The sequence below is a fragment of the Tanticharoenia sakaeratensis NBRC 103193 genome (genome assembly GCF_000963885.1).
Lineage (GTDB): Bacteria > Pseudomonadota > Alphaproteobacteria > Acetobacterales > Acetobacteraceae > Tanticharoenia > Tanticharoenia sakaeratensis.
In genome coordinates, this window is sequence record NZ_BALE01000005.1 from 1 (window position 1) to 57671 (window position 57671).

Below are 57671 nucleotides of genomic sequence, written 5' to 3' on the forward strand. Positions count from 1 at the left end.
TTGCGCCGCCCGGGCGCGCGGCGCGGCCGCCGCGGGCCGCGTCAGAACGAGGTCGAGATCGTGCCCGTCATGTTGAAGCGCGGCTCGACATAGAACTGCGATCCTGTGCCTGCCGCCGGGCCTGCCTGTCCATTGACGAGCGTCACGGCATACCGGTTGGTGGCGACGCCATAGATGCCGCTGCGCACCACGGATCCCGTGAGATTGCGGAAATTCAGCAGGATCGTCGGCGATTTTGCAAAGCCGAGCGGCTTGAAATGGTAGCCGAGCGAAATGCCGTCCGTGATGAAACCCGGCATCCGCTGGTCGCCGACAAGCGTGACGGATTGCGGGCCGACATATTTCAGCGTCGCATTACCGAAGAAATGGCCGTCATCGTAGCTGAGGCCGCCGCTCGTGATGACATGCGGCGAGGCGATCGCCTGCTTGCCCTTTGTCGGCAGGTAGGAATTCACGTAGGGCAGGTTGCTGTCGAATGTCGCATTCAGATATTCGAAGCCGACGAACGGGCTGATCGAATGCCACGGGTGGGTTGCCACCATCGCATCGAACCCGCGTGCGGTCTCGTTGCCCGCATTGATCGTGCCGGTCTGCGTGGTCGAGGTATAGGTCGTCAGCAGGCGGTCGGTGATGTTGATGTTGAAGAACGAGAGATCGGCGATCAGCAGCGGCCCGGAATAGCGATAACCGAGTTCTTCCTTGATGGAATACTGGGGCTTCGGCAGTTGCCCGGTGTTCGAAATGGTCAGGCCTGACGGGCTCGGCTGCCGGAAATCCCCTTCCGCGTTGACATAGACCTGGTTGCGATCGTCAAATCGGTAGCTTGCGGACAGATGGGGCAGCGGCGCCGTCGTGTTGGTGCCATAGACGAAATGCCCGCCGGTCGTCGTCACACGGTCCCAGTAATTCGTCATGACATATTTGAAGCCGGCCGTGATCGTCAGGTGATCATGGAAATAGCGTGCGGTGTCCTGAAGGAACAGTGCGTGAAGATTGTAGCCCGGATCGATATACGTCGTCGAACGCGTCAGCTTCCCTGCGCTGTTGCGGACGAAGGCCATGTAATCCGCGTCATTGGGGCTCGGGTTCGCGCCGTTCGGCTTGGTGAAGCTCGCCGGCAGTCCGAAGACCGTGATGTAATGCTCGAACCAGTAGCCGAACGTCAGATGGTTGTGCGGATCGAGATCGGCCTCAAGCTTGGCGGTGACGCCGGTCTTCTCGTCCTTGTACTGCTGATAGTACGACGTAAGCTGCTGCCCGGCAGGAGCCTGCATGCCGTCAGGATAATAATATTTCCCACCGGTCGTAAGGCCACCGTTCGAGCCGTCCCAACCGCGTCCGAGATTGTAGTAGGGGGTGATGTTGAGTGCGAGCTGCTTCGTCAGCACGAAATGCTGCGGCGCGGACAGGAACACCGCGTTCCAATGGTCGATATTGTTCTTCCAGTAATTGCCGGACGCGGAATTGGCGTTGCGATTGTAGCCGATGCCGGTGTGCTTGTAGCTGTAGAACTGGGAAGCGTTGGGCTTCACGTCGATCGGGAAATCTTCATAGTTCCACGAGATGAAGATGTTGTTGCTGGACCCGTTCGCCCAGTCCTTGCGCATGCCGAAATCGACGTGCTTGCGCGTGCTGATACCGGTGCCGAGCCACGACCGCGCATGCGAGTTCGAGAACGAGACATAGCTCCGCACACCGCTGTTCGCGATATTGCCGGTCTCTAGGCGCAGGAACTCGCGTGAAAGATTGTTGGTGCCATAAGCGAAATCGACAAGGCCGCCCGCCTTCTGGGCCGGGGTGCGCGTCGTTTCGTCCAGCACGCCGCCGGCCGCCGCCGTGACCGGTAGGTCGATCGCCGAAGATCCCGGCGTGACGGTCACCGTCTCCACGTTCTCGGAATCGGCATCCTCGTTGAGATAATTGGCGGATGTCGCAGGAGCGCCATTGAGCATCAGGCCCATATCGGCGTCCGTCAGGCCGTGCGACTGGATGTTGCCGCCCTGCATGCCCGACGTATCCGCTGTCGACACGTTCAGGCTCGGTGACATGCGGGCGATGTCAAGCACGGTCGCTGTCGGCGGCAGGGTGTCGATATACTGTTTGCCGAACGTCTGAACGGCGTGAGGCGCGTGCTCGACCCGCACGAGTCCACCGCCGCCGAAGCGGGCCTGACGCGAACTCGTGACCATGACCTTTTCTTCAGTCTTGGCCTGAACGTTTGCGGGACGACGCGGTGCGGCGGCGTGCGGGGCCGCCGTCGAGCCGGGTGCGGGCGCCGTCGGTGCGTGGGCCGCACTCCGGGCATGAGAACGGCTTTTGTGTGACGTGGGGGCCGCATGGGCACGTTCGAACGGTATGGCCAGCGAGAGGCTGAACAGGGAAGAAGAAACAATCAGCAGGGTTCTGCAGCCAACAATACCGTGCGGCATATGAGCTCCCGATTTATATGGTTCGAAGAAAAGCGAACATGAGGATCGCGTGCACAGATCCCGATGCAGGCTTCGATCAAAAATCACGGAAGCGAAATAAGATTCAAGAGCTGCCTGATAGGGCCAACACTATGTATTATTACGCAGCATGTCCAAGCCGCGACATGATCTGCGGTCCTTTGCCTCACAAGGCGAATCCGCTTTCATGGAGATGCAGGACCGTCGCGCCTCGTTTCGTCAGGAATGGTTGGCCGCAGGCGGAGAAGGAGGTGCGGGCGCGGCTGGCGCCGGAGGCGTCACGACGGTCGGCGGTGGCGGCTCGTTGACATGCGTGATGGCGAGACGCGAGGAAATCGGGCTGGGCTCCGCGCGCGTCGTGTCGGGCGGCAGAAGATCGGCATGCTCGTTGCTGAAAAACAGCATTCCCTGCGGGAAAGCCATCAGCACCTTGCGATGACGGAAGAACTTGAGGCCGAGCAGGCTGAACAGCGCGGGCTCGATATTGACGTCGAAATCGTGCCCGTGCCAGTTGCCGATCGTGACCGTGGCGAAGCGATGCCGGGCGCCGAGCATGACCGAACTGGACTTGGTCCGAACCGAATCGTCGTTCCCAAGTCCCGCCTTGTCGACGCCCGCGGCTTCCGCGTCGGCCCGTCGGATGATCGAGACATCCGATCCGGGTTCGAGCTCCATGCCGACGGGATGCCCGTTGAGAAAGACGGCCGCGAGATCGTCCTGTCCGTTGGCCGCCATCAGCAGCGGCGTCTGATACGCGTCCTTCATCCAGGCCGATAGCGGCGGACAGTCGGGCGCGCCGCTCGGGCGAAAAAACATGACGCGCTGACGCGGCATGTCGAGCAGGACATCGTAATTGCCCAGGACATCAAACCCGAGGATACCGACGGGAATTTCACCGGCGACACGATCGCGTCCGACCCATCCGAGCTTGATGGCATCCACATCCGACGCAAACCCTTGTGCGATCTGGATGTGATCGGCCTTGGTGAAATAGGTCGTGACGTGCTGCGAGACGGTTTCCATCTCGATGCTGTCCTGCATCGGCAGTTCGATCTCGCGGGAATCGAACACGCCCAGAATACCTTGCGCCGGGCTCAGATAGGCGGCCCCGTGCGCGTCGTTGATGCTCATCTCGATGGCGGGGCTGCCGTTACGCGTCAGCAGGTTGGCCGCCATGATGTGGGCGATACAGTGTTGATCAACACCCGCTTCTTCCGCCGTATCGAAGGCGTAGGGCGGCACGTTGTGATGCGGACCTTTCTCCGTGGCAAGCTGCGTGGTCGAACCATGACCGGACGCGACGATCGGTTTGATCCCCGGCGGAGAACACGCACTCAGGCACAGGCTAGCCAGAAGGCCGAACGTCAGAATCCGTCGCGGCCGTGACCCGCCGGCGATCGTTGGTATATTCTGGTCCGACACAGAGCGCGCTCCTGTTGCCCTGACAACAGTTTCCGCGACGTGATGCCGGACCACAATGAAATAGTTCGTCACGTGAGCCGATGGATATGGGTGCCTGTCGGCACACGATCGGCCAGATGAGGATGATGCGTGAAGAACAGGACCTGCGTGCGCTGCGCGAACTCGCCCAGGATCGCAAGCCCGGCACCTGCGCGAGCGTCGTCGAAATTGACGAACAGGTCATCGGCCAGGAAGGGCAGGTGCTGGCCACGGTCGAGTGACTGTTCCAGCGCCGACAGGCGCAGGGCCAGAAAAAGCTGATCGAGCGTTCCCTGACTGAGCGCGCCGACCGGCACCAGCGTCTCGTCCGGCCTCGCGGCGAACAGGAGCGGCTTGTCGGTGTCATGGGCGATATGAAGCGTCGCGTAGCGGCCAAGTGTCAGGCGCGAGAACAGCGCACCTGCGCGTGCCAGTAGCGGTGACTGGGCCTCTCGTCTGCGTCGTTCGACCGCATGGCGCAGGATCAGCCCTTGCGCGCGAACGAGCAGGTAAGCCTCCGCCTGCGCCACGATGTCAGCGCGCGCATCTTCCAGCCGGTCGCTCGCCATGACGCCGGGCATGTCCTGTTCCGCGCGGCGGCGCAGCACGGCCTGTGACTCGCGGGCCTGGCCCAACCGGCCGGCCGTGGCCGCAATCTGACCCTCGAGCGTCGTCGTCTCGTCTAGGACGGCCTGTTTGGCGGCGGCCACCGCCGCAGGATCGGACGTCTCGGCTTCCGCCAGAAGTGCGGTCGGATCCAGACCATCGCCGCCAGCCACGATGTCGCGCAACAGCATTTCCCGCTCGGCCTGCGCCCTGCGCCACGCATCGGCCCGTTCCACGGCCTCCGCCAGATCTTCAGGCTGCACACGGGCCAGCAGCGGCGCCGTTTCGGCCTGCGTTTCCTCGAGAAGGCGGCCCGCATCGCCGATTGCCTCGGTCAGGGTGCGAAGGCGCGCAGCAAGCTCATCCGTCCGTGCAGCCGTGGCGCGGGCGCGCTCCATGCGGGACAGCAAAGCATCCAGTGCTGTCTCCGGCTCCGGCAGCGGCACCGTCTCCACGGCGTTCCACGTGCCGCGCAGCCGATCCTCGAACGCAGCAATCGTTCTGGCCGCCAGAGCATGTGCCGAGATAGCCGCCGCGCGCTCGGCCGCCGCCGTGCAGGCCGCATCGATGCGCTCCAGCCAGACAGTTCGTGCATCCGACGCCGCCGGATCATCCCGCTCCGGCCCGGCCTCGCCGATCGCGAGCGTCTGGAGAAGAGCGTGCCATTCTTCCTGCGCATGGACGACGTCGGCCCGCGCCGCTTCGGCCTCGGTCTGTGTCTCCTCGGCATGGCGGGTCGCCGTGCGGGCTGCGGCTTCCGCGCGCAGGGCCGCATCGGAGCGTGCCTCCGCCCGTGAGACGAGCTCGTCCGTCGCCGCAAGCCATGCCGCGAGAGCGCCATCGCCCGGCGGACGAGCATGGAAAGGCATCAGCCAGGCGATGGCGCTGTCCCTGCGGCTCTCGATCTGACGCAAGACGGACGACAGATCGTCGATCTGGGCAATGGCCGCCAGCGCACTTTCGCGCTCGCCGCTCCAGATGGTCAGGTCCTCAGGGGACAAGGGCGGCAGTCCGGAATCCGCGAGCCGCGAGGCCCACGCGGTCTTGCGGGCCTGCAATGCGGCAACGCGGGTCTCGAGCGCTGTCCGGGCCTGACTGGCATGCAGCGCCGCCTGCTCGTGCGCCTGTTCTGCTGCCGTGAGGCGCGCGGCGGCGCTGGCAGTTTCGAACCGTCGGTCCGCAAGGGCGTCGGCTGCCATCATCGCCTCATGGAACGCATTGAGGCGTATGTCGTCCGGGATGTCCCGCCGTGCCAGATCCGCGGCAATCGCGGTCCAGAGTTCCATGCGGCGGGCGCGGCCGGCGTCCAGATCGGCCAGGCTGACGACGGCGGCGTCGCGCATGATCTGGGTGCAGGTCAACGCGTGCTGGGCTGCCGCTGCCTCGGCCTGTTCCAGCGTCCGCTTTGCGTCGCCGATCGTGTCCTGCAATGCCGACTGCGCCCGGTTTTCGGCAAGGATGGCTGTGTCGGGTGGCAGGACGGCGCGGCGCAGTGCATCCGCGGTCCACGTGCTGCGCGGTGCAAGGGTAAACAGCCGATCCTCGGCGATCCGGCGTGCGTCGGCCAGCTGCGTCTGGCAGGCCGTATATTCGCTGTCCGGGTCGCCGGCATTTCGCGCACGGCGAACAGCCGCGCGCAGTTCGTCCAGCGCCATGCCGGGGCCATCGACCCTGCGCGGCAGAGCGCTTTCGGACGCGCGGCGACGCGCGTTGTCCGCGGCGGCCCGGGCCGTGTCATAGCGCGTCCAGGCTGCGTGCAGCTTTTGCGCGCGACGGCGCAGCGCCTCACGCGCTGCAGGATCGGGAAGATGCAGGGCAAGCGTCTCGGGCGCTTCGTCCGCAGCCCTGGGATACAGCGCTGCGAGCAGGACGCGACACCTTGCGTCCGTCGTGCGCGTGGCCTGTTCGAGGTCCGGCTGTCGTGCGCGGAGTCCGCGAATTTCGCTCCGCGATCCCCGCAGGTCGTCGATGGCCTCGACATGGTCCAGAATGGCGGGATCGCGGGGAAGGGCCGCCTCCTGCTCGGCGAGCGCCGCGCGTTCGCGAAGAGCCGCATCGCGGGCTTGCCCGGCTTCCCGTGCACGGGCCTGCGTTGCGAGAAAGAGGGCCGTGTCGGAGGCCGACAGCGCAGGCAGTGTCTGGAAATCGAAGGTCGCTTCGAATGCGCGATAGGCGGCGATGGGTCCCGCCAGACGCTGCAACCGTTCCAGTCGTGCCCGCTCGGCGGCAAGCTGCGCGCTCCGGGCCTGCAATGCCGACAGCTCCGCTTCGAGCTGCCTGGTCAGTGTATCGGCTTCGATCCATGCGCGCGGGGTTACGATGTCGGTGCGCAATTGCGCCTGGGCCATCGTGAACGCTTCTTTCGCGCGCGAGAATGTTCGTGCGCCACCACGGCGGGGCGAATGAATGGCCGCTGCTTCCTGATCGATGGCATCACGGATCGTGCGCAGGGCCGTCACACCGCTGGCCGCGGCCAGAAGCTGCTGGCCAAGATCATCCTGCAGGGACAGCATCGCCGCGCCGCCTTCGCGAAGCCGCTGATGATCGAGGCTCCAGGCGCGCAGGAATGCGTCCTGATCCAGACCGCCCAGCCATGCATCGATCAGGGCCGGATCCACCGGCGTGTCATCAGGAGTGACGAGCGTCTGCTGGCGGCCACGGCGACGGATGGCGTCGATGCGCTGCTCGCCGTGAGTGAGCGTGGCACCTACACGAAGAAGGTTGGCATCGAAGCGCCAGTCGTGGCTTTTCCGGTGCGGGAAGCCGAACAGGAAGTCCGCGACGGCCGCCATCGTCGTTGACTTGCCAGCCTCGTTTTCGCCCACGATGATGTGCAGATCAGGCGCGCCCGCGCCGAAATCGAGCGTGCGGTCGGCAAAGCCGCCGTATCGGATCAGGTCGAGCTTTTGAAAACGCATCAGGCGGGATCGCCCAACCGGGCCCTGAGCGCATCGGCCGCGCGCGCGAGAATGGCGTTCCAGTCGCCCGCGCGGGCATGAACGAGCGGGCTCGATGTATCCATCGGATCGGCGGCCTGCGGCACGAGCTGCGTGAAGGCGCCCAAATCCTCTGCCAGAAGTTCCAGCAGGGCCGGGTCGGCAAGGGCCCCGTCCAGCACGTCGTCGAGGAGGTCCGCATCTGGCCCGTCTGTCTCCGCACGCGCCGGCGGCCGGGTCGCCACGGTGATCTTCTCGATCGCAACGGGACTGGACGTCATCGCGGCAATCTCGCGCGTGGCGTCACGCAAGGAGAGGAAATCCGCGCCGAGCCGGGCGTGCAGCGCGGTCTCGCCGTCGAGGGCCAGACGCGCCACGAGCAGCCGTCCGTCGGCCAGACGACACGCCGCATCCTCAAGCGTTGTGCGGATGGCCGCGTGCAAGGCGTCGTCTGTCTCGATGCCGGTGCAATCAACCTCGATGCGCGCCCAGCGGACGCAGTCGCAGGCGATGTGTTCGAGGGCAGGGCGGCCATCCGTCACACGGACGAGTGTCGCGCCCTTGGGGCCGGTCTCGCGGATGTGACGGCCCTGCAGCACACCCGGGAACACGATCGGAGGCGCCATCGAGACGACCTGACGCTCGTGCACATGGCCGAGCGCCCAGTAGTCATAGCCCTTGGCGATCAGGCGCTCCGGCGTTGTCGGAGCGTAGGGTTCGTGACCCTCGTATCCGGCAAGTGACGTGTGCAGCACGCCGATATTGAAATAGCCGGAGACGGGCTCGGGATAGCCCGGCGTCATGTCCTCGGCGATGTGGCGCTTCGCGAAGCCGCGACCGTGAAGTGCGACCCCGATGTCGTCGAGGCGGACCGTCTCGGCCCGGGCTTCGGCAAATCGGTGGACCATCGGCGGCAGCGTCAGGTCGCGCATCAGTATCGATGCCGCATCGTGATTGCCGCGCGCAAGAAAGACAGGGATGCCTGCTGCGGCCAGACGTCCCAGGGCAGACGCCATATGCAGGCCGGTCCCGGCATCCTGCCACTCGCCGTCATACAGATCGCCGGCCAGGATCACGAAATCAACGCCGCGCTCGATGGCTGTCGTGACAAGGGTATCGAGGGCGGAGCGCGTTGCCTGACGGATGGTATCGACCGGCAGGCCGGGATAGCGGCTCAGCCCGCGTAACGGGCTGTCGAGATGCAGATCGGCCGCATGGAGGAAGGAAAAGGACGTCATGACGCGGCGCAGGCTGCGTCCCACGGCTTCGGGCGTCAAGCCGCGCCTGAAGGGATGACGAACGCAAAACGGAACGATCCAGCCGCCTGCGCATTATCGCCATCATGAAACAAAATGACGACGACACCATCGCGCGGGCCCGCGGCGTTCGAATGGCGGGCCGGATTGCCCTCGTGATTGCGGTGGCCGGTCTTGCCGGATGCCAGAGTGCGAGCGTGCCGCCGAGCTCTCCTGCGGCGAGCGGTGCGCCGCATGCCCCCGCCGGTAATGCGGACGTCCCGCAGAACGCCAGCCCCGGAGGCAGCGGGGCCCCCGGAATGGGCGCGCCGGGAGCCGGCGCGCCCTGAGAGGTCAGAACCCGGTCGAGACCGTGCCGATGACCGAGAACGGCGCTGCGATCTGATAGGTGGGCGCCGCACCCTGGACGACGTTGCCGAAAATGCCGCGTGTGTTGCGGGCATTGGTCTGAACGCCGGTATTGAAGCCCAGATACTTGTTGTCGGTCAGGTTGTAGAAGTTGACCGACACGAACGGCGACTTCAGCATCCAGTAATCCTTGAAGCGGTAGCCCGCCGTCAGGTTCATGGTCGTGTATTCCGGGATCGACTGGTCGTCCATGAACGTGGAGTACTGCTTGCCGACATGGCGCAGGTTCCAGTCGATGAATACGCTGCCGTCGTCATAGTCCAGGTTGGCCGAGATCATGTATTTCGGCGTCTGGGGCGCGAATTTTCCGGCTGTCGGCAGATAGTCGACAGTGGCGTTCGCGCCGCCCGGCAGGTTGTTGCTCAGGTGGGAGCTCAGATACTCGGCCGAGATGTAGGGGCGGATATGATAGAGGATCGGACGCGTGCCGAGTTCGACGTCCACGCCGTCCGTGACCGACCCGCCGCCATTGAGGTTGCTGGTATAATAGTTGCCGCTGCTGTCGACAATCGTCTGCGTGAACAGGCGGTTGGTGAAGTTGTAATGGAAATAGGTGACCGAGCCCATGAGGGTCGAGCCCGTGTAACGATAACCGGCTTCGACCGAAATCGAGATCTCGGCCTTCTGGTTTGCATTGCCGTGCGTCGAGTAGCCGCTTCCAGAATAGTAACTGCCGGCATCATACAGTGAATAGTTCGTCGGGATGCGCATATTGGTCGCGCCCGAGGCGAAGATCTGGTTTCTGGAATCGATCTGGTAACGGATCGCAGCCGTCGGCAGCGGGATGTTCCAGGTGTGATTGATGTAAGGGCCCGTTGATGTGTCGGGCAGGAAATTATGCCCGTAGCGCGCCGCGTTGACGAATTTCAGGCCGCCATCGATCGTCAGCTTGTTGTTGAACAGCGAAATGCTGTCAGCAATGAACGGAACGCGGATGTAGGTCTGGGTCAGGGCATCGCGATACTGCGCCGTCTGCCCGTTGCTCAGCACGACCTGCGGACCGCCGCCCCACTGGTCGAGCGGTGAACCGTCGGACGAAATGCCGCTGTAGGGGCCGGTCTGAATCTGCTTCGAATATTCGAACCAGAAGCCGAGTTCGAGACGGTTGATTCCGGTCGTCAGGACGAATTTCGAAATATCGCCCGGACGGTAGGTCGTCGTGTTGGACGGGTTGTAGATGAGCTGGCTCTTGCTGCTCGTCTGTCCATTCAGCGTGGCAGGCAGGGTGTGGGCACCATACTGGAACTTTGTGAGTGTCTCGGCATAGGCGCCGCCGCCATTACCGTTGCCGTACCAGAAATACGGCGTCGTCGTGAAGACGAGATGGTCGGTCAGGGTGAAGGTCGACGGTGCACTCGAATAGATGTTGACGAACGGATTGGTATGAAGGCGGTAGTAATTCGAATTCGCTGCGGTGTTTCCGGTATAAACAGTATTATAGATCGTGTTCGTCGTGCTGCCATTGAGGGCGCCGACCTGCGTCTTGTTGCCGAATGCCTGGCTGGTAATGACCTTCCCGGTCACGCCGTAGCCATATTTCTCCCATGACTGGAGATTTGTGCTCGGGGTGAGTTGGCTATCCAGCTGATTCCCGATGATCGCGAGCGATATGCGATTGCCCTGGCCCCATTCGTTGACGATCTTCGTCTCGCCATGAAGCTTTTTCAGCTGGCCCGCCCCGCGATACGGATCTTCGTTTGCATCCGAGAACGACGCGTAGGCGCGAACGTTGGATTTGCCGATATAGCCCGAGTCCAGCCGCAGGAAGCCGCGCACCGTGTTGCGGTTGCCGTAGCTGAAGTCCACAAGGCCGCCGGGCTTCGTCTTCGGGTCGATCATGTACATGTCGACGACGCCGCCGGTCGCCGAGATATGCGGGCTGTCGAGATCGGCAGAACCCTGCGCCACGTTGATGCGCGTCAGGTTCTCGGAATCCGCGATTTCCTGTTGGTATATCGCGTAACTTCCGATGTCGTTGAGCGGGAAGCCTTCGAGCGTATAGCCGATCTGGGTCTGCTGCAGGCCGCGCATGCTCATGTTGCCGCCCGAAAGACCCAGCGCATCGGAGCTTGAGGAGTTCACGCCCGGCAGGAGCGCGATCAGGTTCATCGGGTTGGTGCCCGGCGCCTGCTTGGCAATGAAGTCGCGCGTCACGGTCGAGACCGACTTCGGCGCGTCCTGCTTGACCATCAGGCCACCGCCGACGGCAGTACGCGTCACGCCGTCATACGTGGTCCGACGTCCGGTGACGTGGATCTGCTCTTCCCTGACGTCGGTCGGCGCCGTCGCACCCAGCATCGACGGCGCCTGTGCGCGTTGCGTATCGGCATGGGACGCACTGCGATGTGCGGCGGGATGCGACGCAGGCGTCGCCGTGTTCGTTATAGTCTGTGCGTGGGCTGCACCTGCAAACAGGCTCAGGCCTGTGGATGCAAGAAGGGCTGCACTCAGGCGACGGGGTACGAAGGTCGTCATAGGCGCGGCAAGCTCCGTTGAGCGGCTGACGGCCGGCATCGCATGCACACTCAGAGGTAAACCCGGGGCGCGATACCGTTCCGATTTGGGGACAAGTGCCCTCTGCCGCAATCTGACCGTTTGTGCAAATTTTACAAACGATATCGGAACAGCTCAAAAACGCAGAAAACCGCCATGAACCGGCGGGGTCGGGACCCGTGCGCGGTTGCCGGCGGCTTTATGAAAGTTTTATGTCCCGGCGTGCGGGAGTGTCAGAATTTTTCGAGACGGGCGCGCAGATCTTCATCAGCGCCATACAGGCGCTCGATGCGTCGGCGCTGTGCCGTCGTGATGGTCTGGGCACTGCGTGCCGTGGTGTTCAGATGCGGGATCGCATGGTCCCGAAGGGCTTCGATACGCTGTGGTAACGCTGCAACATCACGCAGCGAAAACAGCATATCGACCGCAAGGCGGCCATCGCTGTCGCATACGAACCACGATTGGGGCCGGAAGACGTAGTCCATCCGATAGGGGGAGCTGACCTGCTCGAGGTGGTCGAGCGCATCGTCGACCGTCTGGAACCCGGCGTAGCGGCGGGCGAAGGTCGGGTCCAGGCGGACGTTGCGTCCGCCACCGTTGCGGACGAAATCGAAGGCCGAACAGAAGCGCTCCACCGGCTCGCGCCAGATCGCGAATGACGGCATGTCCAGCCGGCGATCGGCATGCCGATAATACCGGATCGTCTCATGGCGCATGCTGCGGCCATACAGGATGGACGAGATGGACGTGCCGGCATTCTTCGGCACGTGGATGAACAGCACGCCCCGCTTGCGGATGTCCGCAAGGCGCGTCCGTCGCTTCGGGCCGAGGGGGAATTTCAGGCGAAGGTCGCTTGCGCGCTCATAGACGTCGCCGTGAAGTGTCACGCCGAACGCCGCGCGCAGCAACGCCGGCGGGTTCGGAAAGGCGCGACGGGACGGGCTGCCATCCTCCGCACGATCGAGCGAACCGAACGGCGTCACAAGCGATCTGGTCAAAACGATTTTCCCTCCCCGGCGGACGCGCCGTCGGGCGCCAAAGTGCGAACGCGGCAGGGGAGGGGTCAAACCCTTGCGGGTAAGGAATCGTGCGCTTTGTAACAGCGAGGCACACACGGTTTGTAATACGGCAGGGTCGGTCGCAGTCACGCGCACCATTGACAGATATCGTTCGGGCCGTGACATGACCCCCGACGGTTCCTTTCGGGCTTCGGCCCGCGAGGAGGCAAGAGGGAACACGGTTCGGAGGCGACTGCCTTTCACGCCGTGGCTGCCCCCGCAACTGTAGGCGGTCCGTCCGCGCATCGGCAGGGGTCCGGGCCCTGCGCCACTGAAGCCGTTTGCCGGCATCGGGAAGGTCGTGTGCGGGCATCCATGGAGCGCGAGCCAGGAGACCTGCCGTCGGTTCAGTCGTCATGGAGAACGCGTCGGGCGGGGTGTCCTGGCGCGTGGATGCAGCATGCGTCCCGCAAGCCTGTGCCGACATCGATTTTGGAAAGTCGCACCCGTCATGCGCGCGAGCCGCGTCCGCCTCGTCCTCCTCGTTTCTACAATCTGTGCCGGCCTGCCGCGTGCCCATGCGGCAACGTCGCCGGCGCAAGGTCCATCCGCCAGGCCGGCCGACACGAAATCATCCCCAGCCGTCGCAGGCAGGCTGCCGGCCCAGACTGTTGCCCCGCACACCACCGCTCCCCGGACCGTCGCTCCGCAGAGCCTGCCCGAGACCGTGACGGTCACGGCCCAGCGCCTGCCCGCGCGCATCGACGAGGTCGGCGACAGCGTGACCGTCGTGACCGCCGACGACATCGCGCGGCTGCAGAAGCGCGACCTGCCGACGCTTCTCGCGCAGCAGCCAGGCCTGAACCTCGTGCGGACCGGCGGCCCGGGCGGCACCAGCTCGATCTTCATGCGCGGCACGAATGCGAATGAGGTCAAGGTCCGGCTCGACGGCATGGAAATCAACGACCCGTCCAACCCGACGGCGGCTTTCGATCCCGGGCAGTTCCTGACCGAGGGACTGGCCCGCGTCGAAGTCCTGCGCGGCCCGCAGAGCGGGCTATACGGCGCGGACGCGATGGGCGGCGTCATCGACCTGACGACGAAGCAGGGCGAAGGGCCGCTGCATGGCTGGGCAACGGCTGAAGGCGGCAGCTTCTCGACGGCGAACCAGAGCGGCGGCATCGCCGGGAGCGCAGGACGTTTCCACTATCTCGTGGACCTGTCGCACATGCATGTCGGGTCGTTGCAGACGACGCCGCAGGGCCTTATTCCGCCCGGCACCAAGGTCGCGCGCAACCGCGACGACAATCGTACGGCATCCGTCCGTCTCGGGTACGACGTGACGCGCGACATCGATCTCGGGCTTGCCGCGCATCTGACGCAGGCGGCCTACGATTATGAAAGCGACAATTACGACGTCTATCCGCCGGTCCCGACGGCCCAGCGCAACGTGTCGGACCTGAACCAGGCCATCGTCCGCGGCACGGCCCACTGGCGCATGTTCGATGGTCTGTTCGACCAGACGGCGGGCCTCGGATACGTCGTCTATCGCAGGCGCGATTTCACGGCCGGGGAGAGCGAGGCGCCGGGTGCCGACAATCCGTCCTTCAATCGCGGCGATCGCCTGAAGGCGGACTGGCACGGCGTCCTGCGTCTCGGGGACTACGGCACGGCACTCGTCGGCGCCGAGCATATCCGCGAGCGGATCGTGGACAGCCCGGTCACGGCACATACCGATACAAATGCGGGCTTCGGCCAGCTCGCGCTGCACTGGCGCGACATCCTGTTCGGATCGGGCAATATCCGCTTCGACAGCAATTCCCGCTACGGGCAGTACGTGACGTGGCGCGTGGCGCCGGCGATCCGGATTCCGCAGACCGGCACGACGTTCAAGGCCAGTGCGGGCACCGGCTTTCACGGGCCGTCCCTCAACCAGCTTTTCGTCAGCTACCCGGCGTATTACTTCCTCGCCAATCCGAACCTGAAGGCCGAACGCCTGATCGGATATGACGCGGGCATCGCGCAGTCGCTGCTGCATGATCGCCTGCAGCTCAGCGCGACGTGGTACGACAACCGGGTGCACAACCTGATCCAGACCGTGCTGTCGGGTTATGACTACACCTATGGCAACGTCGCCCACGCACGGACCTACGGCGTGGAAGTGGCAGCGGACTACAAGCTGGCCGACACCCTGCGCGCCGACATCAGCTACACTTGGACGGTCGCGAAGAACGAGGACACAGGGCAGCAGCTGACGCGCCGTCCGCGCGACAAGGTGTCGGCCAGCGCCACCTGGACGACGCCGTGGCGGCCGCTGTCGATCACGCCCGACCTGCTCTATGTCAGCGGCTGGCATGACGTCGACCGCTATGCCGGCACGAACGCGATCGCCCACGACTACGTGGTGTTCGACCTCGCGGGGCAGTACCGCATCGACCGGCACTGGACCGCGTTCGTGCGCGGCGAGAACCTCGGCGACCGGCGTTACCAGAACCCGGTCGGCTATCTGCAACCCGGGCGTGCCGTCTATGGCGGGATCAGCGCGAAGTTCTGAGCGCGACCGCCTGTCATGGCAACCGCATCCCCGGGACGTACAGCAGTGCCGGAATGCGGATTGCGGTGCGCAGAACAGCCCTCGGAAACTCCGATCCGACTGTCGGCCCATGCCTTGTGGCTTTCGGGTCGGGGGCATGAGCGCTACCGTTGCGGTGCGCGGCGTACAGCGCACGACAGGGAGAGACTCCACATGAAAGCCTTGGCCATCGCGGCAGCAGCGTTTCTTGCGTGCGGAAATGCGGCGCACGGCCAGACGGCGCGGCAGGTCATGGCGGATATCCGCGCTCACGGCGCATCGGCCGAGATTGCGAATTTCGACCGGCACGGATGGCTCGACGATCTGCTCGATCCGGTGGCGAGCGGCAATGCGGACTGGATCGCCGTCTCCGCCGCGTTGTTTCCGGGGACCGATGCCGGCACGACCGAGGCGCTGCTGACCGCGTTGTCCCAGGCGTTGGCCCGCAATCCCCAGACCGTCCTACAGACCTATGGCGCAACATCACGCCTGCCGGATATCTGCACGGACCGGCTGATCGAACCGCCCCCGGACGTGGATCTGGCATTCCGCGGCGCAGTCCTCAAGGCATTGTCGGACATACGCGATCCTGCGCTCGCACCCGCCCGGGATCGATGCCTGGCCTCTTTCAACCGGTGATCCGGACAACGCGTTCTCTTGTCGCGGCGCTGTGCGGCCTGCTGGTTGTCTCCGGCGCGGATGCGCGGCCACATCGCGTGGTCTCGCTTAATCTCTGCACCGACGAACTCGTCCTGATGCTGGCGGATCGCAGCGACATCGCCGGCCTGAGTCCGCTTGCCGCCGACTGTACGCTGTCGGTCCTGTGCCTGTCAGCGCAGGGACTGCCGGTCGTTCCCGCCAACGGCGAGCGCCTGCTGGGTGCGCGGCCCGACCTCGTGGTGTCGGGCACATTTGGTGCCGACCGCGCGCGCGCCGTCGCCGGGACGGCCGGCATCGCGACACTTGCAGTGGCACCGGCTACGACCCTGGACGATGTGCCGCGACAGATAACGACGGTGGCCCACGCCCTGGGGCAGGATGCACGCGGCGCTTCGCTGATCGCAGCCTTCCGGTCGCGTTTGCGGGCACTTGCGATGCCGGTGACGAACGAGGCGCCACGGGCCGTGATGCTGGATGCGAACGCCTATAGCGCAGGGCCCGGGACGCTTGCGGATTCCGTCATGCAGATCTCGGGTTTTCGCGATGCGGGGTCGGGTGCGCGCCTGTCGCTGGAACGGCTGGTCGCCGAGCCCCCGGACCTGCTGATACGCGATGCCTCTCCCGCCGCGCCGTCGCTTGCGGAGGCCATCGCGGACCATCCGGCCTTGCGTGCGCGGTTCGGCAGGGACCGGATGGCGATCGTTCCCGGCAATCTCCTGCTGTGCGCGCTGCCGCAGAGTCTCGATGCCGTGGCGCTGCTCGAACAGGCCCGCAAGGCGTTGCCGCGAGGCCATTCGTGATGGACGCGCTGATGTGCACATCGCAGACGAGCGTGCCCACGCGTGGAATGGTACGGGCTGCGCGCGGGCGACAGGGCGGCGAATGAGGACGCGCGGCATTCTGTCCGGGCCGACACCGTGGCTCGTATTGGCGGTTGTCCTGTGCGGCGGTGCAGCGCTCGCCCATGGCGACGTGTCGCTGCATGTCGGACAGGCCGTCGCCGATCTCTGGGCGGGACGACGCAGCGCGGGTGCGATCATTCTGGGCGAGCTGCGGCTGCCGCGGCTTCTGCTCGCGGTTTTCGTCGGCGGGACGCTCGGTGTCTCGGGTGCTGTCCTGCAGGCCTATTTCCGCAATCCGCTGGCCGATTCGGGTGTTCTGGGCATTTCCGGCGGCGGCGCGTTGGGGGCGGTGCTGGTGTATTACACGGGGCTTTCCGCCCGCGTGCCGCTCGCCATGCCGGGGGCAGGGCTGCTGGGCGCGCTGGGTGCGACCGCATCGCTGCTGGCCCTGAGCGGCGTGCGGGCAGGACCGGGGTTGCTGGTTCTCGCCGGTGCCGCGCTGAGCAGCCTGTTCGCCAGTCTTCTGGCGCTCACACTCAATCTCGTGCCGAGTCCTTATGCTGCCTATGAGGTGATGCACTGGCTGATGGGATCGCTGACGGATCGGACGTTGCATGATGTGGCGATCGCAGCCCCTGGAATTGCTCTGGGGCTTGCGCTTCTGTTCGCGAGTGGCCCGGCACTTGACGCGCTGACGCTGGGTGATGAGGTCGCGACCAGCATGGGCGCGGTCCGGTCCGGTCCGTTCGGAACCCAGACGCGTATCGTGCTTGGCGTGGCGCTGAGCGTCGGCAGTGCCGTCGCCGTGACGGGGACGATCGGTTTCGTGGGGCTCATGGTGCCGCATCTGTTACGGGCACAGACCGGCAACGTGCCGTCGCGCCTGCTCGTCCCGTCATTTTTCGGCGGAGCCCTTCTGCTTCTGATCGCCGACTGGCTCACGCGTCTGATCGGCGGAGCCACGGTGCAGATCGGGGTCGTGACGGCGCTTGTGGGAGCACCGGTTTTCCTGTGGCAGGTCCTGCGTCTGCGTCGCTCGGCCCTATGACGATGCTGCGGGGGATCGATATCGGCGTCCGGTCCGGCACACGTGCACTGCTGGAGCAGGTTACGCTCGATGTTGCCCCGGGCATGCTGCTGGGCCTGATCGGGCCGAACGGCGCGGGCAAGACGACCCTTCTGAGGGTGCTTGCGGGTCTGCTGGCGCCATCAGCGGGACAGGTCCTGCTTGACGCGCGGCCGCTTTCGTCCCTGCCGGGTGACGCGCGCGGTCGTGCCATCGCCTACCTGCCGCAGTCGCCGGAACTGGCGCCTGGCATGGCGGTTGCCGACATCGTGGCGCTCGGACGCCTGCCCCATCGCAGCCGGGGCACGCATCGCGAGGATGCCCGCGCGATCGAACGGGCGATGGCGCGCACCGGCGTCGAACCGTTCGCCCATCGCATGGCGGGCCTCCTTTCGGGCGGCGAGCGCGCGCGCGTGGCGCTGGCCCGGGCGCTGGCGGTGGAAGCGCCGATCCTGCTGGCCGACGAGCCTGCCGCGGCACTCGATCCGGCGCAGGCGCTCGGCGTCATGGCGTTGCTGCGCGACCTCGCGGATGCAGGCATGGCGGTCGTGATCGTAATGCACGATCTTGCACTGGCGCCGCGCTTCTGCACGCATCTGTCCCTGTTGCACGACGGCAGACTGGTCGCATCAGGGGCGCCTTCCGCCGTGCTGACCGATGCCGCGCTGCACGATGTCTATGGGATTACAGCGCGGCGTGTGGGGGAGAGTGTGGTGCCATGGTCGCGCGTGTCCTAGGCTGGCAGGCATGATGCGCAGCGCCATCCTTCTGCTCTGCTGCCTGGCAGCGTTTCGGGTTCAGGCCGCCGACGGCGTTCCGCCACGGGCGGCGGCCCTGATTGCGTCGCTTCATCTTCAGCCCATTCCGGATGAAGGCGGCTGGTTCACGCTGGACTGGCACGCTTCCGAGACCCTAAAAGGGGACGCACTGCCTGCGCGGTATGAGGGCGTTGCACACCCTTTGGCGACAGTCATTACCGTTCTGGAAACACGAGCCGGCTTCTCGGCTTTTCATCGCCTGAAAACCGATGAAATCTGGCATTATTCCGACGGCGACCCGATCCGCCTGCATCTGCTGAAGCCGGATGGTAGGGCACGTGAAATGCTGCTCGACCGGGCGCATCCGGTTGTCGTCGTGCCGGCCGGTGACTGGCAGGCGTCTGCGCCTGAAGGCACGCTCGGCTGGTCTCTGGGCGGCACGACCATGTCGCCCGGTTTTACGCCGGGCGATTTCCTGCTCGGCCATCGGGCGGCCTTGATCCGCGCGTATCCGAAACAGACCGGCATCATCAAGGCGCTGACGCGGGAGACGGCACGTTGAGACTTCGCCACATGGTTCTGCTTTCCATGCTCCTCAATGGAGCCGCCCACGCACAGGTCAGGCATCTTGCCGCCGATCCGGGCAAGGCGATCTGGCCCGGCATCGTGGTGCAGGAAGGACCATCCGGCGGACGGCTGAGCATCGCGCGCTTCACGGTTGCACCCGGCAGAAGCGATCCGCCGAGCCATATGCGTCATGCCGAGGAATGGTTCCTGATCGAGAGCGGCCACGGCACGGTCTGGCTGGATGGCCAGGCATCGTCCGTCGGTCCCGGCGATGTGGTGCGTGTGGCAGCACCTGTCGTGCGCCGGATCGCGGCGGCGCCCGATGGGGCGATGGTATTCGAGGCCATCACGAACCCCGCATTCTCGCTGGACGATTATGTGCCGGACGGTCAGACGCCGCGCGACTGATCCGAATCGATCATCGTCGCCTGAACCCGCGCGCCTTCTTCCGTCAGGCGGAACTCCGGCGGATCGCCGTCACGTTGTTCGACAAGGTCCGGATGACGGCGGACGAGTTCGGCCACATCCATATGACCCGCCTCAGGCACGCTCCAGTCGGTCCCGATGACCGAAAGCAGCATGTGGTCCTCTTCGGAGAAGGTCTCGTCGGGTTTTGCGGTCATGGCCTGTGTTTCCGTCAAACAATGCTCATGCCGACGCGCAGGCCGCGCATCGGTTGCGTGCAGCCCAGTTCACGTCCGCGCGTCCGCGTCTGGATCGGAAACTTCGGAGCAGAGATCGAGATCACGACGCATGCTGATGCAAGACCGCATCCGCGATCTCCTGTCGCAGGCGGCCCCGGTTTTGGGCACTCAGCATTGGCATCGTCTAACCCCGGTAGGCAGAAAGATCGCGCCCGTGAACAGGGTCATGAGGCCCGCGAAACCTCGTGTGTCCAGAACTGGCGCGTGCGCTTTTTCCGTGTAGATGGCGAAGACCACGCGGGACAGGAAGAGAAAGATGGCCGTCCCCGGAACGATCCTGATATTCATGAACGGAGAACGCGCATCGACCTGTGAGGACGATCCGAGCCAGGTCGTATGACGTATACGGCAAAAAACATCGAGCAGATAAACGGCATGCGACTATCGCGTCGCCAGCACAGGACTGTTCGGCGCCAGAGACGCGATGACCGCGCGAGCAGTATCCACGGATATTATGGTGCCTCCTGTCATGGTCCACTTGTTCACGTTCATCGCTCGCCGATCCAACAGTGATCTGCGCGCGTATCTGAACAGTGCATGCCGATGACGTCGGGTCTTCAGATTGCGAGCGGGTCCAGCAGATGCGCGTCATTCTGCGCTGGATCACGCACTCGTCCCGAGATCGGCCAGCAGCGCAGCACATCCGGCAAAGCCGGGTGCATCAAGGTCCGGGCTTCACGCGGCGGTGCGTTCAGCCACGCCTCCCAGGCTTCCGCAGGCAGCAGGACGGGAAATCTTGCAGTCCCAGGCAGCAGACCGTCCGGCGCATCGGTGGTCACGACCGCGAAACCACGAAGCGTGTCGCCATCCAGCCCCCACAGATCCCATAGTCCCGCGAATGCAAGCGGCTGCCCGTCACGCCGTGCGCAGGCATAGGGCCTGTCCGCGATCCGGCCATAGAAGGCACTTGCAGGGATCAGGCAGCGGCGACTGCGAAAGGCCGCGCGGAACATCCCGCTTTCGGCCAGCGTTTCGCACCGGGCATGGCTCGAACGGCGATCCATGGTCGTGGTCCAGGAGGGAACCAGCCCCCAGAACATCAGGTCGAGCGCACGGCCGGTGCCCCGGTCGGGCCGCCGGATCACGGGGGCCGGCTGTCCGGGCGCCACGTTCCATGACGGAAGCCAGATAGGGCCGGGACCGCTCACACCATATGCGCTCCGCAGCGCATCCGTCGTCATGGAAAGGGCGTAGCGGGCGGGCATGCCTGTGTTTTCGACTGACTGTGGTGCCGGAACGTGTCCTACACGTCGTGGAACGTGTCGAGGTCCGCAAAGCGCGTGAACTCGCCCTCGAAGTAGAGCTGCACCGTGCCGGTCGGGCCGTGTCGCTGTTTTTCGAGGATCAGCTCGGCCTTGTTGTGCACGAGGTCCATCTTGCGCTGCCATTCCTCCATGGCGACCGCATGGGCATCCGCGCTGTCATAGGCGCTGTCCTTCGGCATGCGCTGCTGCAGATAGTATTCGTCGCGATAGACGAACATGACCGCATCCGCGTCCTGCTCGATCGAGCCGGATTCGCGCAGGTCCGATAGCATCGGGCGCTTGTCCTCGCGGCTTTCGACCTGACGCGACAGCTGGGACAGGGCGAGCACCGGAACCTCGAGTTCCTTGGCGATGGCCTTCAGCCCCTGGGTAATCATCGAGATTTCGAGGACGCGGCTGTCCGGACGGGTGCCGACGGCAGGCCGCATGAGCTGGAGATAGTCGACCACGATAAGGCTGAGGCCCTTGGTGCGCTTCAGCCGGCGGCATCGCGTCCGCATCGCCGACAGCGAGATCGCGGGCGTATCGTCGATATGCATCGGCAGGCGCTGCAGTTCGCGAGCGACGCGCACGAAGCGGTCGAACTCCCGCTGCTCGATCTCGCCACGCCGGATGCGTTCGCCGGAGACGCGCGCCTGTTCCGACAGGATACGCGTCGCCAGCTGTTCGGCCGACATTTCGAGCGAGAAGATCGCAACCGAGCCGGTCGGCTCGCCTCCGTTTTCCTCGGCCTCGCGCATGAGCGCCTGGGCACCGGAAAACGCGATCTTGGTGGCCAGCGCCGTCTTGCCCATGGCGGGACGTCCGGCAAGGATCAGGAGATCCGACGGGTGGAGGCCGCCGGTGCGCTTGTCGAAGTCGCGCAGGCCCGTCGTCAGGCCGACGACGTCGCCCGTGCGCTGAAATGCCTTTTCCGCGACGTCGATGGCGCCTGTCAGCGCCATGCCGAACGTCACGAAGCCGCTTTCCTGGCCCTTCTCGGTTGCGAGATTGAACAGGGCCTGCTCGGATGCTTCGATCTGCTGGGCGCCGTCGAGGTCCGGCGTCGCACCGAAGGCATTGTTGACGACGCTTTCGCCGATATCGACCAGCTGGCGTCGAATCCAGGCGTCGTGAATGACCCGTCCGTAATCGCCGGCATTGATGATGCCGACCATCGCGACGATCAGCTTCGCGAGATAGGCAGGCCCGCCCACCGGCTCGAGCACGCCGGTATGTTCGAACTCGGCGCGCAGGGTTACGGGATCGGCGACCTGTTGCCGCTCGATCCGTCGCGCGATCGCTTCATAGATCCGCCCATGCACCGGATCGGCAAAATGCTCCGGCATCAGGAAGTCGGAGATCCGGTCGTAGGCCTTGTTGTTGGTCAGAAGCGCGCCGAGAAGCGCCTGCTCGGCCGGGATATTCGTCGGCGGCGCACGGCGCAGTGCGCCTGCGAACACCTCCGATGCGGCTGGTGTTCTGTCATCGGTCGGCGGGGGGTAGGTCGTGGCACTCACAGCGCGGCTTCTAACATGCAGGCCGCCGCGGTGGCCACAATCACATCAGAAGACCGGGCACATCAGGAAACCGGCCACATCAGGGAACCGGCATCCGTGACCGAAGCGCGCCCAGCGTGTCCTCGATGGACCCTGCCTCCATCAGATCCTCGAGTTCGCGGGCGATCTCCTCCCGGTCCATGCCGGCGCGTTCGAGGCACAGCGTCGAGAGATGAATGAGCTTCGTCATCTTGTGTTCGTTGAGCAGGGAGACATGCAGGCGAAGCTGATCCCGCTCGCGGTCGCGTCGGCTCTGCTCGGTCGCCTTGATCAGCAGGCAGGTCGTCGAAATGACGCCGGTCGTCGCCAGGGTGACGCCCAGAAGCGAAAAGGGGGCGGGATCAAAGGCTCCGTTACGCCCAGCCAGGGTATTGTAACCCAGCCATACAAGGATGATGGCGACCTCGGCTGCGAGAAATCTGACCGTCGCGACCCGGTCGATCGCATGGACCACCATCCGGCTGCGGCGGTTCTGCTCGCTGTTGAAACGTCGCTCGAGGGCCGCGATCGACTCGATCGTGTGAAGTGCGCTCGGGCCGATGTGGCTCCCGTTGTCGGCATTCATCAGAGTGTCGTGGTCATCCCGTCATGCGTCTCCGCGGGAACGGCAGATGTCATGGCTGTTTCCGTGTCCGGAGCATGTTCTGCCGCATCCGACGGAGCCCAGGGGCCCGCTTCTGCCTGAATGTTGATTCCGGTGATCGTGTCGGAAGCCGCCTTCTGACGATCGACCCGTGTGTTGCGTGCCCAAAGTGCCCAGCGCGTGGTGTTGGGCGGTGTCGTCCTTCGTCCCATGATCATGATCAGCATCTCCGTGCCGAGGCGCGGACGCCGACACCGGCGCCGCGCGGGTTTCGTGATCCGTCACACTCTCTGCGCAACCTCCGGGCGCGAAGAAAGTTCCATGCCAACGATGGCCTTCAACACATTGACAGACCTTGATGAACACGAAGGGGGGATGCAATGACTTTCGACGAATTTACGGAGAGCCTGTCGCGCAACGCGCCGCCTGTTGCAGATCCGGCACTCGCTGCCTTGTGGTGGGCCGGGCGGAACGACTGGGATCAGGCGCACGAGATCGTGCAGGCCCACGAAGGGGAACCATCCTGCGATCTCGTCCACGCATGGCTGCACCGGCGCGAGGGAGATCCGGGCAACGCCAGATACTGGTATCGGCGAGCGGGTGTCGCGATGTCGGCGTCTTCGGTTGCCGACGAGTGGGGCGAGATCGTAAACCGTCTCCTGCTTCGCTGAAGATTCAGATTCATTAAAAATTTGCTCGGTAATTTCTCGTCAATCGACCGTGACAGGCGCTGTGAGAGCCTGTTACATTTCGGTGGATACGGGCAGGCCATGTGCGTCTGACTATTTATGCGACATGGCATCGCGCGGTTTTACCGTGGCGGCATGCTGCCATGGCGACGGCGACCGGAAAGGCCAGGATCGATGTCGGATGTGCTGAATGCTTCCATGGACGAGATCCAGGCAGACTATCCTTCGGTTCCAGCCGGCGAACTGACCTTCGACACACTCGAATCGGACGTTCCGCCGCATCTTCGCGTGGCTGCCGCCATCCGGAACGTGGAGCCCGCCCAGGCATCGCCCGAATACGAGGATGCGGCATTCGCCCGTGATCCGCAGGCAATCGGATATTATCGCGAACACGGGTGCACGACAGTCGATCACGCCTATACGCTGGCCAATATTCTTCATACCAATCGATGCGTCGCCGAAGCCGCGGCCTTTTACCGTGTGGCATTCGATCTGCATTCGAAGAGCCCGACGCATTACCCGCTCGCGCAGTCCCTGTTGCAGACGTGTCTGCTGAAGGCCGGGGCCGTTCCCGATCAGGAAGAGGTCGATGCTCTCCGGCGCCTGAATGCGGCGCATGCGGCCTATATCGACGGCATCACGCGGGCCTGGCGCGGCGGCGATCCATCCGGCGCGCTCGACATCATGGGCACCTGCTACGAGGAATTCCATACCGGGGAAGAAGCGGACGCCCTGTATCTGGAAACCGCCTTGCGCTCGGGTGAGCCGTTCTTCACGGCGGCGCAAGGCCGGACCGCGTCCGCGCCTGCCATCCCGCGCCGCCTCTATATGTAATGGGATCACAACCCGCCGCCGGAGGTGGAGGCCAACTTCGCCTATCATCAGAATTGCGCCGGTTTCGAGCTGAAGGTCTTCAACCGCGAGGAAGCGGCGAACTGGCTCTATGATGCCTATGGCATCGAAGCGCGCACGATCTCCTGAATGCCCGGCACCCGGCGGAGGCCGCCGATATCCTGCGCGTGCACGTCATCCATATGCTGGGCGGCTGGTGGCTGGATGCCGACATCCGTATTCGCAATCCGGAAGAATTCGCGCGCCTGGCGTCAGGGCCGTATGACCAGATCTTCTTCACCACCGACAACAACTACATCCATAACGACTTCTACGGCAGCGCGCCGTCGACGCCGTTTCTGGCCGACTGCCTGCTGTCGCTCTACCGGAACTGCTATCTGCACGGATGGCTGTTCATTGCGTACAAGACGGGACCGGGTGTCTTCAATCGCGCCATGAACCGGGCGATCTTCAATCATCGCCGGGGAATGCGCCCGATGGCGCCGACACGCATGGACGATCATCTGGCGTTCTGGGATTACATCGAGGATTTCGATACGCCTTACAAGGCGGCACTGCCGTCATGGCAGACGGCCTGATCGCGTCCTGACGGCGCGGCTGGTTTTGCCGGCTGCGGCTTTCTCTACGATGGGCCGCTGTTGAGCCTGGCAATCAAGGTCGTGGTCGAACGGTCGGGCGTCAGTTTTGCCAGCACGACACGGCCACCCCGGGCCCGAACGCTTCGTGCACCGACGACTTCGTCTTCCGTGTAGTCCGCGCCTTTCACGAGGACGTCGGGACGAAGAGAATCGATCAGCGCCTCGGGCGTCGCGTCGGCGAATGCGGTCACTCCGTCCACGGCCCGGAGGGCTGCGATCACCGCTGCCCGGTCGGCCAGTGGATTGACGGGCCGGGAAGGGCCTTTCAGCCCGCGCACACTGTCATCGGTGTTCAAGGCCACGATTAGCCTGTCGCAGGCCGCGCGTGCCTGCGACAGCAACGAGACATGACCCTGATGGAGAATGTCGAAGCAGCCATTGGTGAACCCGACGCGCAGACCCTGCGCGCGCCAGCGTGCGACGAGCGAATGTGCCCCGGCCGCATCGAGCAGGGTCGGTGCCGCATCATCCAGCGCCTCGTCCTGCGCGCTGAGTTCCGCCATGACCTCGTCCCGGGATGCGGTCGCGGTCCCCAGCTTTCCGACCACGACACCGGCCGCCGCATTGGCCACGTGCATTGCCTGCTCGAGCGTCATGCCGGAGGCGTAGGCAAGCGCCATGGCGGCGATCACCGTGTCGCCCGCGCCCGATACGTCGAAGACCTCCCGCGCGCGGGTCGGCACGGCGGCGATCGGGCGATCGCGTTCGGCCAGTGCCATGCCCTTCTCCGACCGCGTGGCGAGGATCGCGCGCAGGTCGGATGCGTTCATCAGTGTCTGCGCCGCGCGCGCCACGTCATCCAGCGTGTCCGTCGCGTGGCCTGCCGCGAGGCCCAGTTCGCGCGCGTTCGGAGTGATGCAGGTGGCGCCGCGATAAAGGCCGAAATCGCGCGATTTGGGATCGACGAAGACCGGGATGTCACAGTCACGCGCGGCCTCGATCACCATGCGCAGCACATCCGGGCTGCAGACGCCTTTGCCGTAATCCGACACGACGACGACATCCGCGCGATCGAGCAGCGCGACGCAGGCCGCGCGCAACGCACGGTCTTCCTCGTCCGACAGGAGCTGGAGGCTTTCGTCGTCGGTTCGGATGACCTGCTGATGGGCCGCGATGAATCGCGTCTTGCAGGTGGTCGGACGGGCGTCGGACACGATCGCGCAGTCTTCGATGCCGGGTGTCGCGGCCAGGCGCGCGCGCAGGGCGGTGCCTGACGCATCACGCCCCACCAGCCCCAGCAGCAGGGCACGGCCGCCCAACGCGCGGATGTTGTTGGCAACGTTGCCGGCACCGCCGGCCATCTCGCGGCATTCGCGAAGACGCAGCACGGGCACGGGGGCTTCCGGCGAGATGCGCTCCATGTCGCCATACATGAACCGGTCGAGCATCAGGTCGCCGATGCACAGGACGGTAATGCTGGAGAAATCCATCCTGCCGGACCTTCAGGCGCCGAAGCCTGCGACGACGTCGGCAAGGCCGGTCTGGCGGCGCGTGATCAGCCGCGCGGCGTTGAGCACCGCGCGGGCCTGCCCGATGGCGGTGTCGAGTTCGGCGTTGACGATGACATGGTCGAACTCCGCCCAATGCGAGATCTCGTCCCGTGCGGCCTGCATCCGGCGCGCGATTTCTTCCGGGTCGTCAGCCGCGCGCGAACACAGGCGGCGTTCGAGCTCGGCCAGGGAAGGCGGCAGGACGAACAGGCTTACGACATCCTGCGGCAGGGCAGCACGGATCAGACGATGTCCCTGCCAGTCGATGTCGAAGACCATGTCGCGTCCGGCGGCAAGCGCGTCTTCCACGGGCTGCCGCGGCGTCCCGTAGCCACGGCCGAACACGGTGGCCCATTCGAGCAGCTCGCCGCCTTCGGCCATGCGTTCGAACTCGGACATTTCGCGAAAATGGTAATGGACGCCATCGCGCTCGCCGGGACGCGGCTTGCGGGTCGTGACCGAGATGGAATGCGTCAATGCGGGCTCCGAGGCGCGCAGGGCATTGGCGATGGTCGATTTGCCGGCGCCGGAGGGGGCGGAGATCACCAGGCAGACGCCGCGCCGGGCAATCGGGGCGACGGTGGGTGCGGGGTGCGGTCGGGTCAAGTGCGGCTCCGAAGGGCGCAAGCGCTGGGGGCATGCGCGTTTTCGTCTCTTTAACACCCGTATGTTAGGATGGCGACCATGAAGCAGGATTCGGTGCTGATCACCGGGGCAGCCTCGGGTCTCGGCCGCGTGATTGCCCTGTCTCTTTCGCGTCCCGGCGCGACGCTCGAACTTGGTGACCGCGATTCAGACGGCCTTGCGCAGACCGCCACCGGCTGCCGTGCGCGTGGCGCCCATGTCGAAGCGCGGGTCATCGATGTGACCGATGGCCCGGCCATGGCGGACTGGATCCATGAGGCCGCGCGGGATCGCCTCGATCTCGTGTTCGCCTGCGCCGGTATCACGGGGGGCGTTCCCCCGCGCGACGCCGAAGGCGCTACCTATGAATGTGCCGATCAGGTTCGTGCCATGATGGCGGTCAATCTCGATGGCGTGCTGAACACGGTCCTGCCGGCGATTGCGGTCATGCGACGTCAGGCCCGCGCGCACGACGGCATGCGCGGGCGCATCTGTGCCATCGCGTCCGTGGCGGCCGTGGTCTCCTTTCCCGGAACGCCGTCCTATTGTGCGTCGAAAGCCGCCGTGGACCGGTTCATGGTCGCGCAAGGAAGTTTCCTCCGCGATGCGGGCATCCGGCTGACGAGCGTGTGCTGCGGCTTCGTCGATACGCCCATGGTCGCATCGAACCGCTTCCCGATGCCGGGCCTCGTTTCGGCTGACGATGCGGCACGCAGGATCCTGCGTGGCGTCGCCCGCGGCCAGCGGCGGGTCGTCTTTCCGCGCTGGCTGGTTGCAGGATCGCGCCTGATGGACCTGCTGCCGATCGGCATTGCCGAGCTCTACTATCGTCGCCAGCCGACCGGGGCCCCTGGAACGATGACGGCCTTATGATCTCCGTGAGGGCATCAAGGTGACGGAGCGTGGCGTTTTCGTAATGAGATTCATGTGGGCTGTTGCGCTACGTTGCAGCGCATGAATATCTGCCGTTTCTTCATTCTGCGGCCAGTCGCAACCATCCTTCTGGCGGTCAGTCTGCTCGCTGCCGGGATCATCGCCTATCCGACGCTGCCGGTGGCGGACATGCCGGACATCTCGCCCAAGATGATCCTGATCCAGGCCCAGGATCCCGGTGCATCGCCCCAGCAGGTTGCGAGCACTGTCGCAACGCCGCTCGAACGTCATCTGAGCCAGATCGCCGACATCAACACGATCGAGGCGGATGCGGCACAAGGCAGCCTCTTCATCCGCGTCACGTTCAACGATTCCCGTGACATCAACGGCGCCATGCGTGACGTGATGGCGGCCCTTCGCGGCGCCCACGCCGACCTGCCGACGACCCTGCGTCAGGACCCGGAAGCGTGGAAGGCCAATCCTGCCTCGAACCCCGTCATCGTGGCCTCGCTGGTGTCCGACACCGAAACGATGACGAAGCTGTACGACATCGCGAAGACGCGGATCCAGCCGCTTCTGTCGCAGGTCAAGGGCGTCGGCTGGGTCGAGGTGGATGGTTCGGCGGACCCCGCGGTGCGTGTCGAACTGAACCCGTTGCCGCTGTTCAAATGGGGCATCGGCTTCGAGGACGTGCGCACGGCGATCGCCTCGGCCAATGCGAACACGCCCAAAGGTTATATCGAGGTCGGCAGCCAGCGCATGATGCTGGACACCAATGACCGTGCCTTCAGCGCGGAACAGTATCGAAACCTGGTCATTGGCTATCGCAACGGGATGTATCCCGTGCATCTCTCGGATGTGGCGACCGTGACCGACGGTCCGGAGACGATCGAGCAGATCGGATACTACAACGCCCATCCTGCGATCAGTCTGGTCGTCCGCCCGCAGCCGGGCGCGAACGTTGTCCGCACGGTCGACGAGATCAAGGAGAAGCTCAAACATCTCGACGGCGCATTGCCCGGCGGCGTGAACCTCTACCTGACGAGCGATCTGTCGAAGACGATCCGTGCGGCTCTCGCCGACACGCAGATGACGCTCGTCCTGTCGGTCATCCTGGTCGTGGGCGTCGTGCTGGCGTTTCTGCGCAATGCGCGCTCGACGATCATCCCGGCGATCACGGTGCCGGTGGCCCTGATCGGAACGCTGGCCGCGATGAAGCTGTTCGGCTTCACGCTCGACATCCTCTCCCTCATGTCGCTGACGATTGCGACCGGGTTTGTCGTGGACGACGCCATCGTCGTGCTCGAGAACATCGCGCGTCACATGGAAGAGGGCGACGACCGGATGACGGCAAGCCTCAAGGGCTCGGCCGAGATCGGCTTCACCGTGACCTCGATCACAGCATCCCTCGTGGCCGTATTCCTGCCCCTGCTGCTGCTGCCGGGCATCCCGGGACAGATCTTCTTCGAGTTCGCGATGACGCTGGTGATCGCCATCACCCTGTCGCTGCTCCTGTCGCTGTCGCTCACGCCGATGATGTGCGCCTATCTCCTGACGGTCGATCACGGTCATCCCGGCCGGTCGATCGGGGCGCGCCTGTCCCGGGGTATCGAAATCGTCCTGCAGGCAATCCTGCATGCCTATCGCGTCAGCCTGCGATGGGCGCTGCGCTATCATGTGATCGTGGCCCTCTCGCTTCCCGCGAGCTTCGTGGCGCTGGTCGGCGGCATTGTCCTGATGCCCAAGAGCGTGCTTCCGTCGCAGGACCTGGCGCTGCTTGCAGGGAACGTCGTGGGTGATGCGACCATGTCGTTCAAGCGCATCCAGGTGGCGCTTTCGGAAGTCAGCCATGCCTTCATGGCCGATTCCGATGTGGCCAATGTCATCGCTTTCAACAACGACGATCACGCGGGCGAACTGTTCGCCACCCTGACGAACAAGGGCGCGCGTCACAGATCGCCCGAGGCGATCGCACGTGACATCACCAGGAGCCTGAAATCCGTCCCGGGCATGGAGATCTCGGTCTTCTCGCCGGGCGACATCAACGGAGGCGGCGGACAGCGCCGGGTCGGCACGTATCGCTACGTGCTGCAGAGTGATGATGCGGACACGATCTTCAACTACGTCCCGACGCTCGTTGCAGCACTGCGTCATGACGATCCGGTCCTGACGGACGTGAATTCGGATCTCGAGGCCAACGGGGCCGCGCTGTTCGCGCGGATCCATCGTGACACGGCCGCGCGGTATCTCGTGACGCCGCAGCTCATTTCCAACGTCATGCGCGATGCGTTCGGACAGAGCATCGTCTCGGTCATCAACACCGAAGTGTCGCAGCATCGCGTCGTGATGGAAGTGCAGGAACCCTATCGCCAGTCTTCCGACATCATGCGTCAGGTCTATGTCTCGACGGCGGCCGGCACGGCGGCGGGCGGTGTCGTCTCCAACCAGATCCGTGCGGTGGTCCCGGGGTCCACGACCAGCACGGCGGCCTCGCTGAGCCAGCAGTCGCTGGCCAATTCGATCGCGAACCAGATCACCGGCAGCGGATCGAGCGGATCCGCGGTCTCATCCAGCGTGGAGACGATGGTGCCGCTTTCGGCCGTCGCGGGTCTGGAGATGCGACCAACGCCGCTCGACATCACGCACCGGGACGGATTTATCGCAGGCGCCATCAACTTCAATTTGCGCGCCGGCAAGACGCAGGCGGACGCGGAGGCCGAGATCCAGAAGGTGATGGTGGCGACCCATGCGCCGGACGGCATCCATGCGGGGTTCACCGGCAATGCCGGCGAGCTGCAGAAGATGCTGGTCAACGAGGTTCTGGCATTCATCGCAGCCATCGCGGTGATGTACGTCGTGCTCGGCATTCTCTACGAAAGCTTCATCCATCCGATCACCATCATGTCCACGTTGCCGTCGGCGGGCGTAGGCGCGGTGCTCGGGCTCTGGCTGTCCGGGCAGCAGTTCTCGCTGATCGCGATGATCGGCATGATCCTGCTGACGGGTATCGTGAAGAAGAACGCGATCCTGATGATCGACTTCGCCCTTCATGCCGAACGCAATCTCGGGATGAAGCCCGAAGACGCGATTTTCGAAGCGTGCATGACCCGTTTCCGGCCGATCCTGATGACGACGTTGGCCGCAGCCCTCGGCGCGGTCCCGCTGATCACGTCCAACGGATATGGGGCGGAGTTACGGCTCCCCTTGGGTATTTCCGTGGTCGGCGGTCTGGCGCTGAGCCAGTTGCTCACGCTTTACACGACGCCGGTGGTCTATCTTTATATGGACAGGCTGAGTGCCATGGCCGGGCGGCTCTGGCTGCGTGTCCGTCCTCGGACCAATGCCTCCGATCGACGCTCCGATTCGGAACCTGTCGTGACCGGCTGATATCGGTGCGGCCGCCAGGGTCTGCCCATCTTGGATTGCCCGCGGCCTTCGGCCACGGGCTTTTGTTCATCTAGTACAGGAAATCTGACTGCGTGTTTTCCCCGAAACTGTCCGCCCGCGCAGCGCTGCTGGCCACTCTCTGCTTCTCGGCCGCGGCCCATGCGGCGCCGATCGTTACGCATGCCTTCGGCACGCTCGCCCTGTCGTCCGACGGTTCGCATCTGGCAAGCGTCGAACACGACAGCATCGCAGGCGATGACAAGGAGCCGACGCTTCACCTGCTGATCCGCGCGGGGCAGGGACATGGTGCTCCCGTGTCGGTCAGCCTGCCGAACGGCACGGTCAGCAGCCCGACATGGCGCCCCGATGGCGCGGCGCTGGCCTTCGTGCTGCATGATCCGAAGCAGCATCAGCGCTTCGTCTACAGTGTCGATGCCGCAGGTCGTCATCTGACGAAGCTGCTGGCCTTCGACGGCACATTGCAGAACCTGCGCTATGGGCCGGACGGGAAGCTCGCGGTGCTCGCGATCGCCGGCGCCAGGCGCGAACCGGGCGCGCTGCAGGCGGGAACCGCGCAGACCGGTGAGATCGGCGCGCATGAGGACGAGCAGCGGATCGCGACCATCGAGAACGGCCATCTGGTCTGGCAGTCTCCGGCGGATCTCTATGTCTACGAATATGACTGGCGCCCGGGTGCCACGCCCGGTTTCGTGGGCACCGCGGCTCATGGCAACGGCGACGATCACTGGTGGATCGCGCATCTGTATGCGTTCTCGGGCGGTCAGGCGCACGATCTGTATGCGCCGCCGCCCCAGCAGCAGATCGGCGTGCCGCGCGTGGCACCGGACGGGCAGTCGGTCGCCTTCATCGGCGGCCTGATGAGCGATTTCGGGTTCTTCGGCGGCGATGCCTACCAGATGTCGCTGACGGACCCGCAGGCGAAGCCTGTCAACCTGACGCCGGGGATCAAGGCAACCGTCACCAATCTCTCCTATGGCTGTGCGGATGGGCTGACCGCATCGGGCATCGCCGGTGCGCAGACCGCATTCTGGTCTCTGGGCAACGGTGCGCCACGCGCGCTGTGGACCGGGGATGATCTGCTGACCGCCAACTCCTATCGCGAGCCGGCGCTGCTGTGCGCGAAGGGCCAGACGGTGGCCATCCGCCAGAACTTCACCAAGGCGCCCGAGCTGTGGAGCGGCCCGATCGGACAGTGGAGCGCTCTGACGCACGCCAATGCAGCGCTCAAGCCGCAGGTCCATGCGCAGAACGTGACATGGACCAATGACGGGTTCTCGGTGCAGGGCTGGCTGCTGACGCCGGTCAGTTCCGACGGCGCGACCAAACGCCCGATGATCACGGAGATCCATGGCGGCCCGTCCTCGTCGAACGAGCAGGCCTATGTCGCGGCCAGCGGCGAAGTCACGCGGCTGGTGAACGCGGGCTATGATGTCTTCGAGCCGAACCCGCGTGGCAGCTACGGGCAGGGTGAGGCTTTCACCGCCGCCAACCGGCGCGATTTCGGTCACGGCGACCTGCGCGACGTTCTGACCGGCATTGACGCCGCCGAGAAGCTTGCGCCCATCGATGATGCGCATCTGGGCGTCACCGGGTATTCCTATGGCGGCTACATGACGATGTGGACTGTCACCCAGACCGACCGTTTCAAGGCGGCCGTCGCGGGCGGCGGCATCTCGAACTGGCAGTCCTACTATGGCGAGAACGGGATCGATTCCTGGCTGATCCCGTTCTTCGGCGCATCCGTCTACGACGATCCCGACATCTATGCGAAGTCGTCGCCGATCACGTTCATCAAGCACACGCATACGCCGACTTTCGTCTATGTCGGCGCCAACGACGAGGAATGCCCCCCGCCGCAGTCGGAGGAGTTCTATCACGCGCTCCGGACGCTGGGCGTGCCGACCAGCCTCGTGATCTATGCCGGCGAAGGACACGGCATGCACAAGCAGGCCGACTGGCATGATGCGATGAACCGCACGATTGCCTGGTTCGACACATACCTGAAGCCGAAGAAGGGCTGAAACCACCCTCTTTTGCCAGCGCACAAGGGGTCATGCCCATGGGCCGGCGTCCCCGGCCTTGCGGTCCGAACAGGCCGTGTAAAAGCTGCGCCGTCGGGGCGACGCGTGCGCAGGGGTGTGTGACCTTTCGCGCACGATTCCGTTCCTTGTGATCTCGCGCGAGGGGTAGGGCGGTGGTAATCGGGCGGGCGTCGCGCCAGTAATGGGGGGCGCAACCGATCCTTCCGGAGGTCTCCCGCCTTGCGCCTTCTGGCGCCCTTTCCCATCCTGTCGCAGATCAGGCACCGGTTTTTCTCGCTGAATGTCCTGCCGCCGGGCCTGACGCGTGCGCTGTTCATGGCGGGTCTTGTCTCGTCCCTGACGCTGGTGACAGCGGTCGCAGTCTTCGGCCCGCATCTGGGGCCGACCGCGCTGTTCGGCGCCATGGTCGCGGAATGGGAGGCCGATCGGCCGCTCTGGGCGCGGCTGCGCTGTGCGCTCACGGTCAGTTCCGTCATGACCGCCACGATGGCGCTCGGCGTCCTGATCGCGCCATATCACATACTGACGGTGCCGGTCGTCGTCGCGCTGATCCTCGTCATGACGACCGGTTACTACTCGTTCGTCCTGACGCGTGGTCCGGGTCCCCTGAACCTGTTCTATGCGGCTGCGATCGGCAGCTATCTCGGGCAGTTCGGCACCATCGGGCCGCAGGTCACGGTCATCACCGGGTTTGCCGGCCTGTTTGCGGGCTTCCTGACGGTGCTGGCGCTGATCCCGAAGATCCATGGGCCGGAAGAACGCATCGTCTCGAATGCCGAGATCGAGGTAACGGCCTTCTGCGCCGAAGCGGCACGTGACCGAACTGCGGCCGATCACTCGCGCAGGCGCCATGCAGCCTATGCTGCCGTCAACCGAGGCTGGCTGGTCCTGCGTGCGGCGGGTGGCGGCCCCTTTGGGTGCCGCGTGGCCCATCTCGCGCGGATGGCATCGGTCAACCGGCGCCTGTCGTTGCAGATGGTGCGCAACGTCTATCCTCACATCACGCCGGATCAGGTTGGCACCGACACCCCGGCCCTGAGGGGACGGCCGACGCTGTGGTGGCTGTTCCGCGCGAATTTCTGTCGTGACTCGGTCGCCTGGTTTACGGCGAGCCGGGTCGGACTGGCCGGTGCAATCGCAGGTGTGCTGACGCAGGCGCTCCAGCTCGGTCATCCGTACTGGGCCATCCTCTCCGCGACCCTCGTCCTGCATCGTTGGATCGGACGTCTGGCCACGACGACACGCGCGCTGCATCGCGGCGTCGGCACGTTGCTCGGGCTTGGGATCGTGGCCGCGATCCTTGCATGTCATCCGGGGGAATCCTGGATCATTGCCGCAACCGTCGTGTGCATCGTCGTCCAGTTCCAGCTCGTGGCCCGCAACTACGCGCTGGGCATCATCTTCGTTACACCGATGGCGCTGCTGTCGATCGAGGCCGCCGGGCAGGCAGGCTCGGTCACGCGGCTCATGGCGGACCGGCTGATCGAGACCCTGATCGGGGTGAGCGTCGCAATCGCCGTGACATGGTGCACGAGCCTGCGTACGCCGCGCCGCATCACCCGTGTGCGGTTCCTGCGCAGTTATCTCGCGATCGAACGCCTGCTCGGCTGCCTGGCAGCGGGCGTGGAGAAGCAGACCGCCGGCATCCATGCACGCGTCGTGCTCCAATACGAGCTTCTGACCACGCTGGCCGTGCTGACCCAGGCATCCGAGGACGATCCGTCGCTGGCCTCATGGCATGAGGTCGAGGTGGCGTTGGCCGATCTCGGCTATGCCACGCTGTGTGCCTGCTGGATCACGGAGCCGGACCGTCTACTGTCCCCGACGCAGGCGTCCGATGCGATCCGCGTGCTCCATGGGCGACTTGCGATGCTGGAGTCGAGCGGGAGCGGCCTTGCACGACTGGCCGATGACCTCCGCGCCGTCAGGGCCTGTCTGGCCCTGTGTCCGGAAGACCCGGACGATGCAGCGCCCGAGGTCGTGCGGCACGAGGCGTTGTCGCGCCGCTGATATGTCCTATGCTGGGACCCCACGCAGATCCGGGTTTCCTTCGCGGCGGTTCTCTCGATCCGTCCCCGCCTGCCTTGGATGCGGGGTGCGCGTCTTGATCGAAATGGCACGCCGGCCGCAGATGCGAGCCCTGTCGTGACGGGTCCTGCGTCCCTCGGCCGCATGGTCGCGCAACGCCGTGCCACGGTCGGTCTCCTGGTCGCTGCGGGGTGCATCAGCTACGTGGACCGCGCCGCCCTGTCCGTCGGCAACACGGCCGTCATGGCGTCGCTCGGATTGTCCTATACGCAGATGGGTTGGCTGTTGTCGGTTTTCGCGTGGGCCTATCTCGTCTGCCAGATTCCCATGGGACTGATCGCCGATCGCACGAGCGCGCGCAGCTTTCTGGGCGTCGGGCTGGTGGTATGGTCGGGCGCGCAGATCGCGTTCGGGCTGGTTGGCAGCGTCTTCGGACTGTTCGCATGTCGCGCCCTGCTGGGTCTGGGTGAAGCGCCCCTGTTTCTCGCCGGAACGCGCGCACTCGTGCGGTGGTATCCGCCACAGGACCGGGGCGCGGTCATCGGACTGTTCAATGGCTCTGCGGCCCTGGGTCCCGCGCTGGCGCCACCGCTTCTGCTCGGGATCATGGCGGTCTGGGGCTGGCGCGGCATGTCGGTCGCAATCGGCGTGGCAAGCCTCGCGCTCGCCGTCGTCTGGATCGCCTTCTATCGCGATCCAACCGCGATGCATCCGACGGCGGAGGCGCGCCGCGCATTCGCCGCCGGGTCTGCCGCGCCACCGGCCTCCGTCGGGCCGGTCGTTTCCGGCGATCTTGGATATCTCCTGCAGCGTCGCGCCACCTGGGTGGTGACGATCGGATTCGCAGGCGTGATCTACGTCACCTGGCTTTACGGAACCTGGTTGCCGGCATGGCTCGAGGCGACACAGCATGTGTCTGCCCGCAATGCGGGATTGTTGTCCGCATTGCCCCAGATCTGCGGGTTCGTGGGCTGCCTTGCAGGCGGAACCCTGAGCGACTGGTTGATGAGACGCGGATTCAGCGCGCTGGATGCATGTCGGCGCCCGGTGGTGTGGGCGATGCTGGTGGCCGCCGTCGTGACGGGGCTTACGGCGCTGCCGCTCGGGCTCGGCCTGTCGATGTTTCTGATGGCGATTGCCCTGTTCGCCGGCGGCCTTGCGATGAGCTGCGGCTGGACGTTGGGGACGGTGATCGCCTCCGAGCACCGGGTTGCGACCCTTGAGGCGATCCAGAACACGGGCGGCTCGTTTGGTGGCGCACTGGCCCCTGCCGTGACCGGGGCGCTGGCGGATCGCTTCGGTTCATTCGGGCCGTCCATGCTCACGGCCTGCGCGGTCGGTATCGTCTGCGCAGGCGTCTACCATTTCGGTCTGCGCTCGGTCGAAAAGCCCTGAGGGCAGAGGACCTGTTTGCAGAGCTGACTGGAGGCCCGGCCCGTTTAAGGGGTCCGACCTGCTGCGGCCGGTCGGACGCCGGAGCCAGAGATTTCGGCCGATCTATGGCCTGCGGTCTTCATCACCGCATGATTGCAAACCATCTAGCCATGCTCATGGCATCAATGGGTGCGCAGTCGTGCATCGGCGTGTGCGCCCCCCCAATCGTTCGGCGCCGCGTAATCAGTCATGAGGCTTTGGTTGTGCGCAGGCAGGCCGCCAATCCGTTCGGGTTAAGCGCAGGCACGCTGGATCGCATTCCGGAAAAAATGGTCTCATATCGGAGATCGTGAGTTCGGTCGAACGTGCCATGCCAGCTGCCTGAAAGGATGGCAGCATGTTGTCTTTCATGAGGAATGGCGACGGTCAGGCGGCCTTTGAAAAGGGGCCAAGCAGGACCGCTGCTGTTCGGACGCTTTCCGGACGGAGAGGTTACTTGTAAAAAACGATCAGGGGCGAAGTCGTGTCCATTTCGGATGCGACCGGCATCGTGAAAGGTCTGGTCGCAGTTATGTCGGGCAAGCTTGACAGGATGGCTTGAAAGGCCGCCCATCGGGAACAGGTTTCCCCTGTGCGTGCTGGTGAAACCCGGGGCCATATACAGCCGTTACAGAGCGGTTTTTCCGATGTCGTCTTCTGCATCAACAAAATCCGGATCACTGATTTCCTGAATTCGCGACAAAGTTTGACTTCATATTGGATCCGATGCGATCCGAGCGCTGCCGATATCACCTCGACAAGGAATACCAGGATGACTTTCCGGCGGATGCTCAGGCTTACGAGCGCTCTGGCAGGCCTTGCGACGGCGACTGCCGCCATTGCCGCACCGCCGGACACGTCTCACGCCGCATCGCATCCGGGCTACCGCCAGAAGCCTGCCGCCGCGTCGGCCCGCCACGCGCCGCCGCCTGTCCGGGACGAGGCGATCACCGTGTTCGGACACGGCTCCACGCGCCAGATGACCAGCATCACGCGTGGCATGATGCAGCAGAGCGTTCCCGGAACGTCGCCTCTGAAAGTCCTGAGCGAGCTTCCCGGGGTCGTGTATCAGTCCGCCGACCCGTTCGGGGCCTACGAATATTCGAGCCAGATTTTCATGCGCGGTTTCAGCCAGGCGCAGCTCGGCTTCACGCTCGACGACGTGCCCTTGGGTGATCAGCAATTCAACAATTACAACGGCCTGAGTGTTGCGCGGGCGATTATCTCCGACAACGTGGCAGGTGTGGACGTCTCGCAGGGCGCTGGCGCGATTGATGTCGCATCCACCAGCAATCTCGGCGGCGCGATCGAAATCCATTCTCTCGATCCTTCGCATCAGCGCGGCGGCGCGATCAGCCAGACGTTCGGCAGCAATTCCACCTTCAGAACGTTCGTCCGGCTGGACAGTGGCGACCTCAACACACAAGGTACGCGCTTTTCGGTGTCCTATGCACGGCTGAACGGCAATCTGTGGAAAGGGGCGGGATACGATCATTCGGATCAGGTCAACGCCAAGATCGTCCAGCCGCTTGCGCACAATTCATCCCTGAAGGCGTTCTTCGACTGGAGCTCGATCCAGCAGTTCGATTACCAGGACATGACCATGAACTACCTCCATACGGTCGGCCCCGATCTTGCGAACTACTACCCGGACTATTCGGCTGCTTATGGTGCTGCTCTCGGCAGTTATCGGCCCGCACTGCTGAAGACGAACGATCCCTTCGATGCAGCCTATTATGCGGGCACGGCCAATCGCGTGGATTATTTGGGCGGGATCACGCTCGATGAAAACCTGACCGATCGACTGAACTGGAAGACCACGCTGTATGCGCATGATGACGCGGGTTACAGCACATGGTCGACGCCCTACATGCCCTCTCCGAACGGGGCGCCGCTGTCGCAGCGCATCCAGACGCCGGGCATCGCACGTGGCGGCTTTGAAACGGCGGCGACCTACTCAATTGCCGGCAACCGCATCAATGCCGGCGTCTGGTACGAATACGGAAATTTCACCGAGGCACGCTATTTTTCACAAGCGCCCTTGCTCGGCCAGGGGACGCTTGGCAATCCCACGGGCGGATTTCCGTCAGCGGACGTGTTTGCAACTGCATGGCAGGAGGCGTTCTCGTCCAATACGTTCGTTTTCCACCTGCAGGATACGTATCAGATCCTGAAGAACCTCACGGTTAATGCCGGCTTCAAGTCGATGATCGTGAATGCCGGCAACAGCGTGCCGACGCAGGATCTTGCCCTGAACGGCACGGCGATTGCGCAAGGGCACCTCGAGGCATCGAACGCCTTTCTGCCGCAGGTGTCGGCGAACTGGCGCTTCCTGCCGCATCATGAGCTGTTTTTCGATGTGTCGCACAACATGCGCGCCTTTCCCGAAGACGGCTACAATACGAACGTGTCGGCAACGCCCTGGACCACGAGCCAGGCCGCGTTCCAGTCCACGGCCGCGAACCTGCGGCCGGAGACGGACTGGGTTTATGAAGGCGGCTACCGCTATACGAGCCCGTTCATCAGTGCGCTCGGTTCACTGTATCGCATCAATTTCTCGAACCGTTTGCAGCTGATTACCACTGGCGCGGCCATTCATCCGATTACGGCCGTTCAGAATGTCGGTGGAGTCACGACCAACGGGGCTGAAGCGAGCGTCACATTGCGGCCGGCGACAGGACTTTCGATCTACAATTCGTTTTCCTATGCCCATTCGACCTTCGATCAGGATGTGGTGACGGCAACAGGCGTCGAGCCGACACAAGGCAAGCTTGTGCCGAATTATCCGCAGTTCATGTACAAGGGGAACATCACCTACCGTATCGGGGGGCTGGAAGTTCATGTCGATGGATCATACCTGTCCCATCGTGAGTTGACCTACACCAACGATCTTCATGCACCGGGTTATTTTCTCGCAAATTTCGGCACGCGCTACGTGTTCGGCGATGCCGGGCCGTTGAAGCATGTCACGGCCGGTTTCAACATCTACAACCTTGCGAACAAGACCTATATCGCGACGACGAACGAGCTCGGAAACAACTTCGTCAATACCGGCTACAATTATTTCCTGATGGGCGCGCCGCGTCAGTTTTTCGGAACCATCAGTGCGGGCTTCTGACCTGAGAGCCCGGCATCGTGCATTTTCCGAATGGTCCTGACCTCGACACGCAAGCCATCGCGCGCTTCCGTCGCGTCTCGCATTCGCGATTGGCCGCCTCTGATGCATTGCCGACGACGGGTTTCGAGGGGATCTGAGCCTCAAGAGTGGCTCGAATTCCGGCTCTGCCCGTCTTTGTGTTTGATCAGCAGCCTGCGCATGTTGGAAGACGTCGTCAGGTGATGCTGCAAAACCATGCCGGACTGGTGCCTCGCGCTTTCCTCTCATGGCTCCAGGGTTGAGGCAGTTCGAGTTGTCCTGCATGGTGCGAGAGGATGGGCCGAGGAGGAAAATGCGCCGCTTGCCACAAGCGTCGTGCCGTCAGGATTTTTCCGTTACATGACGATGGGGCACGATAATCGGCTTGAGCTGCGACCATGGGCTGCATACCGATTAAGACGGAAAGCCGTTGCTGCTGCGTGTGCATAGGGACAGGTGTCTGCCCCACAGCCTTTAAGTTTTACAGCATGTAGGACAGAATGCAGCAGCGTGAACAGCCGGGACAGGACAGCCGACACAGCCACCGGGCTGCACGGTGATGGATCATGCCGCGTCGCTCTACAGCGGGCGCGTCATGCGGAAAAGACCGACATCGAGCGCACCAGTGCGAAATCCGGCTTCACAATAGGCGAGATAGAAACGCCATTTTCTCCGAAATTCTTCGGAGAAGCGCATGGCGGCGATATCGGGCCATGCGATCTCGAAGCGGCTGGCCCATTCGGCCAGCGTTCGGGCATAGCTGAGGCCGAAATATTCCTCGTGATCGAGAACGAGCCCGGCTGCGGCGATTTCGCGGCGCAGGGCCGGGACGGATGGCAGCATTCCGCCCGGGAATATGTGAAGCTGAATGAAGTCTGGCGTCTTGCGATAATTGACGTAGCGTTCCTCGGAAATCGTGATGACCTGCAGAAGCGCAGTGCCGCTCGGTTTCAGACAGGCCCATAAACTCTGAAAATACGTCTCCCAATATTGGACGCCCACGGCCTCGAACATCTCGATTGAAACGACGGCATCGAACTGCTCGGATATTTCCCGATAATCCTGAAGGCGCATGTCGCATTGACCGTTCAGGCCCGCTTCGGCCAGACGATTTCGGGTATAGGCAAGCTGCTCATGCGACAGCGTGACACCCGTGACACGATGGCCCTGTTCCGCAATTCTCGCGGCAAGCGCGCCCCAGCCGCATCCGATCTCGAGTACATCCGCGGGCTTCGGCAGATCGAGCAGGGTCAGCACCCGATCCTGCTTGGCGATCTGGGCCACTTCGAGCGCTTGTGTGCTGTCGGCATAAAGCGCGGACGAATAACTCATGCCTTGGTCGAGCCATTTCTCATAGAATGCGTTGCCAAGGTCATAATGGGCCTCGATATTGCGCCGGCTGCCGCGACGCGTGTTGCGGTTGCGTGCATGGGCAATCGTCTGGAGCAGCCGCACCGGCGTCCAGCCGCGCAGGGCATGTCCGCGCCGCTCGTTCAGCGCACCGAGCGTGATCAGGGCCACGAGGTCGGGCGTATCCCAGTCCCCGCGAAGATAGGCTTCGGCAAGTCCGACATCGCCGCTGATCAGGAATGACGTCATCGCGCGCCAGCGATGCACGATCAGCACGGCCCGGGGGCCGCCGCGCCCCTCGGGCGTCTCCATGACAGTGCCATCGGGCAGTGTCAGGCTGAGATGGCCTTCAGATAGGCGCTTCAGCAAATGCCGGGCAATGCGCGAGCCCAGCGGCCGGCCGCGGGTCAGGACCTGAGCAGCGCCATCCTGACGAGCCGTGGGAACAATCGACATCGACATGGTCAGGAACCCATCGTCACGACGTTGGAGGGAGGCGGGGGCGCCCGGTGGAAGCGGAGTTTCTTTCGCCAGAGTTTCAGCGCCTCCCAATGGATGGCCGCGACGACCTTGATGCCCAGCAGGGGCATGCGGGCGACGGCGCGCAGGATCTGCGCATCCGACAATGGACGACGTTCGCCGGTCATGACCGCATCGATCACAGCTGTGCCGTCTTCTGCGGCTTCGCCCCGGATCGAAAGCGCAAAACGACGCCCGGGACGCGCGAGGGTGAAGCGGTAGCCCATTTCCATCGGCATGAACGGCGACACGTGGAAGCGTTTGGGTGCGTGATGCCGCATCGGTCCGGGCCGCATGTCACCCCGTGCAACGTCTGCCAGATAGACATGACGCTGGCCGAACGTGTTGTGCACTTCATAGGCCACGACACGCAGCGTGTTGGCGGCATCCGTGCAGAAATATAACGAGATCGGATTGAAGGCGTAGCCGAGAACGCGCGGCATGCAGCACAGGATGACGCGGCCGCCCGCGAGATCAACCCCTTCGGCGGTAGCGAGGCCCTGGACCCAGCGCTTCAAAGCCGCGGGCGTATCGATGCCGGGGCCGGTGCCGTGATCGGCGGGGTTCAGGCCGAGCAGATTGAAACGCCCGACGGAGAACAGGCGGCATTGTCTTGCCGTATCGGTCAGACGGTCCAGATCCAGCAGGGTCATGAAAATCCGGTAGCGCAGGGCATGGCGCACGGGACGGTGCCGCACATGCGTCACGGTCATGTCGTAGAGGCAGTCGGCTTCCATCATGCGGCTGCTTTGCGCGCGGCAATCGGCACGAACCGTGGCGTCGGGATGCGGCCGGATTCGTCGGCGACCTGCCATGGGCGTCGTACGCCGCCGAGCGCTTCCGCGACGGCGAGGCCCGCCTGAAGACCGTCCTCGTGAAATCCGGCGCCGAAATAGGCACCGCAAAACCATGTTCGCCGCTGCCCCTGCAGATCCCAGAGGGTATTCTGCGCGCGCAGGGCTTCCGTATCGAATAGGGGATGCTCATACGAGAACCGGGCAATGATCCGTTCGGGCAACGTGTCGGGGTTCAGGGTGACAAAGAACTGCCGCTCGCCGGGGATGTGCTGCAACCTGTTCATCCAGTAGGTCACGCAGGGCGCTTCCTGGCCGCTGTTTCCGCCCTTGACGTTCCAGCTCGACCAGACCGCGCGATGTCTCGGCATCATCGATGGGTCTTCATGGAGGATGGCCGTATTGGGGCCATAGCGCAGAGCGCCGAGGATTGTCTGTTCCTGTGGCAAGGGATCGGCGAGCAGCGCGAGGGCATCCGGTGCATGGGTGGCGATCACGACGTCGTCGTAGGACCGGGCTCCGTCGGGGCCATGCACAAGAACATGGTCCGCGAAGCGTTCGATTGCGTGGACCGGCGCATGACAGCGAATGGTCGATCCGGGTGCTGCGCGGATGTCCTCGGCCAGCCGCTCGACATAGACGCGCGAGCCGCCCAACACACTGCGCCACTGCGGTCGGCCGCGCAGCTGCAGCAGGCCATGGTTTGTGCAGAAGCGGAGAAAGGCGAGGGCAGGCTGGTCCCGCACGGATGCCGGGCTGCAGGACCAGATCGCGGCTGCCATGGGCAACAGATGATCGCGCTGCATCGTGCGGCCGTAGCCGTTGCGATCGAGCAGCGTGCCCAGGGTTTCGGACGGGTCCGTCGTCGCGCGCGTCAGGTGTCCGGATTGCCGGTAGAACCGCAGCGTCTGGCTCAGCATGGACCAGAAGCGCGGGCGCAGGAGGTTGCGTTTCTGTGCGAACAGCCCTGCAAGGCCGGTGCCGGAATATTCGAGGCCTGACAGCCCTGTCCCGCGCGAGACAGACAAAGACATGTCCGCAGGCTTGGTCGCAACGTTCAGATGGGCGAACAGCGCGCTCAGATTGGGATAGGTCTGCTCGTTATAGACGATGAAGCCCGTATCGACCGGAATCGGACCATCGGGATCAGGCACCGACACGGTATTGCTGTGACCACCCAGACGGCCCGCCCCCTCATGGACGGTCACGGCATGGGTCTTCGACAGGAGCCAGGCGCAGGATAGGCCGCCTATTCCACTGCCAATGACCGCGATCCGTCGTCGTTCTGCATCCAAGAGGCCATCTCCGCCGTAGACATGATACGCCTGCGCGATCATGCGCCCGGCGTTGTCGTTCATGAGCGTTACGTGGCAACCGGGTGTTTGGATGAGATGCGGATGAAAATTTTCCGAAACGGAACGTGATGACGTTGCGAGCACTGTTCGCGCGGCATCGGATACTTGGGGCCACGGGGATAGGTACGGCGTTGTTGGGAGCCGGATATTCTCCGGTCGAAATGCTCAACGTGCTGGCCGGAAAATGTCGCATCGAGCGTGACATTGCCTATGGCCCCGATCCTCGGCACCGCCTTGATGTGTATGTGCCCGCGTCTGCCGGGCCTCATCCTGCATTGATGTTTCTGTATGGCGGGAACTGGGACAGCGGCAGCCGGGCGATGTATCGTTTCGTCGGCACGGCCTTCGCGGCTCGCGGGTTTCTGACTGTCATTCCGGACTACAGGCTGTATCCGGCCGTCCGCTTTCCGGTTTTCCTCGAAGACTGCGCGCGGGCGTTCGCCTGGACCCGGCGTGAGGCTGACCAATACGGAGGCGCCGGCATGCCGAGGCTGCTGGGGCATTCCGCCGGCGCCTACAACGCGGCCATGCTGGCGCTGGCGCCGGATTACCTTGGCGCGTTCGGATTGGCGCCACGGCGCGACATTCACAGCATGGTCGGATTGGCCGGACCGTATGACTTCCTGCCGCTGCACAGCGAGGAACTGCGTCGTGTCTTCGGCGCATCAGGCGATGGCATGGCACCTGCCGCAACACAACCGGTCACGTTCGCCGATATTCGCAGCCCGCCCATGCTGCTGATGGCCGGCACGGCCGACACGGTCGTGGACCCGGGCAACACGCGCAGGCTGGCCGCCCGTCTTCAGGCAGCGGGGGCCCGTGTGGAGACGCGGTTTTATCCCGGCGTCGGCCATCGCGAAATTATCGGTGCGATCGCGCTGGTCCTGCGTTTTCTGGCGCCCACCTTGCGCGATTGCGTGGCGTTCCTGGCGGATGACGGCGTGGCCGCAGGATGAGCGCGGTCCTGATTGCCCATCGAGGTGCTGTGGAGCGTGGTCGCATGCCAGGATGCAGCGGCCTTGCTGCGTCTCTCCAGATCGCTGTCTTGCCAATCGAAGTCCTGTCTTAACCTCGTGCGTCACTGCGCACTCCAGGGGGCTGATCATGTCTCTTCTCTCACACGCAACCGTGGCGTTCGAACGGTTTCCGTTGCCCGATGCCATATCGCGCGCCGTGATCGGTCTGCTCGTCGCCCGCACCGATCGCGCGCTTTCAGGCGATCGCCGCGCCGATGTCGCAAGATTTGCAGATGACATGGCGAAGTATCCGATCGCGGAGCATGCCGATCTCGCCAATGAACAGCATTATGAACTGCCAGCGCGGTTCTTCGAGCTGATGCTCGGCCCGGCCCGGAAATATTCCTGCTGCTTTTATACTCACGCAGAGGCCACGCTGGCGGATGCCGAAGAGGCTGCCTTGAGGCTTACTGCCGAACACGCGGCCCTTGCCGACGGGCAGTCCATTCTGGAGCTCGGATGTGGCTGGGGCTCATTGAGCCTGTGGATGGCGAGACGGTTTCCGAATGCCCGGATCACGGCCGTGTCCAATGCCGCAGCCCAGCGCCTGTCGATCGAAGCCCGCGCGCGGGCGGAAGGGCTCGATAATCTCACCGTGGTGACGGCGGACATGAACGTCTTCGCGACACCCGAACGTTTCGACCGGATCGTGTCCGTCGAGATGTTCGAGCACATGGCCAACTGGCGCGCGCTCCTGACCCGTGCGCGAAGCTGGCTGAAACCCGATGGTTGCGCGTTCATCCATGTGTTCACGCACGCGCATGCGCCCTATCGCTTCCTGCGCGACAATGAGGACGACTGGATCGCCCGGCACTTTTTCTCGGGCGGCATCATGCCCAGCCACGACCTGATGGCTCAATTTCCGGACCTGTTCACGGTTGAACAGTCATGGCGCTGGAATGGACGCCATTATCGCCATACGGCGCTGGACTGGCTGGCACGATATGATGCAGCGCACGACGAAATCGGCCAGATCCTGCACGATGTCTATGCCGATGATGCAGCGCTCTGGCGTCGGCGCTGGCGCCTGTTCCTGCTGGCGACGGCGGGCCTGTTCGGACATCGGAAAGGCCGGGCATGGGGCGTCAGCCACTACCGGCTGCGTCCGTCAGCGTAAGGACGACTGATATCGGATTGCACGATGGAGCTTTCACGAAGCCTGTCTTGCCGGGCGGAACGAACGCTCTGGTGCGGGGCACGACCGGCGATGCTTTCCGATCGGTTTCAGCCCGTTATCTGCCCTGCCGCACGTGCTTGCTGAAACAGCGGCGTTATGATCCCTTCGATCAGGGATCAAGGCGCCGCCCCGCGCGTTTCCGGAAGCTGAAACGCGCGGGTCATGGCCGCCGTCCAGATAATTCCCGGCATCCATATGGAAAGAGAATACCAACCTTGAGTGCAACGGCGGACGCGACCCTTGATCGTCTGATGACACGTATTGCCGTCGGGGATCGCGTGGCGTTCCGCGCGCTCTACGATGCGCAGGCGCCCCGCCTCTATGGACTGGCCATGCGTCTCCTGCGCCAGCCGGGTGCGGCGTCGGATGCCGTCCATGACACATTCGTCGAGGTCTGGGAGAAGGCACGGCAGTTCGATCCCCGACGCGGACATGCCGCCGCATGGCTCGGGACGATGCTGCGGTATCGGGCGATCGATGCGCTGCGTCGTACCGCGCGCGAGGATATCGGTGCCCCTGTGCCCGAGGAAATCGACCCGGACCCGACACCGCTGGAACGTTTGCAGACCTCTGATGAAGGGCGTGCGCTGTATCGCTGCCTGGATGAGCTCGATCCGCGGCAGCGCGCGCTCGTTCTGTCGGCCTATCTCGACGGCTGCACGCATGTGGATCTGTCCCGGCGCTTTGCAGCCCCGCTCGGCACGGTCAAGTCGTGGATCCGCCGCGCGTTGCAGAGCCTGCGCGGATGCCTCGAATCATGAGTGGCGAGCTGGGCGGAATGCCTCCGGACGATCCGCGCGACCTCCTCGCCGGCGAATATGTGCTGCGTCTTCTCTCGCCCGAGGAAGCGCTCGGCGTGGAGCGCGATGCCACATTGAGGCCGCTTGTCGAGGACTGGGAACACAGGCTCGCGCCCCTGCTGGTTGTAGCCGATCCGGTTTCGCCGCCCGCGGACCTGTGGCCGGCGATTGCTTCTACGTTGAGACTGGATGCCCCGTCGGCTGCTTCTCTTCGCGCGACCTCATCACAGCCGGCATCATGGTGGCAGAGCATCGCCATGTGGCGCGGTGCGACCGCCGTTGCCGGGGCGCTGGCCGCGGTCCTGGCCGTTGCCCTGATGATGCGCGGCATGCCGATGTCGTCCGAACCGAAATTCATCGTTGCGCTGGCCGTGCCAAACGCGCCGACGCCGGACTTCGTCGTCAGCATCGCCGCCAGCGGCCGGCTGACAGTGCATAATCTGCGCCCGGTCACGGCGGGGGAAGGACATGATTTCGAACTCTGGATCTTGCCGGCGGGCCGGACCGTCCCGCAATCGCTGGGCATCCTGCGCGGCGATGCGCCGATTACGGTTGGCCCGCGTGTCACGACGGACATGGCGCAGCTGATGGTCAGTCTGGAGCCCGAAGGCGGCTCGCGCACGGGCCGGCCGACAGGGCCTGTGGTCTATGCCGGACGTCTGGGGCCATCGCCCGGCTGATGGACGAGGCGGGCGACGCCGACGGCGCAACGACGGTGTCCGCAAGGATGCCGCCTGCATGATGCTTGGCCCGAGACGGCAGCGAGCGGGCCGAACGCAGTCGTCCGGGTGTCCGGAATCCTGCTTTCCAGAGCTGCCATCTCTTGATGTTGCATGATGAGATTTGGGCCCGGACAGCCTGCCGTTTGGGAACGCGTCGTTGCATCGGGACCGGCGTAGTGTCCGTGCATTCGGAAGCGTCATGCCAGTGCCGGTTTTCCATGACGCGGCGGCTCGGGTCATGCGTGTACCGGCTGCCGCAACGCTGGCCGAGTTCGTCTCGCGCTTCCATCCGCGCAACAATGTCCGCGCATATGGGGCAGAGGGGTAACGTGCGACATCATGGCGGGAACCCGGAAAGCCGGGCAGGTGCCGGGTCAGCCGCATGATCGAGAGCAACCATAACCGGAGGTGTGGGATGAGGCGACGTGCAAGAGGCCTGGCGGTTTTATCGGCTCTGGCGTGTCTTGGCGCGGCCGGCCGCTCCCGTGCCGCCGATGGGCTCTGGGCTGTCTATGATCAGGCGCTCAAGGGCGCGAAATACATCGATCTGACGCACACGATCACGCCCGATATCCCGGTCTGGGCAGGGTTCGGCCAACCGGTCTTCGGTCGGGCGAAGGCCGCGACCGACACACCGCCGTTTGCCCGCAGGGGTGAACCCTTCACCTATGACCGCGCGGGCTTCGAGGCGAGCACATATACCCTGCCGACGGATCAGCTCGGCACGCAGCTTGATCCGCCGGCGCACTGGGCGCCGAACTATCCCGCGATCGATGAGCTTCCCGCGACCTACACCCTGCGTCCGCTCGTCGTGATCCCGATGCAGGACAAGGTCGCCCATGATCCGGGCTATCAGTTGCAGCCGGCGGACGTCGTGGCGTTCGAAGCGCGGTTCGGCCGCATTCCCGAGGGCTCGGTTGTCTTCGTGCGGTCCGACTGGTCGAAACGCTGGCCCGATCCGGCTCTGGCACGACAGGAACATTTCCCGGGCGTATCACTGGCAGCCCTGCAGTTCCTGCACCTGCAACGTCACATCTTGTTTCACGGGCATGAGCCATTGGACACGGATGACACGCCGACGCTGGAGGGCGAGCACTGGCTGATGCATCATGGCTATGCGCAGGCCGAAGGGTTGGCGCATCTCGATGAAGTCGAACCCACGGGATGCCTGGTCGCAATCGGGTATCCGAAGTTCAAGGGCGGGACCGGCGGCTATGCCCGGTATGTGGCCATCTGCCCTGCGGACTGGCGCTACGGGACGACCGCAGCGCAGACGGCAGGGCCTCTGCCGCGCTCCGATCATCCGCTGCACTGGGACGCGCGCGCCAGCATGCGGGTCAGGTAGACATGTCGAAATCGGGCTGTCTGTCCCGTCGAGATGTTACGATCTTCACGACAATGAGAACGGCTGATGCAAGTTCTGCCCTTTCTCCGTCTCTGCGCGCACCCCACTAATCACACGTTGATGCACCGGCTCCCCGACGAAGGCGTGCTTGAGGCATCTGTCCAAAGCTGACAGAGACCGCCTGTTCATGTGGATTGTACGCCTCGCACTGGACAGACCCTATACGTTCATCGTCCTGGCCATCCTTCTCGCCATTCTCGGGCCGCTCGCGTTCGTCAGCATGGCGACCGACATTTTCCCGGCGATCTCGATCCCGGTGGTCGGCGTCATCTGGACCTATACGGGCCTGCCGCCGTCGGAGATGGGCGGCCGGATCACCAGCATCTTCGAGCGGTCCTGTCTCGTCGCCGTCAACGATATCGACCACATCGAATCGCAGTCCCTCAACGGTGTGGCCGTCGTCAAACTGTTCTTCCACGAAGGGGCCAACGTCGACCTGTCCATGAGCCAGGTCACGGCCGTGGCCCAGACGATGCTGCGCCAGCTCCCGCCCGGGATCACGCCCCCCTTCGTGCTGGCCTACAACGCCTCCAGCGTACCGATCATCCAGCTCGCATTGTCCAGCCAGACCATTCCCGACCAGGGGCTTTACGATCTGGCCAACAATTTCGTCCGGACCCAGCTCGCAGGCGTTGCCGGGGCGTCGATCCCGTTTCCGTATGGCGGCAAGCAGCGCGAGGTGCAGGTCGATCTCGACCAGAACCGGATGCAGGAGCGAGGCGTCTCGGCGCAGGATGTCGTGAACGCGATCAACGCCCAGAATCTCATCATCCCGTCGGGAACCGAGAAGGTCGGCGAGTTCGAATACAATGTCCGCCTGAACGGAAGCCCCGTCGATGCGGTCGCGGTGAACGACATGCCGATCCGGCAGGCGAGCGGCACGATCCTGTATATCCGCGACGTTGCCCATGTTCGCGATGGTTTCGCGCCCCAGACGAACGTCGTGCGCGTGGACGGACATCATGCGACGCTGATGACCGTCCAGAAGACCGGCAGCGCCTCGACGCTGGACATCATCAGCCAGCTCAAGGCGAAGCTTCCGGCCGTGCGCGATGCCTCGCCCAAGGCGCTCGACATCGCGCTGATCGGCGATCAGTCCCTGTTCGTGAAGGCAGCCATCAACGGGGTCGTGCGCGAAGGCATCATCGCAGCGACCCTGACCGGACTGATGATCCTGCTGTTCCTGGGAAGCTGGCGCAGCACGATCATCATCACGATCTCGATCCCGCTTTCGATCATCTGCGCGATCCTGGGTCTCTATGCGCTCGGCGAGACCATCAACATCATGACGCTGGGCGGTCTCGCACTGGCCGTCGGCATTCTGGTGGACGATGCGACGGTCGCCATCGAAAACATCAACGCCCATCTGGAAAACGGCGAGGAGGTCCGCGATTCGATCCTCAACGGCGCGCAGGAGATCGCGGTCCCCGCGCTGGTTGCGACCCTGTGCATCTGCATTGTCTTCATGCCGATGTTCTTTCTGCAGGGCGTCGCGCGATACCTGTTCGTCCCGCTGGCCGAGGCCATCAGCTTCGCGATGCTCGCCTCCTACGTGCTGTCGCGCACGCTCGTCCCGACGCTCGCCAGCTACTGGCTCAAGCCACACGACAGGAACGCGCATGACACGCCGTCGCGCAATCCGCTCGCCCGGTGGCAGCGCCTGTTCGAGAAGGGCTTCGAGGCAACCCGCACGCGTTACCGGACGCTCCTTGAGCAGGTGATCGCCGGCCGACGGATTGCCCTGCCGGTCGTGTTGGTGGCGCTGGCGGGTTCGCTGGCCCTGTTCCCCTGGCTCGGCAGCGATTTCTTTCCCACCGTCGACAGCGGACAGATCAAGCTGCATATCCGCGCACATGCCGGCATGCGGGCCGAGGAAACCGCAAGGCTGTGCGATCAGGTGGAGGAGGTGGTCCGGCGAACCATTCCAAAGGGCGACGTCGCCAGCATCGTCGACAATATCGGCCTGCCGGTCAGCGGCATCAATCTGACCTACAGTACCTCGGCCCCGACCAGTGCGGCGGATGCCGATATCATGATCACGCTGATCCCGAACCATCATCCGACCGAGGCGGATATCAGGCACCTGCGGGAAGTCCTGCCGCGCGCGTTCCCTGGCGTGACGTTTGCCTTCCTTCCGGCCGACATCGTCACCCAGATCCTGAATTTCGGCGTGCCCGCGCCGATCGACGTCCAGATCAGCGGGTTCAATACGGTGGCGAACAACACATTCGCGCTGAAGCTGCTGACCCGGCTGCAGCATATTCCGGGCATTGCGGATGCGCGCGTCCAGCAATCGTTCGACGAGCCGGAATTCGACGTGCATGTGGACCGCAGCCGCGCACAGGACATCGGCCTGACCCAGCGCGATGTCGCAGGCGCCATGCTCGCCTCGCTCAGCGGCAGTTTCCAGACCAGCCCGGCCTTCTGGCTGGATACGAAAAACGGCGTGTCCTACCCGCTCGTCGCCCAGACACCGCAATATCAGCTCGATTCACTCGACGCTTTGCGCAACATCCCCCTGAGCGGCACAGGCAACGCACGCCAGATCCTCGCATCCGTTGCGACCATCACGCGCGGCGTCGGGCCATCCGTCGAGACGCACTACAACGTGGCACCCGCAATCGACATCTACGCCACGGCCGACGGCCGCGACCTCGGTGCCGTGTCCGCGGATATCACACGCATCATGTCGGCATCCCGGCATGATCTGCCGAAAGGGTCGCACATGGCCCTGCGTGGCCAGGTCGAAACCATGGCCACGTCGTTTCGCGCCCTGTTTCTCGGCCTGGGGGGCGCGACACTGCTGGTATTCCTGCTGATCGTCGTCAATTTCCAGTCCTGGACGGACGCTTTCATCATCATCTGCGCGCTGCCCGCGGCACTGGCCGGGATCGTCTGGATGCTCTTCCTGACGCGCACGCCGCTGAGCGTCCCTGCACTGACGGGTGCGATCATGAGCATCGGCGTGGCGACGGCCAACAGCATTCTCGTCATAAGCTTCGCGCGCGACCACATGGCGCAGGAGCAGACAAGTGCGGCTGCTGCTGCCGTCGAAGCAGGCTTCCGGCGTTTCCGCCCCGTGCTGATGACGGCACTGGCCATGGTGATCGGCATGCTGCCCATGGCGCTCGGTCTGGGGGAGGGGGGTGAGCAGAACGCGCCGCTGGGTCGTGCGGTCATCGGGGGGCTTCTGTTCGCGACGACAGCGACCCTGATCTTCGTGCCGATGGTGTTCACGATGATCCATGGCCGTCGCCAGACCCATGACCGAACCCGCGCGATCGGGGAGGGGGCGGCATGAACAGGATCGTCAAATGGGCGGCGCTGCCGGCAGCCGTGGCCCTTTCGCTGGCGGCCTGGGGCATTGCGGCACGTGTCCACACCGACCATGGGCTTCAGAAAACAGCGGATGATGCCGCCGTGCCGAGTGTCGTGACGGTGCGGGCCCATGCTGCTCCGGCATCGGAAGAGATCGTGCTGCCGGGCAGCGTCAGCCCGGCTTTCGACGCGGCCTTGTATGCGCGCACCAACGGGTATCTGAAGCGGTGGTATGTCGATATCGGCGACCATGTGAAGGCAGGCCAGGTTCTGGCCGAGATCAATTCGCCCGAGATCGACCAGCAGCTTCTTCAGGCACGTGCCGACCTGCTGGCCGCCAAGGCGAACAGCCGCGTTGCCGGCATTCTGGCCCAGCGCGAGCGCGCGCTCGTGCCGGCCAGCGCCGTCTCCCAGCAGGCAAGCGATCAGGCGACGAGCGATGCGTCCGCCCGCGCCGCCAATGTCGCGTCAGGCGAAGCGAATGTGGACCGTCTGGAACAGCTCGTCAGTTTCGAGAAGATCATATCGCCCTATGATGGCGTGGTGACGGCGCGAAACACGGATATCGGTCACCTGATCAATGCCGGCAGCAACAACGGACCTGAACTGTTCGAGGTCGCGGACGTCAGCTGGCTGCGTATCTTCGTGCAGGTGCCGCAGACCGATGCGCCGTTCATTCAGCCCGGTGTCGATGTCACGCTGCATTTTCCCGAATATCCGGGACAGGTCTTTCCTGCGCGCCTGCTCAGCACGGCCCGTGCGCTGGACCCGATGACCCGGACGCTGCGCACGCAGTTGCGGATCGGCAACGACCGTGGCCTGCTGTTCCCCGGTGGCTATGTCGAAGTGCATTTCAAGCTGCACGCGCCCACCCGGGGCGTGCGTGTTCCGGCCAACGCTCTTCTGTTCCGCGCCGAAGGGCTGCGTGTCGCAACGCTTGCACCGGATGGTCGTGTCTCGCTTCGGAGCGTGACCGAGGGGCGTGATTTCGGAACGGAAGTCGAGATCCTCACCGGGGTCAAGGCAGGAGAGACCATCATCATCAACCCGCCTGCGGCCCTGACGGACGGCGATCATGTCAAGGTGCTGGACACGTCGGACAAGAAATGACACCCGCTCTCCGGCTAACCGGTTAGCATCACCGCGCTTAGGGATGCTCAGCGCCCGTGGCGGCTGAACAAGACAGGAGCTGTAAGCCGCCCGAAGCCTGAGGTACCGAATGCGCACGGTCGATGCGCGTCTTCAACGTCTTCCATGGTGTGCCAGGCTTGGGCTGGAAGGCCGGCAAGGGCAGTCGGGATGCCGGTTCGAATGGATGAATGCCCGCATTTTCAGCCTTGCGAAGGCCGCGCCGCCCGGTGAAAACGGCGCGCATGAGTGAAAGAGTTCCCGCCGCCCGACAAGCCAAGGTGCGCCTGCTTGCCGACCAGAAAAATCTCGAGGTTCAACAGGACAGATTCGCGCTCACGGTGCTGGTCGACCGCCTCGAGCGCGCGGCGCGAACCGTCTTGATCGCCCGCCTCACTGTGCTGGCGGAGCGGGATGACCGCTTCGGGATCATCCTCAAGCGTCTTACGCGATAGGCAGCCCTGTCTCCTGCAGGGATGCCAACGCATGACCCGCAGGCTGCGCGGCGCGGTTGTGGAGCATTGCGAGCGTCTCGCCCTCCGTCAGGTGCTTTCGGTGCTCCTCATCGGTCGAGACCAGAACGGCGGCAGCGGCATTGCCGTATGCCAGTGCGTCTTCAATGGTCGCGCCGGCAGCCAACCGAGCCGAAAGCGCACCGACGAAAGCGTCTCCCGCGCCATGCGTGCTGACGAGCTGCACGGCATGGGGTGACAGGGAATACAGTGCATCGCCGCTTCTCGCGACCAGCCCTGCGCCACCTACCGTTACGACAACCGTAGGCGCATATCGGCCAAGGACATCGACGGCCTGCACGGCCGCAGGCAGATCCGATACGATGCCGCCGCCCAGCATTTCCGCCTCGATGGCGTTCACCACGAGGATGTCGATAAAGGGCGCGAGTTCCGGTTCCAGCGTGCGCGCTGGCGCTGCATTCAGGACCACCCTGCATCCGCATTCATGCGCCAGTCTTGCCGCCGCGAGATTGACGCTGGCAGGCACTTCATTCTGCAGCACGACGACGGAGCCCGCCGTGAAAAGTGGCGCTGCATGCGTGATGTCCACCTCGGAAAGCGAAAGATTGGCGCCGGACACGATGATGGCGGCGTAATCGCCATGCTGTTCCGAAATGACGAGGCTGATGCCGCTGCGTTCGTCGGTATCCCGAATGTGGCGTGTATCGACACGGGCGTCCTCGAGATTGCGTCGCAACTGTCGGCCCATGTCATCGCGTCCGATGCAACCGATCATCGTAACACCTGCGATGTGCCGGGCGGCTTCGGCAGCCTGGTTCCCGCCCTTGCCCCCGCATTTGGATTGCCAGCTTTCTCCGGGCAGGGTCTCGCCCAGCACAGGCATCCTGCTGCTGCGCACGATGATGTCGTAATGAAGGCTCCCGACAACGATGACCGACGGCGTCATGATTCATTTCTCACGTTTCGATCGCACGGCTTGCGACGTGCGACGCAGATTGTCCTCGGCGCTCTCGTAATCTTTCTGTGCCAGTGCCGCGAAAATCGCATCGAGAATGTTCAGCTGGGCCACGCGCGCGGCGGCGTTTTCCCCCAGAAGCGGGGAACCGCGCGCCGTCGAACACAGCACGAGTTCGGCGACTTTCGTCAGCGGAGATCCGGCGAAGTTCGTGATGGCGATCGTCGTGGCGCCACTTTCCCGTGCCAGCCTGAGCGCATCGATGACAGCCGTGGTCCGGCCCGAGTGTGAAAACCCGATGGCAATGTCGCCTCGGCCGAGAAGGGACGCGGACATCAGCATCATGTGCGCATCGTCATAGACGGCGCTGCGAACGCCGATGCGCAGGAATTTGTGGCTGACGTCCTTGGCGATCTGGGCGGATCCCCCGACACCATAGAGATCCCGGTTTCTCGCATCGAACAGCGATTGCACCACCCGCTCGAAGATCTTCACGTCAATGATGGCGAGCGTCTCCTGGATCGCCTGAATCGCCGTATTGAAGACTTTCGAGAGGATCTGGACGGAACTGTCGGTGGGACGAACCTCCTGATGGAGCGAGGTGCTGGGCAGGGAATGATATTCGCCAAGACGCGCCCGGCAGTCCCGGAAGCCGGAAAACCCCAGCTTCTTGGCGGTCTTGACGATCATGGCTTCCGACGCATCGGCCGCCGACGAGATGTCCTTCAGTGACGTTTCCGGGCCGAAAGAGGGCTGAAGCAGGGCCTCGACCACTCTTCCTTCCAGCTCCGTCAGCGTCGGCTGCAACATGCGGATCCGGGCGCCGACGGCATAGAGGTCACGCTGCAGCATCAGGCTGTCCCGCGCGTGAAGCGGTCCACGAGCATCGCGGCGATGATGATGATGCCTGTCGCCAGAAGCTGGTAGAAAGCCTGCACGTTCAGGAGCGTCAGGCCGTTGCGCATCGCGCCCAGTACGACCGCCCCCAGCAGGGTGCCGACGATGCTGCCCTTGCCGCCCATGAGGGAGGCGCCGCCGATCGCCGCCGCGGCAATCGCATCAAGCTCCCACAGATTGCCCAGAACCGGCTCTGCCGCGCCCAGCCGGCCGATCAGGATCATGGCGCCGAGAGACGCCGCGAGTCCGGAAATCATGTAGGTCGCGATTTTCGTCCGCACGACGGGAACACCCGCGACCCGTGCGGCCTCCTCGTTGCCACCCACGGCCAGGATATATTCTCCAAGCGGAGTTTTGCTCAGCACACACCACGCTACCAGACTTGCCACCCCTACGATCAGGACCGGTATCGGGAATATACCGATCGACCCATTGAACAGGTGCCGGAAGGACGGCGAAAGCCCCAGGACCGGATTGCCGTTCGTGAAGATCAGGGCCATGGCCCGATACAGGCTCAGTGTTCCGAGTGTGACGATGAACGGTTGCAATCCCGCGACCGCGATGAGCGCGCCGTTGACGAACCCGCACAGGAGCCCCGTCGCAAGGCCGGCCAGCAAGGCGATCGGCAAGGGCATTCCCGAGACCACGAGCGTTGCGGTGATCACGGCCGACAGCGCGGCCGTCGGGCCGACGGACAGGTCGATGCCGCCGGAAATGATGACCAGTGTCATGCCCAGCGCCACGCAGGCATTGATGCTGGACTGCTGGAGGATGTTGATCAGGTTGTGTTGGGTCAGGAAGGAAGGGGCGGACGCCGCGAAGACGGCGCCGATCACCAGCAACCCGATCAGCGTTCCGGCATCACGAAGGTTGATGACAGGCAAGCGTGGCTTGCGAGGCGTCTGCCCCATTGTCAGTGCATGGCCCATGACGCGCTTTCCATTGTCTCCGGGGCGGCCGTGACAGCCGCATGTTGCATGATTGTGTCTTCGGTCAGTTCGTCCCGGCCGAGTTCGGCAGCCAGCCGACCTTCCCGCATGACGAGCACGCGATCGCTCAGTGCCATGATTTCCAGCAGCTCGGACGAGACGACGATGATCGAACGCCCCTGTGCCGCCAGATCGTGCACCAGGCGGTAGATTTCCTGCTTGGCACCGACGTCGATCCCGCGTGTCGGCTCATCGAGCAGCAGGATCTCCGTCTCTGCCAGCAGCCAGCGTGCCAGGATGATCTTCTGCTGGTTGCCGCCGCTGAACAGCCCGATGGGCTTGTCGGGACTCCTTGGTCGCAGCTGAAGTTCGTCGAACAGATGGTCCACCTTCGCACGCACCCGACCCTCGGACCGCCAGCCGAATCTGGCGAAACGCGGCCAGGAGGTGAGGGCCGCATTTGCGAACGCCGAGCGGAGAGGGACGATGCCGTCGCGCTTG

The 57671-nt window shown here is 64.2% G+C and carries 47 protein-coding genes and 1 riboswitch (1 of these 48 running past the window's edge); of the genes, 27 read left to right on the forward strand and 20 right to left on the reverse strand.

Annotation, left to right across the window (positions count from 1 at the left end; genetic code table 11):
* Positions 1-41 precede the first annotated feature (41 nt).
* The 4 genes from B8446_RS02035 to B8446_RS02050 all read right to left on the reverse strand — a co-directional run bounded on the left by B8446_RS02035 (position 42) and on the right by B8446_RS02050 (position 8706).
* Positions 42-2429 carry a TonB-dependent receptor gene (locus B8446_RS02035; protein ID WP_048846716.1) on the reverse strand — a complete coding sequence of 796 codons (2388 nt, stop codon included), beginning with the start codon at positions 2427-2429 and terminating at the stop codon, positions 42-44.
* 237 nt (positions 2430-2666) lie between these two features.
* On the reverse strand, positions 2667-3869 hold the full coding sequence (locus tag B8446_RS02040) for a retropepsin-like aspartic protease (RefSeq protein WP_048846719.1): 1203 nt from the start codon (positions 3867-3869) through the stop codon (positions 2667-2669).
* Between the two features lie 68 nt (positions 3870-3937).
* Positions 3938-7411 carry a YhaN family protein gene (locus tag B8446_RS02045; RefSeq protein WP_048846720.1) on the reverse strand — a complete coding sequence of 1158 codons (3474 nt, stop codon included), beginning with the start codon at positions 7409-7411 and terminating at the stop codon, positions 3938-3940.
* Positions 7411-8706, reverse strand: coding sequence for a metallophosphoesterase family protein (locus B8446_RS02050; RefSeq protein ID WP_241767590.1), 1296 nt, complete (start codon positions 8704-8706; stop codon positions 7411-7413). Before B8446_RS02050 ends, B8446_RS02045 begins: the two co-directional genes overlap by 1 nt.
* Before the next feature lie 65 nt (positions 8707-8771).
* Between B8446_RS02050 and B8446_RS02055 the strand changes: the two genes are divergently transcribed.
* Positions 8772-9014 (forward strand): hypothetical protein, encoded by a 243-nt coding sequence (locus tag B8446_RS02055; RefSeq protein WP_048846722.1) that lies wholly within the window; start codon positions 8772-8774, stop codon positions 9012-9014.
* Between the two features lie 4 nt (positions 9015-9018).
* Here the strand turns inward: B8446_RS02055 and B8446_RS02060 are convergent, their stop codons facing one another.
* Together B8446_RS02060 and B8446_RS02065 are read right to left on the reverse strand one after the other, a co-directional pair.
* On the reverse strand, positions 9019-11568 hold the full coding sequence (locus B8446_RS02060) for a TonB-dependent receptor (RefSeq protein WP_048846799.1): 2550 nt from the start codon (positions 11566-11568) through the stop codon (positions 9019-9021).
* A gap of 251 nt (positions 11569-11819) precedes the next feature.
* Positions 11820-12584: a sulfotransferase family 2 domain-containing protein gene (locus tag B8446_RS02065; RefSeq protein ID WP_148505803.1), complete on the reverse strand. Its 765-nt coding sequence runs from the start codon at positions 12582-12584 to the stop codon at positions 11820-11822.
* Between the two features lie 178 nt (positions 12585-12762).
* Positions 12763-13002, forward strand: a riboswitch (cobalamin riboswitch).
* Between the two features lie 93 nt (positions 13003-13095).
* On the opposite strand from B8446_RS02065, the gene B8446_RS02070 reads away from it, so the two are divergent.
* The 7 genes from B8446_RS02070 to B8446_RS02095 all read left to right on the forward strand — a co-directional run bounded on the left by B8446_RS02070 (position 13096) and on the right by B8446_RS02095 (position 19457).
* Positions 13096-15138, forward strand: a complete 2043-nt coding sequence (locus B8446_RS02070) for a TonB-dependent receptor plug domain-containing protein (protein ID WP_084711993.1) — start codon at positions 13096-13098, stop codon at positions 15136-15138.
* A 192-nt stretch (positions 15139-15330) separates the two neighbouring features.
* Entirely contained in the window at positions 15331-15795 is a 465-nt protein-coding gene (locus B8446_RS16195) for a hypothetical protein (RefSeq protein WP_048846724.1), read from the forward strand.
* On the forward strand, positions 15792-16616 hold the full coding sequence (locus B8446_RS02075; protein ID WP_158507508.1) for an ABC transporter substrate-binding protein: 825 nt from the start codon (positions 15792-15794) through the stop codon (positions 16614-16616). The genes B8446_RS16195 and B8446_RS02075 overlap by 4 nt, the downstream gene beginning before the upstream one ends.
* An 82-nt stretch (positions 16617-16698) precedes the next feature.
* Positions 16699-17706 carry a FecCD family ABC transporter permease gene (locus B8446_RS02080; RefSeq protein WP_048846728.1) on the forward strand — a complete coding sequence of 336 codons (1008 nt, stop codon included), beginning with the start codon at positions 16699-16701 and terminating at the stop codon, positions 17704-17706.
* The gene (locus B8446_RS02085) at positions 17703-18461 is read left to right on the forward strand and encodes an ABC transporter ATP-binding protein (RefSeq protein ID WP_048846731.1); all 759 of its coding nucleotides are present in this window, start codon (positions 17703-17705) and stop codon (positions 18459-18461) included. Before B8446_RS02080 ends, B8446_RS02085 begins: the two co-directional genes overlap by 4 nt.
* Positions 18462-18471: 10 nt before the next feature.
* Positions 18472-19044: a cupin domain-containing protein gene (locus B8446_RS02090; protein ID WP_158507509.1), complete on the forward strand. Its 573-nt coding sequence runs from the start codon at positions 18472-18474 to the stop codon at positions 19042-19044.
* An 11-nt stretch (positions 19045-19055) separates the two neighbouring features.
* Entirely contained in the window at positions 19056-19457 is a 402-nt protein-coding gene (locus B8446_RS02095; protein WP_048846735.1) for a cupin domain-containing protein, read from the forward strand.
* On the opposite strand, the gene B8446_RS02100 is transcribed toward B8446_RS02095, so the two are convergent.
* From B8446_RS02100 to B8446_RS02125, 5 genes are all read right to left on the reverse strand, one after another.
* Positions 19439-19672, reverse strand: coding sequence for a hypothetical protein (locus B8446_RS02100; RefSeq protein ID WP_048846737.1), 234 nt, complete (start codon positions 19670-19672; stop codon positions 19439-19441). The two genes, B8446_RS02095 and B8446_RS02100, sit on opposite strands and share 19 nt — an antisense overlap.
* 638 nt (positions 19673-20310) lie before the next feature.
* Positions 20311-20958, reverse strand: a complete 648-nt coding sequence (locus tag B8446_RS02110) for an SOS response-associated peptidase (RefSeq protein ID WP_048846742.1) — start codon at positions 20956-20958, stop codon at positions 20311-20313.
* A 38-nt stretch (positions 20959-20996) separates the two neighbouring features.
* Positions 20997-22460: a replicative DNA helicase gene (locus tag B8446_RS02115; RefSeq protein WP_048846745.1), complete on the reverse strand. Its 1464-nt coding sequence runs from the start codon at positions 22458-22460 to the stop codon at positions 20997-20999.
* 136 nt (positions 22461-22596) lie between these two features.
* Positions 22597-23121: a DUF1003 domain-containing protein gene (locus B8446_RS02120; RefSeq protein ID WP_048846747.1), complete on the reverse strand. Its 525-nt coding sequence runs from the start codon at positions 23119-23121 to the stop codon at positions 22597-22599.
* Complete coding sequence (locus tag B8446_RS02125) at positions 23121-23357, reverse strand: hypothetical protein (RefSeq protein WP_048846749.1); 237 nt, start codon at positions 23355-23357, stop codon at positions 23121-23123. Before B8446_RS02125 ends, B8446_RS02120 begins: the two co-directional genes overlap by 1 nt.
* Positions 23358-23519: 162 nt before the next feature.
* On the opposite strand from B8446_RS02125, the gene B8446_RS02130 reads away from it, so the two are divergent.
* The 4 genes from B8446_RS02130 (at position 23520) to B8446_RS15955 (ending at position 25258) form a co-directional block, all read left to right on the forward strand.
* On the forward strand, positions 23520-23810 hold the full coding sequence (locus tag B8446_RS02130; RefSeq protein ID WP_048846751.1) for a hypothetical protein: 291 nt from the start codon (positions 23520-23522) through the stop codon (positions 23808-23810).
* A 192-nt stretch (positions 23811-24002) separates the two neighbouring features.
* Entirely contained in the window at positions 24003-24662 is a 660-nt protein-coding gene (locus B8446_RS15950) for a hypothetical protein (protein WP_148505805.1), read from the forward strand.
* 24 nt (positions 24663-24686) lie between these two features.
* Complete coding sequence (locus B8446_RS16680; protein ID WP_264921731.1) at positions 24687-24809, forward strand: hypothetical protein; 123 nt, start codon at positions 24687-24689, stop codon at positions 24807-24809.
* 38 nt (positions 24810-24847) lie between these two features.
* Positions 24848-25258: a hypothetical protein gene (locus B8446_RS15955; protein WP_148505806.1), complete on the forward strand. Its 411-nt coding sequence runs from the start codon at positions 24848-24850 to the stop codon at positions 25256-25258.
* A 44-nt stretch (positions 25259-25302) separates the two neighbouring features.
* On the opposite strand, the gene rfaE1 is transcribed toward B8446_RS15955, so the two are convergent.
* Both rfaE1 and gmk read right to left on the reverse strand, forming a co-directional pair.
* Positions 25303-26748, reverse strand: coding sequence for a D-glycero-beta-D-manno-heptose-7-phosphate kinase (gene rfaE1 / locus B8446_RS02140; RefSeq protein WP_048846752.1), 1446 nt, complete (start codon positions 26746-26748; stop codon positions 25303-25305).
* Positions 26749-26760: 12 nt separating this feature from the next.
* Positions 26761-27414, reverse strand: a complete 654-nt coding sequence (gmk, locus tag B8446_RS02145) for a guanylate kinase (protein ID WP_048846754.1) — start codon at positions 27412-27414, stop codon at positions 26761-26763.
* A 78-nt stretch (positions 27415-27492) separates the two neighbouring features.
* On the opposite strand from gmk, the gene B8446_RS02150 reads away from it, so the two are divergent.
* From B8446_RS02150 to B8446_RS02175, 6 genes are all read left to right on the forward strand, one after another.
* Complete coding sequence (locus B8446_RS02150) at positions 27493-28305, forward strand: SDR family NAD(P)-dependent oxidoreductase (RefSeq protein WP_048846757.1); 813 nt, start codon at positions 27493-27495, stop codon at positions 28303-28305.
* Between the two features lie 81 nt (positions 28306-28386).
* The gene (locus B8446_RS02155) at positions 28387-31692 is read left to right on the forward strand and encodes an efflux RND transporter permease subunit (protein WP_048846759.1); all 3306 of its coding nucleotides are present in this window, start codon (positions 28387-28389) and stop codon (positions 31690-31692) included.
* Positions 31693-31784: 92 nt separating this feature from the next.
* A complete protein-coding gene (locus B8446_RS02160) occupies positions 31785-33734 on the forward strand; it encodes a S9 family peptidase (RefSeq protein ID WP_048846760.1) in 1950 nt (649 codons plus the stop codon).
* A 240-nt stretch (positions 33735-33974) separates the two neighbouring features.
* Complete coding sequence (locus B8446_RS02165) at positions 33975-35765, forward strand: FUSC family protein (protein ID WP_048846762.1); 1791 nt, start codon at positions 33975-33977, stop codon at positions 35763-35765.
* Between the two features lie 135 nt (positions 35766-35900).
* Positions 35901-37178: an MFS transporter gene (locus B8446_RS02170; RefSeq protein WP_158507510.1), complete on the forward strand. Its 1278-nt coding sequence runs from the start codon at positions 35901-35903 to the stop codon at positions 37176-37178.
* Positions 37179-37983: 805 nt separating this feature from the next.
* Positions 37984-40314 (forward strand): TonB-dependent receptor, encoded by a 2331-nt coding sequence (locus B8446_RS02175; protein WP_241767591.1) that lies wholly within the window; start codon positions 37984-37986, stop codon positions 40312-40314.
* Positions 40315-40911: 597 nt separating this feature from the next.
* Here the strand turns inward: B8446_RS02175 and B8446_RS02180 are convergent.
* Genes B8446_RS02180 through B8446_RS02190 form a run of 3 tightly spaced genes read right to left on the reverse strand, consistent with a single transcriptional unit; the run spans position 40912 to position 44353 of the window.
* Complete coding sequence (locus B8446_RS02180) at positions 40912-42138, reverse strand: SAM-dependent methyltransferase (RefSeq protein WP_048846806.1); 1227 nt, start codon at positions 42136-42138, stop codon at positions 40912-40914.
* 8 nt (positions 42139-42146) lie between these two features.
* Positions 42147-42941 (reverse strand): DUF1365 domain-containing protein, encoded by a 795-nt coding sequence (locus B8446_RS02185; protein WP_158507511.1) that lies wholly within the window; start codon positions 42939-42941, stop codon positions 42147-42149.
* Positions 42938-44353 carry an NAD(P)/FAD-dependent oxidoreductase gene (locus B8446_RS02190; protein WP_241767592.1) on the reverse strand — a complete coding sequence of 472 codons (1416 nt, stop codon included), beginning with the start codon at positions 44351-44353 and terminating at the stop codon, positions 42938-42940. Before B8446_RS02190 ends, B8446_RS02185 begins: the two co-directional genes overlap by 4 nt.
* A 65-nt stretch (positions 44354-44418) precedes the next feature.
* Between B8446_RS02190 and B8446_RS02195 the strand changes: the two genes are divergently transcribed.
* From B8446_RS02195 to B8446_RS02230, 9 genes are all read left to right on the forward strand, one after another.
* Positions 44419-45306 carry an alpha/beta hydrolase gene (locus tag B8446_RS02195; protein WP_048846768.1) on the forward strand — a complete coding sequence of 296 codons (888 nt, stop codon included), beginning with the start codon at positions 44419-44421 and terminating at the stop codon, positions 45304-45306.
* A 148-nt stretch (positions 45307-45454) separates the two neighbouring features.
* Positions 45455-46483 (forward strand): SAM-dependent methyltransferase, encoded by a 1029-nt coding sequence (locus tag B8446_RS02200; RefSeq protein ID WP_048846770.1) that lies wholly within the window; start codon positions 45455-45457, stop codon positions 46481-46483.
* 311 nt (positions 46484-46794) lie between these two features.
* The gene (locus B8446_RS02205; protein WP_048846813.1) at positions 46795-47304 is read left to right on the forward strand and encodes a sigma-70 family RNA polymerase sigma factor; all 510 of its coding nucleotides are present in this window, start codon (positions 46795-46797) and stop codon (positions 47302-47304) included.
* Positions 47301-48023, forward strand: coding sequence for an anti-sigma factor (locus B8446_RS02210; RefSeq protein WP_048846773.1), 723 nt, complete (start codon positions 47301-47303; stop codon positions 48021-48023). Before B8446_RS02205 ends, B8446_RS02210 begins: the two co-directional genes overlap by 4 nt.
* 241 nt (positions 48024-48264) lie before the next feature.
* Positions 48265-48393 (forward strand): hypothetical protein, encoded by a 129-nt coding sequence (locus B8446_RS16685; RefSeq protein ID WP_264921732.1) that lies wholly within the window; start codon positions 48265-48267, stop codon positions 48391-48393.
* A gap of 87 nt (positions 48394-48480) precedes the next feature.
* A complete protein-coding gene (locus B8446_RS02215) occupies positions 48481-49410 on the forward strand; it encodes a cyclase family protein (RefSeq protein WP_048846775.1) in 930 nt (309 codons plus the stop codon).
* 187 nt (positions 49411-49597) lie between these two features.
* Positions 49598-52771 carry an efflux RND transporter permease subunit gene (locus tag B8446_RS02220; protein WP_048846776.1) on the forward strand — a complete coding sequence of 1058 codons (3174 nt, stop codon included), beginning with the start codon at positions 49598-49600 and terminating at the stop codon, positions 52769-52771.
* Positions 52768-53898, forward strand: a complete 1131-nt coding sequence (locus tag B8446_RS02225) for an efflux RND transporter periplasmic adaptor subunit (RefSeq protein ID WP_048846778.1) — start codon at positions 52768-52770, stop codon at positions 53896-53898. The genes B8446_RS02220 and B8446_RS02225 overlap by 4 nt, the downstream gene beginning before the upstream one ends.
* A 209-nt stretch (positions 53899-54107) precedes the next feature.
* The gene (locus B8446_RS02230; protein WP_148505809.1) at positions 54108-54371 is read left to right on the forward strand and encodes a hypothetical protein; all 264 of its coding nucleotides are present in this window, start codon (positions 54108-54110) and stop codon (positions 54369-54371) included.
* On the opposite strand, the gene B8446_RS02235 is transcribed toward B8446_RS02230, so the two are convergent.
* The 4 genes in view from B8446_RS02235 to B8446_RS02250 are tightly spaced (at most 3 nt apart) and all read right to left on the reverse strand, a layout consistent with a single transcriptional unit that may run on beyond the window.
* The gene (locus B8446_RS02235; RefSeq protein ID WP_084711997.1) at positions 54361-55335 is read right to left on the reverse strand and encodes a ribokinase; all 975 of its coding nucleotides are present in this window, start codon (positions 55333-55335) and stop codon (positions 54361-54363) included. The genes B8446_RS02230 and B8446_RS02235 overlap by 11 nt on opposite strands.
* Positions 55336-55338: 3 nt before the next feature.
* Entirely contained in the window at positions 55339-56196 is an 858-nt protein-coding gene (locus tag B8446_RS02240; RefSeq protein WP_048846782.1) for a MurR/RpiR family transcriptional regulator, read from the reverse strand.
* On the reverse strand, positions 56196-57170 hold the full coding sequence (locus B8446_RS02245) for an ABC transporter permease (RefSeq protein WP_048846784.1): 975 nt from the start codon (positions 57168-57170) through the stop codon (positions 56196-56198). The genes B8446_RS02240 and B8446_RS02245 overlap by 1 nt, the downstream gene beginning before the upstream one ends.
* Positions 57155-57671, reverse strand: partial view of a sugar ABC transporter ATP-binding protein gene (locus B8446_RS02250; RefSeq protein WP_048846818.1) — the final stretch only. Its footprint extends 1004 nt past the window's final position; only the last 517 of its 1521 coding nucleotides appear in the window; the start codon falls outside the window, past its right edge; it ends in the stop codon at positions 57155-57157. Before B8446_RS02250 ends, B8446_RS02245 begins: the two co-directional genes overlap by 16 nt.

Excerpts from the sequence above, each read along its gene's own strand:
- B8446_RS02045 (WP_048846720.1), bottom strand. The coding sequence starts at position 7,411 with ATGCGTTTTCAAAAGCTCGACCTGATCCGATACGGCGGCTTTGCCGAC.
- B8446_RS02055 (WP_048846722.1), top strand. The coding sequence starts at position 8,772 with ATGAAACAAAATGACGACGACACCATCGCGCGGGCCCGCGGCGTTCGA.
- B8446_RS02120 (WP_048846747.1), bottom strand. The coding sequence starts at position 23,121 with ATGAATGCCGACAACGGGAGCCACATCGGCCCGAGCGCACTTCACACG.
- B8446_RS02205 (WP_048846813.1), top strand. The coding sequence starts at position 46,795 with ATGACACGTATTGCCGTCGGGGATCGCGTGGCGTTCCGCGCGCTCTAC.
- B8446_RS02220 (WP_048846776.1), top strand. The coding sequence starts at position 49,598 with ATGTGGATTGTACGCCTCGCACTGGACAGACCCTATACGTTCATCGTC.
- B8446_RS15950 (WP_148505805.1), top strand. The coding sequence starts at position 24,003 with ATGTCGGATGTGCTGAATGCTTCCATGGACGAGATCCAGGCAGACTAT.
- B8446_RS16685 (WP_264921732.1), top strand. The coding sequence starts at position 48,265 with ATGCCAGTGCCGGTTTTCCATGACGCGGCGGCTCGGGTCATGCGTGTA.
- B8446_RS02110 (WP_048846742.1), bottom strand. The coding sequence starts at position 20,958 with ATGCCCGCCCGCTACGCCCTTTCCATGACGACGGATGCGCTGCGGAGC.
- B8446_RS02225 (WP_048846778.1), top strand. The coding sequence starts at position 52,768 with ATGAACAGGATCGTCAAATGGGCGGCGCTGCCGGCAGCCGTGGCCCTT.
- B8446_RS02230 (WP_148505809.1), top strand. The coding sequence starts at position 54,108 with ATGCCCGCATTTTCAGCCTTGCGAAGGCCGCGCCGCCCGGTGAAAACG.
- B8446_RS02240 (WP_048846782.1), bottom strand. The coding sequence starts at position 56,196 with ATGCTGCAGCGTGACCTCTATGCCGTCGGCGCCCGGATCCGCATGTTG.
- B8446_RS02190 (WP_241767592.1), bottom strand. The coding sequence starts at position 44,353 with ATGAACGACAACGCCGGGCGCATGATCGCGCAGGCGTATCATGTCTAC.
- B8446_RS02210 (WP_048846773.1), top strand. The coding sequence starts at position 47,301 with ATGAGTGGCGAGCTGGGCGGAATGCCTCCGGACGATCCGCGCGACCTC.
- B8446_RS02095 (WP_048846735.1), top strand. The coding sequence starts at position 19,056 with ATGGTTCTGCTTTCCATGCTCCTCAATGGAGCCGCCCACGCACAGGTC.
- B8446_RS02180 (WP_048846806.1), bottom strand. The coding sequence starts at position 42,138 with ATGTCGATTGTTCCCACGGCTCGTCAGGATGGCGCTGCTCAGGTCCTG.
- B8446_RS02080 (WP_048846728.1), top strand. The coding sequence starts at position 16,699 with ATGAGGACGCGCGGCATTCTGTCCGGGCCGACACCGTGGCTCGTATTG.
- B8446_RS02070 (WP_084711993.1), top strand. The coding sequence starts at position 13,096 with ATGCGCGCGAGCCGCGTCCGCCTCGTCCTCCTCGTTTCTACAATCTGT.
- B8446_RS02185 (WP_158507511.1), bottom strand. The coding sequence starts at position 42,941 with ATGATGGAAGCCGACTGCCTCTACGACATGACCGTGACGCATGTGCGG.
- B8446_RS02200 (WP_048846770.1), top strand. The coding sequence starts at position 45,455 with ATGTCTCTTCTCTCACACGCAACCGTGGCGTTCGAACGGTTTCCGTTG.
- B8446_RS02060 (WP_048846799.1), bottom strand. The coding sequence starts at position 11,568 with ATGACGACCTTCGTACCCCGTCGCCTGAGTGCAGCCCTTCTTGCATCC.
- B8446_RS02195 (WP_048846768.1), top strand. The coding sequence starts at position 44,419 with ATGACGTTGCGAGCACTGTTCGCGCGGCATCGGATACTTGGGGCCACG.
- B8446_RS02130 (WP_048846751.1), top strand. The coding sequence starts at position 23,520 with ATGACTTTCGACGAATTTACGGAGAGCCTGTCGCGCAACGCGCCGCCT.
- B8446_RS16195 (WP_048846724.1), top strand. The coding sequence starts at position 15,331 with ATGAAAGCCTTGGCCATCGCGGCAGCAGCGTTTCTTGCGTGCGGAAAT.
- B8446_RS02175 (WP_241767591.1), top strand. The coding sequence starts at position 37,984 with ATGCTCAGGCTTACGAGCGCTCTGGCAGGCCTTGCGACGGCGACTGCC.
- B8446_RS02125 (WP_048846749.1), bottom strand. The coding sequence starts at position 23,357 with ATGATCATGGGACGAAGGACGACACCGCCCAACACCACGCGCTGGGCA.
- B8446_RS02215 (WP_048846775.1), top strand. The coding sequence starts at position 48,481 with ATGAGGCGACGTGCAAGAGGCCTGGCGGTTTTATCGGCTCTGGCGTGT.
- B8446_RS02035 (WP_048846716.1), bottom strand. The coding sequence starts at position 2,429 with ATGCCGCACGGTATTGTTGGCTGCAGAACCCTGCTGATTGTTTCTTCT.
- B8446_RS02245 (WP_048846784.1), bottom strand. The coding sequence starts at position 57,170 with ATGGGCCATGCACTGACAATGGGGCAGACGCCTCGCAAGCCACGCTTG.
- B8446_RS02155 (WP_048846759.1), top strand. The coding sequence starts at position 28,387 with ATGAATATCTGCCGTTTCTTCATTCTGCGGCCAGTCGCAACCATCCTT.
- B8446_RS02100 (WP_048846737.1), bottom strand. The coding sequence starts at position 19,672 with ATGACCGCAAAACCCGACGAGACCTTCTCCGAAGAGGACCACATGCTG.
- B8446_RS02150 (WP_048846757.1), top strand. The coding sequence starts at position 27,493 with ATGAAGCAGGATTCGGTGCTGATCACCGGGGCAGCCTCGGGTCTCGGC.
- rfaE1 (WP_048846752.1), bottom strand. The coding sequence starts at position 26,748 with ATGGATTTCTCCAGCATTACCGTCCTGTGCATCGGCGACCTGATGCTC.
- B8446_RS02235 (WP_084711997.1), bottom strand. The coding sequence starts at position 55,335 with ATGACGCCGTCGGTCATCGTTGTCGGGAGCCTTCATTACGACATCATC.
- B8446_RS02090 (WP_158507509.1), top strand. The coding sequence starts at position 18,472 with ATGATGCGCAGCGCCATCCTTCTGCTCTGCTGCCTGGCAGCGTTTCGG.
- B8446_RS02085 (WP_048846731.1), top strand. The coding sequence starts at position 17,703 with ATGACGATGCTGCGGGGGATCGATATCGGCGTCCGGTCCGGCACACGT.